This window comes from Streptomyces sp. NPDC085931, from assembly GCF_044540565.1.
Lineage (GTDB): Bacteria > Actinomycetota > Actinomycetes > Streptomycetales > Streptomycetaceae > Streptomyces.
Map to the genome: position 1 here is coordinate 139654 of NZ_JBITSK010000017.1, position 55939 is coordinate 195592.

The window sequence follows — 55939 nt, forward strand, 5'->3', positions numbered from 1 at the left end:
CCCGCCCGCCCCCCCCGGGGCGCCCCCGCCCCCGCCCCCCCCCCCCCCCCCCCCCGCCGGGGGGGCGCCGGCCGGCGCCCCCCCCCCCCCCCCCCCCCCCGCCCGGCGCCCTGCCCTACGGCTTGGGCAGGGCGCAGCCGCTCGCGTACAGGTCGAGCTTGTTGTCGATCCCGAAGCAGGCGGGGATCCGGTAGGTCTGCTGGGCGTAGTTGATGCCCTTGCGGACGGTCACGGTGCCGTTCGCGTCGACCTCGCACGGGTTGTTCACCGTGCAGCGCTCACCCGACTCGTTGCCGGTGTTGTTGACGGCGACGACCTGGTTGGTGGCCTGGTCGACGACGGGCGAGCCGGAGGTGCCGCCGATGGTGGTGCAGGCGGAGGTGTAGCGGACCGAGTCCTTCCAGCTCCAGTCGCCCTCCTTGAGGGTGGGCACGAACCCGTCGATGGAGCAGCTGTAGATCCGCTTCCAGTAGCCCGAGGGGATCGAGATGGCGGTGCCGGCGACCGGGTGACTGTCGCTCAGCGTCAGCGGGTTGATGTTGTACGCGCTCTTGATCTGCGCGTACGTGGTGGTGAGCTGGTACAGCGCGACGTCCGTGTCGGTCATCGTGCCGTAGGCGAGCTTGGCGGCGCGCAGGGTGGCCACGCGGGAGCCGGAGGCGTTCAGCAGGCTGAAGGTGCGGCTGGACGCCTTGTCGACGAGGACCTCGCCGGGCCCGGGGAAACCTGACTCCAGACAGTGGCCGTTGGTCATCACGAGCGCCGGGTCGTCGCTCGCGGAGTCGGGCATGCGCACGACCGAGCCGGAGCAGTTGCTGAGCGCGACGGTGCCGGCGAAGTTCACCGCCTTCACCGACGGGTTGAGCCCGGCCAGCGTCTGCTCCACGGACGCGACCACGCCCGACACGGCGGACGTGGCCGGGCCCGCGTCCGCGGCCTTGCCGACGCCCGTGGGGGCGGCGTCGGCGGCGGTCGCGGGAGCCGCGCCGGCCCCGGCTATCGCCAGGGCGAGGAACGCGGCGGCGAGAGGTTTTCTCATGGGGGGTCCCCTCTTGCGACGGAGGCGGCCGGAGAATCTCCGGCCGCCCGCACTGTTGTCATGTGCATTGTGATCGCGACAAGGGGTGTCGCACAAGAACCTGTTCCACGACCGGAGCCCCGGCTTCCCGCCCGACCGTATGCAACGTCCCCATGCGGCGGGCCAGTTGAGGTGATCCACACCCACCCGGATTCCTGACCGCGGTCCCGCACGGCGGCGGCCGTCCGTCCCGGCCCGGCGACCCCGGCACGACCCCTCCCCGGCCCGGCGGCGTCGCCCGGACCCGGGCCGGGCGAGGACCGCGTCCCCGCCGACGCCGCCCCGCGAACACTCCCCGCCAGCCGCCTATTTGGGCCCCTTCGTGCCGCCGGGACCGTGGCCGGGCTTCCCGTCCGAGCGCCCCGGGGGCGTCGTGGCGGCCGGGGCGGACGTCGTCGGGGCATCGGCCGTGGGGCTGCTTGCCGAGGGCTCCGGCGTGTCCGCACCGCCGGACGACGGGGTGGCGCTCACCGGCGCGGAGGGGGCGGCGGACTCGGCGCCGGCGGTGCGGCCACCGCTCGCCGCTCCGGCGTCGAGCGGTGCGCCGGGGCTCGACGCGCGCACACCGTCCGGGGGTGACGCCGTCGGCACCTCCCCCGCCGTCGAAGCCGTGCGACCGCCCTCGCCGCTCCGCGTTCCGCCGGACGGCCCGCCGGAGGGCCCGCCGGAGAAGGAGAACCCGGCGATCAGCGCGGCAGCGGAGACGGCACCGACGGCCCCGGCCGCCATCGCCACCCGGCGCGTGCGCCACGCGGGGGGCTTGCGCCGGGAGCGGTGACCCCCGCCGGACCGGGCCGGCGCGGGCACCGCCGGAAGCTCGCGGGCGTCACCGGCACCACCCGCGCGGTCCCGGCCAGCCGCGCGGTCTCGGCCGTCCACGGCGGCTGCGGTGGCCGAGATGTCCCCGGCGTCCGCACCGTCCCCGACGGCCGTACCGTCCGCGGCGGGCGTGCCCTCGTAGACGTCCTGCCATCCGTGGGCCGCGGCCGGGTCGGCGTACGCGTCGTACTCCGGGGGCGGGGCGCCCTGCGGCACGTAGACGTTCGGCACCCCCTGGGGCCCGCCGTCCGTCGCTCCGTCGGCGTACTCGAATGGCTTGAACATGGCGGCGCATTCTAGGGACCAGAGGTGCTGGTGGGACAGCCGACGGCGATATGCGCACAAACCGCCGCGTCTCACGTGGCGGAAAACACGACCCGTGACGCGTTACCGGGCCGTAAGCTCCCAGACATGCAGGTGATCCAGTCGACCAAGCTCGCCAACGTCTGTTACGAGATCCGGGGCCCGGTGCTCGAGGAGGCGATGCGGCTGGAAGCGGCCGGTCACCGGATCCTCAAGCTGAACACCGGCAACCCGGCGGCGTTCGGCTTCGAGTGCCCGCCCGAGATCCTGGAGGACATCCTCCGCAACGTCTCCTCGGCACACGGCTACGGGGACGCCAAGGGTCTGCTGGCCGCCCGCCGCGCGGTCGTCATGCACAACCAGACCCTCGGCATCGAGACGGACGTCGAGCACGTCTTCATCGGCAACGGCGTCTCCGAGCTGATCGTGATGGCGATGCAGGGCCTGCTCGACGACGGCGACGAGGTCCTGGTCCCGGCCCCCGACTACCCGCTGTGGACGGCCGCCGTCTCCCTCTCCGGCGGCACGGCCGTCCACTACCGCTGCGACGAGCAGTCCGACTGGATGCCGGACCTGGCCGACGTCGAACGCAAGGTCACCGACCGCACCAAGGCGATCGTGATCATCAACCCGAACAACCCCACGGGCGCCGTCTACGACGAGGCGATGATCAAGGGCCTGACCGACATCGCCCGCCGCCACAACCTGCTGGTCTGCTCCGACGAGATCTACGACAAGATCCTCTACGACGACGCCGTGCACACCCCGACCGCCAAGGTCGCGCCCGACCTGCTCACGCTCACCTTCAACGGCATGTCGAAGGCGTACCGGGTGGCCGGCTACCGCGTGGGCTGGATGTCGATCTCCGGACCGCGCGCGCACGCCGACTCCTACATCGAGGGCCTGACGATCCTGGCGAACATGCGCCTGTGCGCGAACATGCCGGGACAGCACGGGGTGATCGCCGCGCTCAGCGGCCGCCAGACGATCAACGACCTGGTCCTGCCGGGCGGGCGGCTGCGCGAGCAGCGGGACGTGGCCTACGAGCTGCTGACCCAGATCCCGGGCGTGACGTGCGTGAAGCCGAAGGGGGCGCTGTATCTCTTCCCGCGCCTCGACCCCAAGGTCTTCAAAATCAAGGACGACCGGCGGATGGTCCTGGACCTGCTCCGGCGCGAGAAGATCATGGTCGTCCAGGGCACCGGCTTCAACTGGCCGGAGCCGGACCACTTCCGGGTGGTGACCCTGCCGACGGTCGGCGACCTGCGCGACGCGGTGGGCCGGATCGGTCACTTCCTGGACGGCTACAGCCAGCACTGACCAGGACACCCCGCTCACGTTACGTATGCGTCCGGTCCGATTTTGTGAACAACTCAACTTTAGACGAAATCTAAGCTAGGATGGTTTCCTGTAAGCACTCAGGAGGCCTCCCCATGTACGAACCGATCCGCACCAAGTCGGTCCACAGCACGCCGGACGGCCCCAACCCGGACTTCCCCCACCGTTCCCGCGAGGAAGAGCTGGACATCCAGCTCGCGGGCCATCTCGCCGCCCTGCTCGCCGTCACGGACGAGCTGCGCGCGCTGGAGGGCTCAGCCGACCTGGACGCGGCGGCGGAGCGGCTGGCGGAGCAGGTGGGCCGGCTGAGGGGCGGATCCGCCCCGGCCCGGGTGACCGGCACACGGCGCGAGCGGAGCGCCGCCGCCCTGCACCGGCGGGCACACGCCCTGGCGGGCCGGGCGCTGGTCGTCGCCGCCTCCCGCGCCGACACGGCGGCCGCGATCCTGGCGGCCGAGCGGATGGACGCGCACACGGCGGCCCTGGAGCCCCGCGAACTCGCGTCCCGCTGAGCCCACTCCCGGGCTCCCCTGGACGGCCCCGGTCCGCGCGCACCCGCAGCGACGCGCGGACCGGGCGCCACTGACCCCTCCGTGAGGGCCACTGGGTACCCACACCCGGTGGCCCTCACGCCTGCGGCGAGGCACCCCGCCAGCCGCCTCCAGCCGTCGGCCCCGCCCTGGCGGAAGACCACGCGGCCGCGGCCGTCCGCCTCCTCGTCAACGGCCCGGAAACTCCGAGTGGACGAATTCGAGTTCGATCTGGTTCCACCACACCGCACTGGGCCTGGCCTCCACGACGACGAACGGCGTGGACACCGGATTCATCCGCGAACCGGCGGGCACCTTGAACTCCATGACGACTGGGGGGAAGTCCTGCTACTACCTCACCGACGCCACGGGCAACGTCCTCGGCCTCACCGACGACACGGGCAAGCGCACGCACACCTACGCCTACGGCCCCACGGGCCTGCCCCGCGGCACCACCACAGAGGCAGCCCCCCAGCCCGACCGCAACGCGGGCACGTATCTGGACCCCACGGGCCTGTACAAGACGGGCCACCGCTACTACGACCCCTCCCTCGGCCGCTTCACCCAACCGGACCCGTCGGGGCAGGAGACGAACCCCTACCTGTACGCCGGTGGCGACTTCATCCACTTCACCGATCCGGCCGGGCTTGGATTCTTGGACGCTGTCAGCAGGGTCGGCAAGAAGTCCATAGCGACCGCCGCCGGTGGAGGCGTAACCGAGCTCCGACCAGCTGACACCAGCAAGTGTGAGCGGCGACAGCAGGATCGGGCGGTGGCCTCAGCTCCGAGTCATTTCTGGCAACACTGGCCATCTCGCATGTCGCGGGATCTTCACGGGTTGACCGGCAGTTCATGGTTTTGCGGTGATCGCAAGGAGTCGTAAATGGAATATTCGCCAGAATTGGCAGCCGGCGGTAAGTACTCACCTATCGAAAACGGGCAGGATGCGCTCATATTCCTCATCACCTTCGCCGTCATCATCGTTGCGTTGTACGTCCTCATGAAGGTTCGACGCGGCAAGTAGGGAGCGCAGTCGCGCTCGGCACGGAGCTAGGCATAATCGGTACAGTAGCCAACACCGTGGGTACACGCCATTGACCAAGAATTCAATCCTCGCCATTCTCGTTTGGACCGGGATCATACTGGGAGTCACCGGAATCGTCCTGACCATCATCGATTGACTTTGAGTTCGCCAAGAGCTGTCCCGCAATGCTCGGTCGGGTACACGCGGGGCGGGGGGTCTGCTGCCAGCGGAGGCGAAGGACGAGGGCGAGCGGACCCGCCTATGCTTCCGCCATGCAGCAGCCTCGATCCATGGCGATGACCGACGGTGACCTGGTTGCGGCGTTCCCACATCAGCTTGCCGATGACGTTCGCGCGGTCCTGGCGGTCATGCCGGAGGCCCGGCTCGCACCTGCGTCGCCGTTCTCGGTGTACGTGGGCGATGAAGCCGTCGCCCTTCCGTATCGGATCTATCAGGATGAGCTGCCTGTCGACGTGGTGTGCTCGCTGACGGCGGCACAGCAGGCGATCCTGCACTGCCTGTACTCACGGCACTGCGACGGGCTGGTCCGCCAGCGTCACCTGGAACACATCACCACTTCCGACGAGCCGTGGCTGGTGCCGTTCGTGGTGCAGTTGGCCGGCGAGTACGTTGTGGAGATCTTGGAGTCCATCCGACACGGCCTTTCCGACCTGGCCTCCAAGCGGTCCACCCAGCGACTGGCGTACGGGGACTTCATCGCACGGAATCCGGGGTTCTTCGCGCGGACCGAGCACCGGGTGGTGAGTTACTGGGCTTGCTATCACCGGGGGAAGTTCCCCGATTTCGGCACATACCCGGGTGGCCATCTGCTGGAGCTGCTGCGGGCCGCCGCGATCGACCGCACGGGAAGGCCATGGCCCCGGCACACGCCCGCCGGACCAACGGCGCGGACCCGTCCGTGAGATGAACACCGTCGCCGTCACCCGGCGAGTGCGAGGCTGGGCAGTCGGGCGACGCCGAGCACCGCATGGTGGACGCAGTCGCCTTCAGCCGACAGTCGCGAGAGATCTTCCATGCCTTCATGCGGGCGAGGACGTGCTCGATACGGGCCCGGACCTGCTCGTGGCACCGTCGACGATGAGCACCGTATCCCTGCGGAACCGCTTCCTGGCTTGCACCGGGCCGTAGCCGGTCGGCTGGGGCTCGGGTCCGCTCGAAGCACCCCTCGCGGTCAGCGCGGCCCCGTCGGGCGGGCGCCTCGCAGGAACTGTGTCACCGCGGTGTCCACGAGTTGTTCGAGCCGTCCGGGCTCGATCATGCCGCTGTTGAGCATGGACGTGATCCCCAGGACGGTGGCGTAGATGATGAGTCCGATGTCCTCCGGATCGCCCTCCTCCAACTCGCCGCGCGCCTGGCCCTCTTCGATCAAGTCGCCGATCTGGCCGAACGCGGCTGCGGCGGCCTCGGCGACCGCGGTCGCCCCCGGGCGGTGCTTGCTGGAGTTCATCAGCCCGGTCAGCGCGGCGTTCTCGGTCGCGAACCGGACGTAGGCCGAGGCGAACGCGTGCAGGCGAGCAGACAGGTCGTCCTCGCCATCGATCGCGTCCACGGCGGCCCGCAGCTCCGCGCCCAGGCGGACGAAGCCCGACTCGGCGAGGGCGTCGAGCAGCGCGCGGCGGTCCGTGAAGTGCCGGCGGAACGCCGCGTGACTCACGCCGATGTCCCGCGCCAGGTCCCGCACCGAGAGCTGATCGACCCCGTGCGCCCTCAGGCTGCGCTCCGCCGCGTCGAGGAACTCCATGCGGAGATTCCCGTGGTGGTAGGGCCGCTGGTCGGTGGTGTCAGGCATGGGGATCAGCCTACTCAGCGCAATGTTTCCATTGACAACAATGTTTCCAGTGGATACTCTCTCGCGGCGTGCCCAGAAGCGCCCCCGCCCGTGAAAGGCCCACCCCTGTGCTCCGTCCTTGGAAAGACCCGCGGAAAGATGCGCGGAATGACCCGCCGAAGAACCCTCGAACGGTGGACGAACTCGTCGTCGTCTCCGGCTCCTCGACGGGCATCGGAGCCGCGACGGCGCAGGCCCTCGCCGGAATGGGCTACCACGTCCTCGCCGGGGTCCGCACCGAAAGCGAGGCGGACGCCGTCCGGGCCGACGGCATCGAACCGGTCACCTTGGACATCACGGTCCCGGAACACATCGAGGCCTTGGCCCGGCGGATCGCCGACGACCCGGAACGGCGCCTGCTGCGAGTCCTGGTCAACAATGCGGGGATCGAGATCAACGCCCCCGTCGAGGTGCTCCCTCTCGCCCTGTGGCGCGAGCAGTTCGAGGTGAACCTCTTCGGGCACATCTCCGTCATCCAGAAGCTCCTGCCTTTCCTGCGGCGGAGCCGGGGCAGGATCGTCAACATCAGTTCCGTGGGCGGGGTGGCCGCGCTGCCCGTCTTCGGGGCGTACGCGGGAACCAAGTTCGCCCTCGAAGCGGCCAGCGACTCCCTGCGCCGCGAGGTCTCGGCGCACGGTGTGCAGGTCGTCGTCGTCCAGCCCGGCGGCGTCCGGACCGAGATGGCCGCCCGCAGCGGTGACATCTCCCTCGAACTCGCCGCTGGGATGAGCGCCGAGCACCAGCGTCTCTACGGCGGCCTGATCAAGGCGACGGTGTCGTCCAACGCGGCCTTCCTGGAGCGCGCCGTACCGGCGGCGAAAGCGGGGGCCAAAATCGCCAGGGTGGCGACCACGCCCCGTCCGCGCGCCCGGTACACCCTCGGCACGGACGCCGCCTTCGTCATCCCCCTCGCCCGTCACCTGCCGTCCCGGCTGATGGACGGCATCCTCGCGATGAGCCACCGGTCCCGGAACCCGGAACCCGCGCCCGCACCCGAGTCCGCAGGGAGTCCTTCATGACCGCGCTCGCCGACCGCATCGAACTGATCGAGCTGATGGGCCGCTACGCCGACATCGCCGACCTCAAGGACTTCACCCGCCTCCCCTTCCTTGTCCACACGGACTCAGTGACGCTCGACTTCTCCTCGGTCATCGGCCTGCCGCCCATGACCGTGCCGCTCGACGAGTACGTCCAGGTGCTGGGACAAGCCTTCGCCCCCTTCTCCGCCATCCACCACGCCATCACCGGCCACGTCATCGAGATCGACGGCGACCGCGCGACCCTCCATGCGCACGTCCGCGCCGAACACTGGGTGCCGGCGGAGCGGGCAGGCGGCGGGCCGGACCGATGGCTGGTCATCGGCTTCTACGACAACGAGGCCATCCGGACACCGCAGGGCTGGCGCCTCAGCAGCGTCAAGCTCACCGCCACGCACCAGGAGAACGCCCACCTGCCAGGGCCTGCCTCCGTCATATGAGCCGGCCGGCCCGGCCCGCGCCAGCACGGCCAACTCCGAACGCAGCGAGCTGGGTTGGGCCTGGTGCCGCCACACCGCGCTCGGCCCGCGTCCACGACGACGTACGGCGTGGACACCGGATTCATCCGCGAACCGGCGGGCACCTGAAACTTCAAGACGACGGGGGGAAGTCCTATTACTACCTCACCGACGCCACGGGCAACGTCCTCGGCCGCTTCACTCAACCCGACCCGTCGGGCAACAACACCGGAAAAGTGAGGGAAGGTCATGACACGCGAAGACAAGAGTGAGAGCACGCTGATAGTGATCCTGCTTTCGATCACTGGGTTCTCATTCCTGGCATGGCTGGCAACGCTGACCATCTCGCACGTGAATGAGTCGGGAGACATGAACGGTATGGTGAATGGCACCGGTGCGTTGTTCGGTCTCACTCTTGCGGTGACTCTCACTGTCCTGGCTTCGGACCGGAAATCGCACAGACGTAAGTCCGGATTCTAGACTACGGTGAATGCAGTCAGCAGGAAGGCAGCCACGGTTCTCGCCATCGCGCTTCTGGCGGGTCTGGCCTTCACGGTTTCAGCTTGGACAAGCTGCAGCATTGCCCGCATGCTGATCATCGAGGGTGTATCCCTTTTGATCGTCAGCAGCCTGGTCTGGTTGGTGGGGCGACGCCGAACGTGAGGGAACACGGCGTGGCCTCGGCGGAGTCGCCCACGAATTCGGAAGGGGCGTTGAGATAGGAGGGAGGGACACGTCGATGGACGATGCCGTCAGGGCAGTTCGAATCTTCTCGGCGATCATGTTAATCGGCGGAATATGTGCGTGCATTACTGGAACACTCACTGGCGACACCGTGCCGATCGCGCTCGGAGTGATCGCAGCGGCATGCGGAATGATTCTGATGGTTCTCGCCTTCCTGGCCCATCGAAAGACCCGCTCCTGACAGGGTGCTCTGACATTCGTTTCGAGACGGCGGGGCGCGAGCACTACCGCAGGTACGAACGAGACGTGGACGGACTGCAGGCGACGCACCAAGCAGGGTTCGCGATTTGGAAAAGTAACACTCCTTACGCTGGGCGTTCTGGGGATCGTCGGCATCGGAATGCTCATGTATGCCATGCAGGACCGAACGCGATGGAGACGGAATGGTTAGGACCCTTGTCACTGCCTTGATCCTCGGAGGAGTTCTCGGTGTCATCACCGTACTGGTCAAGAGCCGTCGTAATCGTTAGAGGGGTGGCGGCACGCTGCTTGGGTGGGCACCCAGACTTCCTTGAGTCAGGGGAGGGCACAGTGAACGGTCAGGTTTGAATCACAGCAGTGAGACCGTCTGAACCACGTGGAGCGTGCCTCATGCGGAACTGGTTCCCTGGTCGCCCCCTGAGATGGCTCATGGTGGGTTACGCAGCAGTGATGACCACCCTGCTTCTCCTGGCCTTCGCCTTGGGCGAGGAAAGAACGGCCATGCTCTGCCTGGTGGGGGCGGCTCCTGGCATAGCGGCCTGCGTCTACGTTGCTCGTGGGCGCCGGAGGAGTCACTCCTGACCGCCGGATTCGTCGGCGAACCGGCGGGCACGTTGAACTCCGAGACGACTGGGGGAAAGGCCCGTTACTTCGCTGTGCCGGAAGGGGACGTTGCACCATGAGCGACAGAATCAGGATGAGCATCTTCCTGTCCGTGGTCGCGGTCGTCACCGTGCTCGCCCTGCTGCAAGGCCTCGCGACGGAGGGAACACAGAGGGTCCTCCTCCTCACCCTGGCAGCTCTGGGCGTGGCGTCGCTCCTCATGTGGACGATCGGGGTCCGCCGCAAGGCCAGGAGAAACAGCTGATGCCCATCAGCCAGGCCAAGAAGCTGACGTTGTTCGTGGTGATCGGCGCCGCCTTCGGACTGTTCTGCATCGTCCTGGGCACCAGCGAACAGAACCCTGTGCTCATGGGTACCGGAACACTTGCCCTTCTCGGCGGGCTGGCGTTGCCCCTTATGGCCACGGCCCGCCGGAGAACGAGGAGGTGAGCGCACTGTCCCGTGCTGCCTCATTCGCCGTTGCTGCCCTGTGCGCTGCCGCGTGCGTCCTGTGCCTATTGACGCCAGGATCGGACAGCGGCCCTTTCCCCCTCGTTGCGGTCCTCTCCGGTTCGATGGCCGTCATCTGCCTGGTGCAGGGCCTCCGCACACGCCGGTGACGGGCGACTTGAGGGACGTGACGAAGGACGTCCAGGCCGGGGCCGTGATGGTGAGGACCGGGCCGTGAGGGACCTTGGAGTCCCGGACGGGGACGACGGCGGTGTGGGCGTCGCACACCTCGACGCAGTCGCCGCCGTCACCGTTGCTGTACGTGCTTTTGCGCCAGCAAGCTGCGCCGGGGAAGGCCTCGGCTACCTCGACGCAGTTGCCGCCGTCGCCGTTGCTGTACGTGCTCTTGCGCCAGACCGCTGTGCTCAAGTCACGTGCGCTGTTTACCATTTCGGTCATCCTCAGCCGCTTGCTCGATCAGGGCCAGGGACGCCTCAGGGGGCAGTGCGGCGGCCCTGAGCCGATCGTATGCCTTGCGGTACTGCTTCACGAGAGCCGGATCGTCGATGGTGTCCCCGCTGTACTGCGACTCCAGGTAGACCAGCGGTGGGGCGTCCGTGAAGGCCATGACCTTCGCCATGCCCATCATGAGCGGATGCGCCCCGCAGTTCCACGGAAGGATCTGGGGAACGATCCGGCGGCGTCGCGCGAGTTCCGCGACGCGCTCCCACTGTTCGGCGCTCCGCTCCGGCGGCAGGATCGGCTGACGCAGCAGCGACTCGGGCAGGATGACCCAGTACTCCGGGGTCTTGTGGTCGTCCTCGAACAGCCGGGCCCGCGCCAGCCTGGCGGTCACCTTCTCCTCCACCTCCTCGTCCGGAGCCAGAGGGTGGGCGGAGCGGGTGACCGCCCGCGCATACGCCTCCGTCTGCAACAACCCCGGCACCAGCGTCGGGCACCACTCCTCGATGGTCTCGGCGTGCTGCTCCGCCTCCAGCACCCGCTCGAAGTAGCTCGCATGCCCCCGCCGCTTCGCCCGCCGCACGTCCTCGCACCGCCGCCGGAAGAAACCATCCGTGCCGAGCACCCGGTCCACGTGCTCGGCGAGTTCCGCCGGCATCCGGCGTGTGCCCCGCTCGATCTCGCTGAGGTGGCTCGGGCCGTAGAAGCTGCCCTCGACGAGTTGCTGGAGGGTCAGGCCCGCCTCCTCCCGCTTCCAGCGCAACTCACTGCCGTAGAAGGTCGGGACGCCCGTCGAACCGTCGATGTCCTTGCGCTGACCCATCGTTCACCGTCCTTGGTGTGCCGTTACCGCGCGCTACCCCACCCGGCACCGGGTCCGCGCGGATCAGGCGCGGGATGCCGGGAGGCTGTCACGGTACGGCGGTCGGCGGCACAGTGTGAGGAGTTCGTCACTCAGCGCACTGGAAGGTGTGAACCCTCATGCACAGCCCTGCCGAAGCGGAAGCCGATGCCTGCGTCGAGGACCTGCGTGTCGCGCTCGCCGCGCACGGCATCACCCTGCCGTCCCTCGGAGTCGACCTTCCGTCCTTCGCCTCCCGCTGCCCCACCCGGCCGCTGATCGCGCTCGGCCACTGCAATCTCCTCACCGCCAAGGCCCTGGCCGCCGCCCTGCGCAAGGGTGCGGTGTGATGCGGCCGGTGGTGACGCTCGAACTGCTCGCGACCCCCGCCGAGGTGTCCGCCGTGCGGCGGGCCCTGCGACCGCTCGGCATCGACGTGCAGCTCTGCGCGAGCGAGCTGGTCACGAACGTCATCCGGCATGTCGGGGAGGGTGCGCCCGTGACGGTACGGGTGTGGGAGGAGGAGGGCGGACGCGTCCGGGTCGGGGTGACCGATCCCGATCCCCGGGCCCTGCCCGTCCTGGTCGCGGCGGCCGGGGCCGAGGCGGAGTCCGGCCGCGGGCTGGCGCTGCTCGACGCGCTGGCCCTGCGGTGGGGTGTGGAACAGGGGGCCGGCCGCAAGACGGTGTGGTGCGAGCTGCTCGTCCCCGTTGCGGAAACGCCCGAGCGCCCCGGCCGACGCGGGGCGTCGGCCGGGGCGCTCGGTCCTTCATCGGCACGTTCGTGAGCCCGCGGAGCGGGCCGCGCCGAAGCGGGCGGGAGTGGGCCTGTCGCCGCCGGGTTCCGTCGGGGCGGACGGAGGGCGGTGACGGGCCCGGTGACCCCGCACGCCGTTGTGCGGGCCCCGCCAGTCGGTCCCGCGGCCGGCCGTGACGATGTTGCTGGTCAGGGCACTGTCGGTTCCAGCCGGCCGCGGAGTTCGGGGGGTGGGTTCAGCCCAGGCGCTCCACCAGGGCGCGGTACTCGTCCCACAGCTCCTTCGGCGTGTGGTCGCCGAAGGTGTTGAGGTGCTCGGGAACCAGGGCGGCCTCCTCGCGCCACACGTCCTTGTCGACCGTGAGCAGGAACTCCAGGTCGGACTCGGCCAGGTCCAGGCCGTTCGTGTCGAGGGCCTCCTTGGTCGGCAGGATGCCGATGGGGGTCTCGACGCCCTCGGCCTTGCCCTCCAGGCGCTCCACGATCCACTTCAGGACGCGGGAGTTCTCGCCGAAGCCGGGCCAGACGAACTTGCCCTCGTCGTCCTTGCGGAACCAGTTGACGTAGTAGATCTTCGGCAGCTTGGACTGGTCCTTGTCCTTGGCCACGTCGATCCAGTGGGCCATGTAGTCGCCCATGTTGTAGCCGCAGAAGGGCAGCATGGCGAAGGGGTCGCGGCGCAGCTCGCCGACCTTGCCCTCGGCGGCGGCGGTCTTCTCGGAGGCCACGTTGGCGCCGAGGAAGACGCCGTGGTTCCAGTCGAAGGACTCGGTCACCAGGGGGACGGCGGTGGCGCGGCGGCCGCCGAAGAGGATCGCCGAGATCGGCACGCCCTTGGGGTCCTCCCACTCGGGCGCGATGATCGGGCACTGCGAGGCCGGGACGGTGAAGCGGGCGTTGGGGTGGGCGGCCGGGGTGCCGGACTCGGGGGTCCAGTCGTTGCCCTTCCAGTCCGTGAGGTGGGCCGGAAGCTCCTCGGTCATGCCCTCCCACCACACGTCGTTGTCGTCGGTGAGGGCGACGTTGGTGAAGACGGCGTTGCCCCACAGCGTCTTCATCGCGTTGGCGTTGGTGTGCTCGCCCGTGCCGGGCGCGACGCCGAAGAAGCCGGCCTCGGGGTTGATGGCGTACAGGCGGCCGTCCTCGCCGAAGCGCATCCAGGCGATGTCGTCGCCGATGGTCTCGACCGTCCAGCCGGGGATGGTCGGCTCCAGCATGGCGAGGTTGGTCTTGCCGCAGGCGCTCGGGAAGGCCGCGGCGACGTACTTGGCCTCGCCGCGCGGCGGGGTCAGCTTCAGCACGAGCATGTGCTCGGCGAGCCAGCCCTCGTCCCGGGCCATGACGGAGGCGATGCGCAGGGCGTAGCACTTCTTGCCGAGCAGGGCGTTGCCGCCGTAGCCGGAGCCGTAGGACCAGATCTCGCGGTCCTCGGGGAAGTGGGAGATGTACTTGGTCTGGTTGCAGGGCCAGGGGACGTCCTCCTGGCCGGGCTCCAGCGGGGCGCCCAGGGTGTGCACGGCCTTGACGAAGAAGCCGTCGGAGCCGAGTTCGTCGAGGACGGCCTGGCCCATGCGCGTCATCGTGCGCATGGAGACGGCGACGTAGGCCGAGTCGGTGATCTCGACGCCGAGCGCGGACAGCGGCGAGCCGAGCGGGCCCATGCAGAAGGGCACGACGTACATGGTCCGGCCGCGCATGGAGCCGCGGAACAGGCCGCCCTGGCCGCCGGAGCCCTGGAAGATCTCCCGCATCTCGGCGGGGGCCTTCCAGTGGTTGGTCGGGCCCGCGTCCTCCTCCTTCTCGGAGCAGATGAAGGTCCGGTCCTCGACGCGCGCGACGTCGGTGGGGTCGGAGGCGGCGTAGTAGGAGTGGGGGCGCTTGATCGGGTCGAGTTTGCGGAAGGTGCCCTTCTGGACGAGCTCCTCGCACAGTCGCTCGTACTCGGCCTCGGACCCGTCACACCAGACCACGTTGTCCGGCTGCGTCAGTTCTGCGATCTCGTCGACCCACGAGATCAGCCCCTGATGACTGGTGGGGACGGTGGGAGCCGCGATGTCGCGCGCCACGATTGCTCCTAAATGAGGGATTTTTTTGATGTGGAGGCCCCGTGGGGGCTGCGACCCGGATGCTTCACGGTGTGGCTTGGGCGCTCATCCGGTGCCGACCGCACTCATTTGATCATCCGACGGAAGCGCCCATCTGTCCAGAGGAGCGCACAGGTGAGCAACGTGAGGATCGCCACGGTTTCTCGCGGGCGCTTTGCGTGCACGTTGCGTTCACCAGACCGTCCGTTTGCGTCACCATGGTTCGGCCGGAGTGAGAGGATGGCCACTCTTGGTCGCCCAAGCAGGGCGACTGATACGTCACTTACGGTTGCGTAGCTACCATCGGGTCATGACTGCGTTCGTCCCCGACGCGCCCTCGGACTCGCCGGCCGGCGGCAGTGGTCCGCAGGCGCTTGACCTGCCGCATCCCGTGAAGCCCAGGCTCCGCGGGTGGCTGCACCTCGGCATGTTCCCCGCCGCCCTCGTCGCGGGTCTGGTGCTGACCGCCTTCGCGGACACGACCAGAGGACGGATCGCCTGTGGCATCTTCGCGCTGACGGCCTGCCTGCTGTTCGGCGTGAGCGCGCTCTACCACCGGGGCAACTGGAGCCCCCGTATGGACGGCGTGCTGCGCCGCCTGGACCACGCCAACATCTTCCTGATCATCGCGGGCACCTACACGCCGCTGGCCATGCTGCTCCTGCCCGGTGCCAAGGGCGAGTGGCTGCTGTGGGGCATCTGGGCCGCCGCTGCGGCCGGCATCCTCTTCCGCGTCTTCTGGGTCGGCGCCCCGCGCTGGCTGTACACGCCGTGCTACATCGCGATGGGCTGGGCGGCCGTCTTCTACCTGCCGGACTTCATGCGCGCCGGCGGCGTGGCCGTCCTCGTCCTGATCGTCATCGGCGGTGTGCTCTACAGCGTGGGCGGTGTCATCTACGGGCTCAAGCGGCCGAACCCGTCACCGCGCTGGTTCGGCTTCCACGAGGTGTTCCACTCCTTCACCCTGGCGGCCTTCATCGCGCACTACGTGGGGATCTCACTGGTGGCCTACCAGCACGGGTAGCCGCTCCCCCGCCCCGTCCGGCCACGGCTTTCGAGCCGTGGCCTGCTTCGTCGGGCCGGCCCCCCGGCCATCGCCCGGGCCGAGGCCGATGGCCGACAATGACCTTCATGACGGCCGCGCGCACCACCTCCGCCGACCGCCCCCAGCCGGGGCTCCGGGAGCGGAAGAAGATCAAGACCCGCCAGGCGATCCGCGCCGCGACCTTCGCGCTGATCGAGGAGCAGGGCTACGACGCCACGACGGTCGAGCAGATCGCCGCGCGCGCCGAGGTGTCGCCGTCGACGGTCCTGCGGTACTTCCCCGCCAAGGAGGACATCGTCGTCACCGACGAGTGGGCCCCGGTCATGCCGGCCGAGCTGCGGGGCCGGCCGGAGGACGAGTCGTGGGCCGCCGTCCTGCGGCACGTCGTGCACACCGCCCTGGACCTGAGCCTCGCCGAGGAACCCGAGGTGCTGCGGCTGCGGACCCGGCTCGGGGTGGAGGTCCCGGCCGTCCGCGCCCGGATGATGGAGCGCACGGCCACGACCGGCCGTCTGCTGCGCGAGGCCCTCGCCGAGCGCTCCGGCCTCGACCCCGACGGCCTGGAGCTCCGGGTCTTCGCCATGTCCGTCATGGGCGGCCTGCTGGAGGCCTCCCACTACTGGGCCGAGACCGGCCACCGCGAGGACATCCGGGTCCTCGTCGACCGCGCCCTGGACGTCCTGGAGCACGGCCTGCCCGCGGGAAAACCCTGAGGCCGAGGCCGCTCACCGTGGCATCCTGACCGGGTGAACGGTCCCGAGATCCACGTCGAGTTCGCCCCCGAGCTGCATGTCTTCGTCCCCCGGGCCCGGCGGGACGGCACCGTGCGGGCCGCCACCGACGGCGTCTCCAGCCTCGGCCATGTCATCGAGTCGCTGGGCGTGCCGCTGACCGAGGTGGGCGCGCTGGTCGTGGACGGCCGCGAGGCGGCCGCCTCGCACGTCCCGGTGGCCGGTGAGACGGTGACGGTACGGACCGTCGCCCGGCCGCAGCGGGTGCCCGGGGCCCCGCTCCGCTTCCTCCTCGACGTCCACCTCGGCACGCTGGCCCGCCGGCTGCGCCTGCTGGGCGTGGACACGGCGTACGAGTCGACCGACATCGGCGACCCGGCCCTGGCCGCGCGGTCGGCGGCCGAGCGGCGGGTCATGCTCAGCCGCGACCGGGGGCTGCTGCGGCGCCGGGAGCTGTGGGCGGGCGCGTTCGTCTACAGCACCCGCCCCGAGGAGCAACTGCGGGACGTGCTGGACCGCTTCCGGCCCGAGCTGCGGCCCTGGACGCGCTGCACCGCCTGCAACGGGCCGCTGCGCGAGGCGACCAAGGACGAGGTCGCCGACCAGCTCAAGCACGGCACGCACGCCACGTACGACGTGTTCGCGCAGTGCACTGCGTGCGGCCGGGCGTACTGGCGGGGCGCGCACCACGAGCAGCTGGAGGCCATCGTGCGGGAGGCCGTCGCACTGTGCTCCGAGCGCCGTTGAGGGTGCGCGCGGTGGGGAACCGCGGGACCGCCATGGCCGGTCGCGCAGTTCCCCGCGCCCCTGCAGGGGCACCTTCCTAGCGCCTGGTCGCGTCTCCCTTGCCGCAGGCGACTCCGTCCCTGTTCCTGTCCAGGCCCAGGGGGTCGTCCTTGCCGTTGACCTTGAGGCGGCCGTAGTCGTTGGTCTTGAGCCACTCGCAGCGGGCCGCCGTCGTCTTCTTCACCTCCGCCGGGAAGCGCGTCGGCACGCAGACGTTGATCGAGCCGTAGTGCCGGTCGCAGCCGGAGATCGTCGGGCTGACCTTCTGCGCCGTGCGCTTCTTGCCGGGCCCGGCGACCTTGCCCGCGGGCGCGTCCGCGAAGTCGTGGACATGGGCCGAGGCGTCCGTCGCCTTCAGGGCCTTGGGGCCTTGGAGGTGCACCCACTTCGCCACGGACGGCACGCCGTTGGCGTCGACCGCGAAGAGCATGTACCAGCCGGGCGGGGCCAGATTGGGGTTGCTCGTCACGTTCAGGTCGACGTTGTCGCCGTCGACCGACAGCGGCAGGTCCACGAACCGCTGGTTCGGGTCGGAGGAGTGCGTCACGGCGGCCGGGCGGATCAGCTCGGCCTTGGCGATGGGCCGGTCGACGGTGATGCGCTGGGTGTCGCCGTAGGTCCACTCGGTGTCGATGACCGAGGTGATCTGCGGACGCGGGCCCTTGAACAGGTAGGGCGGGCTGTAGACCGACACGTCGTGGTTCCAGGAGCCGTTGCCCGGGTTGTCGCCGGTGGTCATCACACGGCCGTCGGGCAGCAGGAACGCCGAGGAGTGGTAGCCGCGCGCCTCGGGGTCGACGGCCACCGGGTCGAAGGTCTCCGACTCCGGGTCGAAGATCGACGTCTCGTAGACCGGGTTGGCGCGGTTGTGCAGGGCGCCGCCCGTCTCCAGCACCTTGCCGTCGGGCAGGAGCACGGCGGAGACGTACATCTTGCCCTGGTTCCCGGTCTGCGGGACGGGCCCGTTGCCGAGGTCGACCGTGCCCTGCGGGATCGGCGGCCCGGCCACGTACGACGGGTTTGGCTGCTTGAGGTCGATGATGTCGGTCAGGCGGTTCGCCTCCGGGTTGGAGTCGATGTTGCCGCCGCCGAGGGTGAGGACCTTCTGGTCCTGCGCCGGGGGCAGCAGCACGCTGGCCGACTGGTCGCGCTCGTCCTTGCTCTGCAGGCCCGGGACCTGGGTGATGGTGTTGGCGCCGTAGTCGTAGATCGCCGAGCCGGTGCCGGGGATGTTGTTGCCGAAGACGTGGCTGCCCGAGTAGAAGAGGCGGCCGTCCTGCATGAGGATCATCGACGGGTACAGGCCCCAGTACGACCAGGTCTGGTTGACCTTCCACAGCGGCTGCCACTGCTGCTCGGCCTCGGAGAACAGCTCGGCGGCGACCGAGCCGGTGGAGTCCTCGCGCAGACCGCCGAAGGAGATGACGTCACCGTTGCCGAGGATGGTGGCCGACGGGTACCAGTGGCCGTCGTTCATGTCGTTGGTCTTGGTGTAGGTCTCGGTCTCCGGGTCGAAGATGTACGAGTCCTTGTAGCCCTGGTAGCCGACCCGGCCGTCCGCCGTCGGGTAGCCCTTGTTGCCCGACATGACCAGCACGCGGCCGTCCTGGAGCTGGACGTGCCCGGCGCAGAACATGTCCTTCGGCGTGGGGACGATTTTGTAGGAGCCGTTCGCCGGGTCGTAGACGGCCGAGGTGAAGGTGCCCGCCTCGAACATCGACTCGTCGTTGCCGGAGCCGGCGATCAGCAGCACCTTGCCGTTGTGCAGGACCACGGAGTGCATGGAGCGCACCGGGTTCTGCGTGGGCAGCACGTCCCACCTGCCGTTCGCGCACTGCTCGGCCGTGCCCGTGCACTCGGGCGGCAGGACCGGGTCGGGCACCTGGTCCATCGTGTAGTCGTCGGTGGTGGCGGAGCCGGTGCCGTAGACCGAGACGCCCCAGGAGATGCGGTCGGTACCGGCCGGGACCTCGGGGGTGCGGACCGTCGCCTCGGTCCAACTGCCGGCCAAGTCAAGGGTCTTGAGGTCGGTCCAGTACTGCCAGCCGGCCGTGGTGTCGTGCCGGAACAGCGTGATCGCCGCGTCGGGCGTGGTCGTCTTGTACCAGAGGCCGAGGTCGTACTGCTTGCCCGGAGTCACGACCGGCGCGCAGGCGGCGGACTCGGTGATCAGCGCCTTGCGGTCGCCGTCGACACGCCGGGTCAGCTCGACCTTCATCGCCTGGGAGCCGGTGTGCGCGTCGGCGGTGGTGGTGAAGGTGAAGTCGTTGTCGCCCCAGCCGGACTTCTCCCAGCAGTAGGGCATGTCGTCGGCTCCGGCGGTCTCGAAGCCGGGGTTCTTGATGAGGTTGGCGGCGGAGGCGGGCTGGGGCGCGGTCAGCAGCAGGCCCGAGGTGAGGCCCGCCACGGACAGCAGTGCGGTCGTTCTGCGACGGAGGTTCACACGGCTCTCCTTGCGGTGCGGCCGCCGCGCACGGACTCCTCACGGGCCCGGCGCGGCAGGTAGACCAGCGCTTCGGTCGCCACGAAGCGCAGGACGAACGTCGTCACCAGCGCGAGCGCGGTGGCGGACAGCACGCCCAGGTGCAGCTGGTGCACGAACAGGGCGATCAGCGGGATGCGCAAGACCAGGTCGGCGTTGGCGAGCAGCGCGAACCGCCCGGCCCGGTCCCACCAGCGCCGGTGCCGGCGCCGCTCGCGGAACAGCAGGTGCTCGATGAGCACGAAGTTCCAGGCCACGCCGAGCTGGTTGGCGAGCACCTCGGCCGGTACGTAGTGCATGTGGAGCGCGGTCAGCGCCCACAGGCCCAGCAGGTTCGGCACGAAGCCGGTCAGCCCGATCAGGCCGAAGCCGACCATCCGCGCGACCGGCGAGGCGGCCCGCAGCCCGGCCAGGTGGCGCAGGAAGCGCATCCCCTCCTGCGCGGTCGACTTCGACTCCCCCGCGAACCGGTCCTGGAAGACGAACGGCACCTCGGTGACCGTGCGCGGGCGGCTGCGGACGGCCAGTTCGAGGAGGATCTTGTAGCCGAGCGGCTGGAGGACGTCGGCGGTGACCGCGCTGCGCCGGATCGCGAAGAAGCCGCTCATCGGGTCGCTGATGCCGTGCAGGCGGCGCGGGAAGAGCGCCTTGGTCAGCCAGGTCGCCCCGCGCGAGACGGCCACCCGGTAGCTGCCGGCGAGCCCGGCCCGGCTGCCGCCCTTGATGTACCGGGAGGCGACGACCAGCCCGGCGCCCGCGCGTTCGCCGGTGGCGACCAGGTCGGGCACGAGGGACGGCGGGTGCTGGCAGTCGCCGTCCATGACGACGATCCAGTCGGAGGTGGCCGCCTTCAGCCCCTCGACGACCGCTCCCCCGAGGCCGCCCGCCGGCTCCTCGCGGTGCAGCACGGTCACCGGGAACGGGCAGTCCTGCGCCGCCTTCTCGATGACCTGGGGCGTGTCGTCGGTGGAGTCGTCGACGAAGAGGACCTCGCAGGGCAGCCGGGCCGGCACGGCCTCGGTGATCTGGCGCAGCAACTGCCGTACGTTCGCCGACTCGTTGAACGTCGGGACGACGATGGTGACGGCGCCCGGTTCGGGGATCCCGGCGGTCTCGACCACCTCGCCGGGGACGGTGTACTCCTGGCTCATCGCGCGCCTCCGGCGGTGGTCTGGATCTGGCGGATCTCGATGCGGTCGGGCCCGGTGCCGAAGGTGGCGACCGGTTCCGAGTGCTCAATGGCGGCCTTGACGTTGGGCAGGTCGGCCGCGTCGCGCCGTACGGTCGGCGAGGCGACGACGTAGTCCAGGTCCTTCCAGCCGCGCGGCATCGTCTTCGTCACCGCCGGGTCCAGGTCGGCCTTGTAGAACCAGATGACGCCGAGCCCGGGCCGGTAGCCCTGGTGCACCAGGTCGAGCCAGAGGGCGTCGTCGACCAGCACACGGGTGCGCTCCGGGTGCTCGACCTCCGTGGCGAGCCACTTCGAGGCGGCCTTGTAGGGGGCGTTGGCGTCGGTGGTGACGGCGGTGCGGGCCCCGTCGTACCAGTGCGGGACGACGTAGGCGCCGGCGGCCAGGGCGAGGACCGTGGCGAGCGCGTACCGGCCCGCACCGACGTACCGTTTCTCCGCCTCGGAGCGCCGGCGGCTGAGCACCGCGTGGGCGACGGAGGCGGTTCCTCCGGCCAGGACCAGCGCGAGGAACGGCAGGGCCTGGATGACGTACATGGCGGGCAGGTAGCCGTTCGGGCGCAGGGCCAGCGCGGCGAGGATCGCGACAGCCAGGGCCGGTCCGGCCAGGGCCCGGGCGGTGACCGACCAGCGCCAGGTGACCAGGAGCAGCAGGGCGCCCGCGAGGCCGCCGAGCGGCAGGATCTTGTCGTAGTACAGCCACGACTGGAGCACGCCCCAGGAGCCGGAGCCCTGGTCCAGGATGAAGCCCGAACCGGGTCGGGTCATCTGGTACTTGACGCCGTCCCAGAGGGAGACGTGCCCGGCGCCCGGCAGCAGCTCGCCCTTGAGCAGGGCGAACAGCGGGTAGGAGAAGCCGATCAGGGTGCAGGCGGTGACGGCGCCGGTGAGGGCGAACTTGCGGGTGTCGCGGTGGCTGTGGCGCCACATGGTGAGGAAGAGGGCGGGCAGAACGACGAGCATCGTCTCCTTGGTGAGGACGGCCGTGGCGGCCGCGATCCCCGCGCCGAAGTGGTGCCACAGGTGGCGGCTCGGGGAGGCGGCCAGCGTGAAGGCCAGCAGCGTCCACATCACCGCGAGGTTGTCGAGGAAGATCTCCCGCTGGAGCACGACCGACAGCGGCGACAGGCCGAAGAAGACCATGCCGAGGGCCGCGGCCCAGCGGGGCAGGGCCAGCCGGCGGCCCAGCACGTAGACGAGGACCGCGCTGATGCCGCTGATCACCAGCATGGCGGCGCGCATGGTGCCCACCGTCATCGACTCGGGGCTGATCAGCGCGGGGATCCAGGTCAGGACGGCGATCTGGATCCAGCCCAGCGGCGGGTGGTCGTACCAGTAGGTGTAGTGGGCCAGGCCGTTGCCCTGCTGGACCGACCAGGCCTGGGCGAGGTAGGTGCCCTCGTCGTCGCTGAGGGCCGGGTAGTCGGCGATGTTCCAGCCCTGCACGACGAGGATCGCCAGGAGCAGGACCCCGCACAGGAGCAGGTCGGCACGCGAGGAGCGCAGGCGGCGCGGCGGCTGGGCGCGCCGGTGCGTACCGGTGCCGGACACGGGTCTGCGCTGCGCGGGGACCTTCGGAGCGGTCACCGCGGGAAGGGTGGAGGTCACGCGGGAACGTCCTCTCGGGTCACGTCCGGCCGGGAGACGGCACTCGCGTCGAGGTGCGCGCCGACGTGGGTCGTCAGCTCCCAGTCGTTGCGGCCGCGCTGCTCGCGCCAGACGGCACGCACGGCCGCCCCGGCGAGCAGCACCTGGTAGAAGGGGCCGCCCACGATCAGCTTCAGGTAGTGCGCGAACCGCACGCGCAGCCCGTACTGCTTGCCGAAGTCGTGCAGTCCGACGACCTCGAAGACGAAGGTGACCAGGGCGGTGACCGCCGGCAGGAAGGTGATGAAGGCGATGCCGACGGGCACGTCCAGGAAGAGCGCGATCGCCACGTTGAGCGGGATGATCAGGCCGGTGAAGGCCTGCATGAACGGCGTCATCAGGGTGTAGCGGGCGAGCAGCCGCTGCCCGAGGGTGGGCAGTTGCTTCCAGTCCTTCTTCCGGTAGACCTGGAGGAAGCCCTGGTTCCAGCGGGTGCGCTGCTTCAGCAGGGACGTCAGCGAGCCGGGGGTCTCCTCCCGGGTCACCATGTCGGAGTCGTAGGCGACGACGACCTTCTTGCCGACGCTGGACAGGCGCACGCCCAGGTCGCAGTCCTCGGCAAGGCAGTTCGGGTCCCAGCCGCCGGCTTCCCGCAGGACGCCGGTGCGGACGAAGACCGTGTTGCCGCCAAGCGGAATGAAACCTTTCTGCGCGTGCAGGTGGAGCCGCGAGCGGAACCAGAAGAAGTACTCCAGGCAGTTGCGCAGGCTGTACCAGCTGGAGTGGAAGTTGATCAGCTGCACCCCGCCCTGGACGACGTCGGCGCCGGTGGTGCGGAAGGCGTGGTCGACGTGCGCGAGGAGCTCGGGGTGGACCTGGTCCTCCGCGTCGAAGACGCCCACGACGTCGCCGCGGCAGTGCGGCAGGGCCGTGTTCATGGCCTTCGGCTTGTTCTTCTTCTCGTGCGTGTCGACGACGACGCGGACCCGCGGGTCACGCGCGGCGGCCTGCTCGGCCACGGCGGTGGTCTCCGGGTCGTCGTGCCCGACGATCACGATGATCTCGAAGTCGGTGTGGCTCGACTCCAGCAGGCGCTGGATCGTGTGGTCCAGCACCGCCTGTTCGTGCCGGGCGGGCAGCAGCAGCGAGAAGGAGACGTGCTCGTCCCCGTCCGGACTGCTGAACCGCGTCGAGGCGAGCACTTCCGGCGTGCGCCAGGCGTGCATCTGCCACCACAGCGTGAACGCCGCCATCCAGAACAGCGCCAGTGAGACGGCAGCGATGAAGACAGACGTCAGCAAACAGATCCCCCCAGATCCTCAAGCCCCCGTGTCGTGACGGTGTGCCGGAGCGGCCCCTCCCGTCACGTCACTGTGCAGAGATTAAGGGGGAACTGTGAAGCCTGGGGGCTGTTCAGATAAAGAGCGTGTTTCCGTTGATTCCCGACTTCAGTCGCTCAGCACCGCACGCAACCGTTCAACCTCCGTTGTCGGCGCGTCACATGTGAAGTTACGGCAGACGTAGGCCGCCGGTTCACCGCCGACCAGCGGACGGTCGCTGAGCAGCGGGAACTCGTCGCTGTCCGGGGCGCCGACGGCGACGACGGCGCCCGGCGCGGTGCCCAGCAGGGCCGTGCGGTGCAGGGTCCGGGTGCCCTCGTGGTCGAGCGAGGGCCCGACGATCGCGACCTCGCGCGGCCCGTCCAGCACAGCCTCGGCGACGGCCAGCCCCCAGCCGATGAAGCGGGGCACGCGCGGCCCGAGCGCCTTGACCACGCCCAGGGCCCGCTCCGCGGCCGTGCGGTGCGGCGCGGAGCCGGTGTGCGCGGCATAGCTCAGCAGGGCACCGGCCGCGGCGGTCCAGCCGGAGGGGGCGGCGTTGTCGGTCGGGTCCTGCGGGCGGCGGATCAGCCGCTCGGCGTCGGCCGCGGTGTCGAACATCGCGCCGGACCCGGGGTCGGTGAAGCGGGTCAGGACGTGGTCGAGCAGGAACCCGGCGAACTCCAGCCAGACGCCCTCGCCGGTGACGGACGCGAGCGCGAGGAAGCCCTCGGCCACATCCGCGTAGTCCTCCAGGACACCGGCGTTGGCGCCCGCCTGTCCGTCCTTGCTGGTGCGGGTCAGGCGGACCTGCTCGTCCAGGTGCAGCCGGACGAGGAGATCGGCGGCGGCCCGGGCCGCCTCCACGAGGTCGGGCCGGTCGAAGTAGGCGCCCGTCTCGGCCAGCGCGGCGATCGCGAGGCCGTTCCAGGCGGCGACGACCTTGTCGTCCCGGCCGGGCGCGGGCCGCTCCGCCCGGGCCGCCAGCAGGCGCTCGCGGATCGACGTGATCTTCTCGGCGTCGAACAGGCCGTCCTGGAGGGGCAGTTGCAGGACGGACTGCCCGTGCTCGAACGTGCCCTCCTCGGTGACGCCGAAGTACCGGGCGGCCAGTTCGGCGTCCTGCTCCCCCAGCACCTCCCGCAACTGCGCGGGCGTCCACACGTAGTAGGCGCCCTCGACGTGCTTGCCGGTGCTGTCGTCGCTGTCGGCGTCCAGCGCGGAGGCGAACCCGCCCTCGGCGGTGCGCAGTTCGCGGACCATGAAGTCGGCCGTCTCCAGGGCCACCCGGCGGGCGAGTTCCGAACCGCTGGCCCGCCAGAGGTGGGCGTAGACCCGGCACAGCAGGGCGTTGTCGTACAGCATCTTCTCGAAGTGCGGCACGACCCAGTCGCGGTCGACGGAGTAGCGGGCGAAGCCGCCGCCGAGCTGGTCGTAGATGCCGCCGCGGGCCATGCGCTCGCAGGTGTCGGCCGCCATCTGCAGGGCGCCCTCGGCGCCGGTGCGGGCGTGGTGGCGCAGCAGGAACTCCAGCACCATCGACGGCGGGAACTTCGGCGCCCCGCCGAAGCCGCCGCGCTGCGGGTCGTACTCGCGGGTGAGGGCGAGGAGGGCCTGCGCGATCTCCTGCTCGCCGGGAACCTGCGCGTCGCCGTAGGAGATCTCCCGGCCGGCCAGGTCGCGGACGATCTTCCCGGCGACCTCGGTGACCTCGTCGCGCCGCTCCTCCCAGGCCTGCCGCACGCCCTGGAGCACCTGGCGGAAGGAGGGCATGCCCTGCCGGGGGGCCGGCGGGAAGTACGTGCCGAAGTAGAACGGCTCGGCGTCCGGGGTGAGGAACACGGTCATGGGCCAGCCGCCGTGGCCGGTCGCCGCCTGCACCGCCTCCATGTACACGGCGTCGACGTCCGGCCGCTCCTCGCGGTCGACCTTGACGCTGACGTAGTGCGCGTTGAGGTACTCGGCGGTCTCCTGGTCCTCGAAGGACTCGTGTGCCATCACGTGGCACCAGTGACAGCTGCTGTAGCCGATGCTGAGCAGCACGGGCACGTTCCGCCTGCGGGCCTCCTCGAAGGCCCCGGCCGACCAGGGCCACCAGTCGACGGGGTTGTCGGCGTGCTGCAGGAGGTAGGGGGACGTCTCGTGCGCCAGTCGGTTCGGCATGGTTCCCATCCTGCCGCAGTACCCCTGTCCGCACGTGTCAGGCGTCGCACGGGCGCCGTTCCCGCCGCACGGCCGCCGGGCGCGTCCCACACCGGCGGGCCCGTCCCCTCACCTCATCGGGCCGGGCACGCCCCCTCGCCCCGGTGCGCCGTGCGCAGCACACTTGACCGAGGAAGCGACCGAGACAGCGGGCGGGGAACGGCCGGACACGGCCGGGACGGGCGGGTCCGCCGGAGGGGGACGAGACATGCGGGACGGTCATCGGGCGGAGGCCGAACGGCTGTTGGCGCGGGCCGTGGAGGAGGAGGTGCGCCGTTCGGGCGGGCGCAGCGACGGGACGGTGCTGCTGGCGCGGGCCCGCGGGGCGCTGGACGCGATGGCGCAGAGCGCGGCCGAGGAGTACGAGGCCTACACGCGCGCCCTGGACGAGGCGGCGGCCGGGCAGCTGACCTTCGGGCAGCGCTACGCCCGGGAGGGCGCCGGGACGCCGCTGCTGGTGGCCGGGGTCGCCGCGGCCGCGGCCGTCGTCGCCGACATGGCCCTCGGCACCGGCACCGGCACGGCCCTGGGCGCGGGTGCGACGGTGGGCGTGGCGGGCGCCGCCGCGACGGTCGTGAAGGTGATGGGCTCGCACCTGCCGGCCGCGCACCACCGCGCCGGGGCCGCGAGCCAGCCGGGCGGCCCCGAACAACTGCGGCTGCAGTGGCTGACGGCACTGGAGGTGCGGGGCATCCGCCCGTTCCTGGACCAGCAGCGCGTCCTGGCCGCCTCCACGGGGCCGAAGAAGACCGGGCCGCGGCTGCGGGGCGCCGACAAGAGCGCGGCGGCGCGCGGCCGCAGCGTGCTGGAGCAGTCCTTCGCACAGCTGCCGCAACCGGCCCGGCCGTTCGCGGGACGGCGCGCCGAGCTGGCGCGGATCCGGCAGTGGGTCCAGGCCGGCCGCGCGAGCACGGAGACCCGGCCCACCGTGGTCGTCCTGCACGGCGCCCCCGGCAGCGGCCGCACGGCCCTCGCGGTGCACGCCACGCACGATCTGCGGGACCACTTCCGCGGCGCCTGCGTCGTCGACCTGCGCGCCGACAGCCCCGGCGCGTCCCCGCTGTCCACCCGCGACGCCCTGCTGCACCTGCTCAACCGGCTCGGCGCGCCGCGCGAGCAACTGCTGTTCCGCGAGCGCTCCTCCCCCGACCAGCAGGTCAAGCGGCTGAGCGAGCTGTACCACCAGCACCTGACCGGCCTGCCGGTCACGGTCGTCCTGGACGACGCCTCGGACGCCGGGCAGATCCGCGCCCTGATACCGGAGCGCTCCGACAGCCTGGTCCTGGTGACCGCCCGGGGCCCGCTGGAGCTCGACGGCCTGCCCGCACGGGTGCATCACCTGGCGGTGGAACCGCTGGACGCGGCCGGGGCGGAGGAACTGCTGGGCGCCACGGCGCAGGACCGCTCCGGGCCGTACGACGCCGAGTCCGCCGACCGGGTCCGCGAGCTGTGCGGCGGGCTGCCGCTGGCGCTGCGCATCGCCGGCTCCTGCCTCGGCCCGCGTTCCCCCCGCGCCCTGGCCACGGACCTGAGCGCCTACGGCCCCGTCGAGCCGGTGGAGCGCGCCCTGTGGCTGCGCTACACCGACCAGCCGGAGACCGTACGGCGGCTGCTGCGCCGGCTGGCCCTGGCCGGCCGGGCCTCGCTCGGCGCCGCGGCGGCGGCCGCCCTGCTGGCCACCGACGAGGCGGAGGCCGAGCGCCATCTGCAGGCCCTGACCCGCGCCGGCCTCATCGACCACGTCCGCGGCGACCGCTACCGCCTGCACGACCTGGTCCGCGCCTTCGCCCAGGCCCGCCTCCTGGACGAGGAGGACCCGGCCGAGCGCACGGCGGCGCAGGAGCGGCTGATCGTGAACTACGCCGAGCTGGCCGACTCCGTGCTGCGCATGGTCGACGGCAACATGTCGACCCGCACCAACCGCTTCAGCCCGTACGGCTTCACCTCGCTCGACGAGGCGCTGCGCTGGCTGGACGACGAGTCGAGCTTCATCACCGCGGCCCTGCGGCACGCCGAGGGCGTGAACCAGGCGGCGGTGCTGAACCTGCTGGGCGCCCTGTGCGACTACTGCCTGCTGCGCGGCGACCTGTACCGCCTGGGCGAGATCAGCGAACTCGCCCAGGCCGTCGACGAGGGCCTGCTGGTCCGCTCGGTGCAGTGGCGCACCGGCATCGCGGCCCGGCAGCTGGGCGAGCTGGACAAGGCCCGCACGACCCTCGCCTCGGTCGTCGACCTCTACCGGGAGGCCCATCACGACGCCGGGGCCGCCCGCGCCCTGTGCTCCCTCGGCATCACCCTGCACCACCAGGGCAACCTGACGGAGGCCTCGGCGAAGCTCCGCGAGGCCCTGGCCCTGCAGTCCGTCCCCGAGCTGGCGACGGACCGGGCGTGGACGATGCACGCCCTCGCGGCGGTGGAGCGGGACCGGGCCCGGCTGGGCGAGGCGCTGGAGCTGCTGACCGAGTCCCTGGTGCTGCACCGCGCGGGCGAGTCCGTGCACGGCCAGGCCTGGGCGCACTTCCAGCTCGGGCAGCTCGCGCTGCGCATGGGCGACGTGCCGCGCGCCGAGTCCGAGCTGCGCGCGGCCCTCGACCTGTACGGCCGCACCAGCGACGCCCGCGGCGAGGCCTGGGCACTGACCCAGCTGGCCCGGGCCCTGCTGGTGGCCGGGGACGCCTCACCGGCCGTGGAGGAGCTGCGCGGCGCGGCCGCCCGGCACCGGGACAACGAGGACGCGCGCGGCGAGGCCTGGACCCTGTACTACCTGGGCCAGGCGCTGGAGGAGACGGGCGATCTGGACCAGGCGGTGCGCGAACTGGAACGGGCCCGCACGATGTTCTCCCGGATCCGGGACGTCTACGGTCTGGCCTGCGCCCGCCACCACTCGGCCCGCGTCACCCGTGACCAGCGCGCGGCCCGGACGGGCTCCCTGCGCAACTCCGGCTTCGCCCGTCAGCTCCTGGTCGACGCCCGCGCCGACTTCCAGCGCATCGGCGTCGCCCACGGCGAGGCGTGGACCTGCCTGGAACTGGCGGTCGTCGACGCGCCCGCACCCGGCAGGCCCTGGCCCTGTGCGACGAGGCGGCGGCCCTCTTCGCGTCCTACGGCGACCGCCGGGGCGAGGACTGGGCCCGCTTCCTGCGCTGCACCCTGCTGCCCTACGCGGCCCCGGGCGGCGTGGAGGTCGGCACGGCGGTGGCCCAGCAGGAACTGGCCGAGCTGTCCGGCGCCGCCCACCCCCTGCGCGACGAGAAACTCGACGACTGTGCCGGGGCGTGGGCGCTGCTGCTGGAGCGGGGCGTGAGCCTGGAGGCGGGCTGGCAGGCCTGGGGCCTGGGGATGACACCCGGCCGGCACGCGCGGGAGGTGATGGGGGTGGCGGTGGACACCGGAGCGGACACCGGAGCCTGACGGCCCGGGTCCGGGGACGCGAGGACACCCGTCGGCGGTGTGACGACCACCGACGGGTGGGCGCTCGCCCCTCGGGGGGCGAGCGGCGTCAGTCCTGCTTCTTCGCCTGACCGGACGGGGCGGAGGAGGCCGACGGGGCGGAGGAGGCCCCGGCGTCCCCGGTCCCCGGCTGCTCGGCCGTCCCCGGCTGCTCGGCCGTCTCCGGCTGCTCGGCCCTCGGGTCCGGGACCTGGGTGAAGTCGACCCTGTTCATGTGCTTGTTCATCGACTTCATCAGGGCCCACACCGCCGCCGCCATCACCGCGAAGACGATGAAGCCGAGGACGCCGGGGGTGACCTTGTCCTCGTCGACCTCCTTGGCGAAGGAGACGAGGTGCGTCATTGCCAGGCTTGCGCTTGCGCTCATGTCAGGCATTGTCGCGGATGCCCGCAAAGAGGTCGTCCTCGGGGAGGGAGGTATCGACGAGGGACTTCGCCAGCTCGTACTCCTCCGTCGGCCAGACCTCCTTCTGGATCTCCATCGGGACCTTGAACCAGCCGCCGTCGGGGTCGATCTGCGTGGCGTGCGCGATCAGCGCCTTGTCGCGGATCTCGAAGAAGTCGGCGCACGGGATGTGCGTGGTGAGCGTGCGCTGCTTCATCCCGAACTCCTCCCAGCGCTTGAGCCAGTCCCCGTAGGGGGACTCCAGGCCGCGGTCGAGCATCGCCTGGTGCAGGGCCTCGGTGCGCGGGCGGTTGAAGCCCTGGTTGTAGTAGAGCTTCTGCGGCTGGTAGGCGGGGCCGTACTCGGCCTCCGGGTACTTCTCGGTGTCCGCCGCGCCCTCGAACGCCACCATCGTGATCTTGTGGGTCATGATGTGGTCGGGGTGCGGGTAGCCGCCGTTCTCGTCGTAGGTGGTGATCACCTGCGGGCGGAAGCTGCGGATCTTGCGCACCAGCTCGCCGGCCGCGTGATCCACGTCCTCCAGGGCGAAGCAGCCCTCCGGCAGCGGCGGCAGCGGGTCGCCCTCGGGCAGTCCCGAGTCGACGAAGCCGAGCCACTCCTGCTTGATGCCGAGGATCTCCCGGGCCTCGTCCATCTCCTTCTTGCGTACCTCGTGGATGTGCTCCTCGATGTACGCGTCGCCCTGCAGCTTGGGGTTGAGGATGGAGCCGCGTTCCCCGCCCGTGCAGGTCACGACCAGCACGTCCACCCCCTCGGACACGTACTTCGCCATGGTCGCCGCGCCCTTGCTCGACTCGTCGTCGGGGTGTGCGTGAACGGCCATCAGTCGCAACTGGTCAGTCAAGACTCAATCCTCAGTAAGTCGGCGCCCTGTGTGCGTCGGCGCAATCAGCGGCTTCTATAGTGACCGAATCGGGGGGCGAATAATTCCGGGACCGGGTCCCGGGGCCCCTTTCGGGACATTCGTCCCGGCCCTGTCTGGAGGACGATCATGACGACGGTGAGCACGCGACCGCCCGAGGGCCGCTACGGCCGCTCCTCGGACGAGCGCGCCGACCGCACCCTCAAGGTCGTCGGCGCCGTCCTCGCGGTGGCGCTGCTGGGACTGCTCGGCTGGTTCGGCTACCACTACGTCGCGCAGAGCAAGATCAGCGCCGAGGTGATCAGCTTCGAGCCGGGCAAGGAGTCCGTGCGGGTGCACCTGGAGGTCCGCAAGGACGCCGGCATCGACGGCTACTGCACCGTGCGCTCGCAGGCCGAGGACGGGGCCGAGGTGGGCCGGGCCGACTTCCGCTTCGACGGGGACGACACGCGCATCGACCAGGTCGTCACCCTCCGTACGACCTCCCCGGGGACGACGGCCGAGCTGCTGGGCTGCCACACCGGCTGAGCGCCCCGCGCGTCACCTGCAATGCGTACCGCCTGAGCTGCGTTGACGTGAATCTGGTGGCTTATGTCCTCCCCCTGGGGCGCCTGAATTGTTAGGCTCGTGGTTTCGCCCATCCGTGAAGGAACATGCTTCTGGGTAGGGCGATGCTTTGTATTCCCAGTACCTACGAGGAGCACCTGTGACCCAGACCAGCGAGAACGTCACCTGGCTGACCCAGGAGGCGTACAACAAGCTCAAGGCTGAGCTTGAGTACCTTACTGGTCCCGCGCGGGCGGAGATCTCCGCGAAGATCGCCGCCGCGCGCGAGGAGGGCGACCTGCGTGAGAACGGCGGGTACCACGCGGCCAAGGAGGAGCAGGGCAAGCAGGAACTGCGTGTGCGCCAGCTCACCCAGCTCCTCGAGAACGCCAAGGTCGGTGAGGCGCCCGCGGCCGACGGCGCCGTGGCCCCCGGCATGGTCGTCACGATCGCGTTCGACGGCGACGAGGACGACACGCTGACGTTCCTGCTCGCCTCGCGCGAGTACGCCAGCTCCGACATCGAGACGTACTCGCCGCAGTCCCCGCTGGGCACCGGCGTGATCGGCCACAAGGTCGGCGAGGACGCGCAGTACGAGCTGCCGAACGGCAAGAAGGCCTCGGTGAAGATCCTCAAGGCCGAGCCGTACGAGGGCTGAGCCGCCACCGTCCGCATCCGGACCCGCCCCCGGCGCCGCAGCGGCGCCGGGGGCTTCGTCGTGCCGTCGCGCAGCACACCCGGTCCCTGGGCCGCGGCCGTCAGCCGGTGGCCCGGCGGTACTTGCGGACCGCGAGCGTCCGGAAGACCGCGATGATCAGGACGGACCAGATCAGCGAGGCCCATACGGGGTGCTGCATCGGCCAGGCGTCGGGGGTCTCGAAGCCCGGCGGGAGGTTGCCGAACAGCTCGCGGCACGCCTGCACGACCGCGCTGAACGGGTTCCACTCGGCGATGTGCCGCAGGAAGGACGGCATCAGGTTCGCGTCCACGAACGCGTTCGAGATGAAGGTCAGCGGAAAGAGCCAGATCAGACCGCCGGAGGTCGCCGCTTCGGGCGTGCGCACGGACAGGCCGATGAGCGCGCCGATCCAGGAGAACGCGTACCCGAAGAGCAGCAGCAGGCCGAAGCCGGCGAGCACCTTGCCGAAGTTCTCGTGCGTACGCCAGCCGACGATCACCGCCACGACGGCCAGGACGACGAGGGTGAGCGCCGTCTGCACCAGGTCGGCGATGGTCCGGCCGGTCAGCACCGCGCCACGCGCCATCGGCAGGGAGCGGAACCGGTCGATGAGGCCCTTGTGCATGTCGTCGGCGATGCCCGCACCCGCGCCCGCGGTGGCGAACGTGACGGTCTGGGCGAAGATGCCGGCCATCAGGAACTCGCGATAGGCCTGCGTCGAGCTGGACGACCCGACCTGGATCGAGCCGCCGAACACATAGGTGAACAACACCACGAACATGATCGGCTGGAACAGCCCGAAGATGATCATCTCGGGGATCCGGCCCATGCGGATCAAGTTCCTGCGGGCGATGACCGCGGAATCGCTGATGGCGCTCACTGGGCGGCCTCCTCGTCGCTCTCGTCGTCCTCGGCCTCGGCGACGTGTCCCGTCAGGGACAGGAAGACGTCGTCGAGGGTCGGCCGCCGCAGGCCGATGTCGTCGATCTCGATGCCGCGGGTGTCCAGCTCGCGGATGACCTCGGCCAGGAGCTTGGCGCCGCCGGTCACGGGCACGGTGAGCTTGCGCATGTGGTCCTCGACGGTGACCTCGCCCTTGCCGAAGCCGGTGAGGACCTCGGCGGCGGTCCGGATGCGCTCGCGCTCGTGGACGACGACCTCGACGCGCTCGCCGCCGGTGCGGGCCTTGAGCTGGTCGGAGGTGCCCTGGGCGATGACCCTGCCGTGGTCGACCACCGCGATGTCGTGCGCCAGGTGGTCGGCCTCCTCCAGGTACTGCGTGGTCAGCAGCAGCGTCGTGCCACCGGAGACGAGCCGTTTGATGACCTCCCACAGCTGCTGGCGGTTGCGCGGGTCGAGGCCGGTCGTCGGCTCGTCCATGAACATCACGGGCGGCGAGACGACGAGGGCCGCGGCGAGGTCGAGGCGCCGGCGCATGCCGCCCGAGTAGGTCTTGGTGGGGCGGTCGGCGGCCTCCGTGAGGTGGAACTGCTCCAGCAGCTCGGCCGCGCGCTCCTTCGCCGCCCTGGCCTTCATCTGGTACAGCCGGCCGACCATCTGGAGGTTCTCCCGGCCGGTCAGGTATTCGTCGACCGCCGCGAACTGGCCGGACAGGCCGATGGAACGGCGGACCGCGTCGGGCTGCTTCAGCACGTCGATGCCCGCGACGACGGCCCGTCCGCTGTCGGGCCGCAGCAGGGTCGTCAGGCAGCGGACGGTGGTCGTCTTGCCCGCGCCGTTCGGCCCGAGCAGGCCGAGGACCGTGCCCTCGGGCACGTCGAGGTCGACGCCGTCCAAAGCCCTGACGTCACCGAAGGTCTTGACCAGACCTTCGGCGTAAATGGCGCCTGGCATAGATGTCTCCACGTCTTCGGGGATGGCCGGACAGATGCCCGGTGAGCCTTCTCACGGCCACACCATAACGCGATGTATCGCGTCTCTCAACGGGTTTTCGCGCCGTCGGCACGAGACCCGGAGGCGATCTTGACCGAGCCGCCCTGGAGCCGGATCCTCCGGTCGGTCGAGGTCAGTCGATGACCGTGTAGCCCGCCTCGCGCAGCGCCCGGCCCACCTCGACGCAGTGCGCCGGGCCCTTCGTCTCCAGGTGCAGCTCGACCTCCGCCTCCGTGAGCCCGAGCCGCGGGTCGGTTCGCACATGGCTCACATCGAGGACATTAGCGTCGACCCCCGACAACACGCCCAGAAGTGTGGCCAGGGCGCCGGGCCGGTCCGTCAGCCGCAGCCGGACGGCCAGGTAGCGGCCCTGCGCGGCCATGCCGTGCCGCAGCACGCGCTGCATCAGCACCGGGTCGACGTTGCCGCCGGACAGCACCGCGACGACCGGGCCCTCGAAGGCGCCGGGCTCGCTCAGCAGCGCGGCGACCGGGCTCGCCCCGGCCGGCTCCACGACCAGCTTGGCGCGCTCCAGGCACAGCAGCAGCGCGGCGGACAGCTCGTCCTCGCTGACCGTGCGCACTTCGTCGACCAGTTCGCCGATGATCCCGAACGGCACGTCGCCCGGCCGTCCGACCTTGATGCCGTCGGCCATCGTGGCCGGGTTCTCGAGCGAGACCGGCCGCCCCGCCGCCAGCGAGGGCGGATAGGCCGCGGCGCCGGTCGCCTGGACGCCGACGATCCGCACGTCCGGCCGCAGGGCCTTCACCGCCACCGCGATCCCGGCGGCGAGACCGCCGCCGCCGATGCCGACCAGGATCGTGCGCGCCTCGGGGCACTGCTCCAGGATCTCCAGGCCCACCGTGCCCTGGCCGGCGATGACGTCGGGGTGGTCGAAGGGGTGGATGAACACCGCGCCCGTCTCGTGCGCGTACTCCTGGGCGGCGGCCAGCGTCTCGTCGACCACCTGGCCGTGCAGCCGCACCTCGGCGCCGTACTCGCGGGTGGCGCTGACCTTGGGCAGCGGGGCGCCCTGCGGCATGAACACCGTGGAGCGCACGCCGAGCAGGGACGAGGCGAGGGCGACGCCCTGCGCGTGGTTGCCGGCGCTCGCGGCGACGACACCCGCGGCGCGCTCCTCGGGCAGCAGGCCGGCGATCCGCACGTACGCGCCGCGCAGCTTGAACGAGCCCGTCCGCTGGAGGTTCTCGCACTTGAGGTGGACCGGCGAGCCCACCGTGCGGGACAGGTGCCTGCTGGTCTCCATCGCGGTCACCCGCGCCACACCCGCGAGCATCTTCCGGGCGCCGCGCACGTCGTCGAGGGTGACGGGCCGAAAGGAGTCAGCCGTGCTGTAGCTCATGACTCCAGCATCGCAGTTCACAGGCGGCGGCGGCCGTTGTGACCAACCTCCGAGACCCGCTTTGCGCAGCGCCGGTACGACCCGCCTTCCGGCCGCGTACCCTGTCCCCCAATCTGCCAGCCCTTCACGAAGTGAGCCCCCGGCCATGCCCACAACACCTGAAATGTCGATGGACATGACGACCGTCGGTGACACCGGTCTCCTCGACACGCTGCAGCACGAGGTGGCGTTGTTCGCCCGTCGTGCGGAACAGACCCGGCTCGGCGGAGTGGGGCAGGTGCGCAACTCGATGGACCGCGCCGCGTACCTGCTGCTCAACCGGCTCGACAAGGAAGGGCCGATGGGCGTCAAGGCGCTCGCGGCGAGCATGGGGATCGACTCGTCGACGGTCACCCGGCAGGTGGCCCCGCTCGTCGACACCGGCCTGGTCAAGCGCACCTCCCACCCCGAGGACGGGCGTGCGGTGGTGCTCCAGCTGTCCCCGCGCGGGCAGTCCCGGCTGGAGGAAGTGCGCTCCTCCCGGCGGCAGTTGATGGCCGAGCTGACCCAGGACTGGAAGCCGGAGGAGCGCGAGGCGTTCTGCTCCCTGCTGACGCGCTTCAACACCGCGCTGTCCTCGCGGATGTCGGCGCAGGGAGTGCCGGGCCCGGAGGCGCAGTCCGACTCCTGATCCCCCGGCACATCCGGCCCTGAGGGTCTCCCGCGCTCCTCGCGCGGGGCCGGGCACGCCACACACGGAGGCGGACGCCGACACCGCCGCCCGACCGGCACGCACCTCCCCCTCACCGGCCCTGCGACACCCGGCCCGTGGCCCGGCACACCTCCGTGCCGGGCCACGGGCGTGTACGGGGTCAGGCGTGCGAGCGGGGTCACGCGTGCGGGCGGAGTCACGCGTGCGGGCGGAGTCACGCCTGCATGCCGGGCCACTCGTGCATGCCGGGCCACTCGTGCGGGTGGGCCGGGGGCAGGCCGGGACGTGCGCCGCGCACGGTGCGCCGGACGCGGCGCGTGCCGGACGCGGCGCGTGCCGGACGCGAACCGGACGCGGGCCGGGGACCGGCACGGTCCAGGGGCGGGCACGCGTGCGTGGCGAGCGTGCGCGTGGGGTGGCCGCGCGCCGAGTGTCGGACACGGGCCCGGGCCGGCACGCCCGCGTGCGTGTCAGGCGCGCGGCTGTCACGGGCAGGTGCCCGGCAGAGGATGGGGATCGGCGGGGCCACGCACCGAGGCGGGGGCGCATGGCCGCTGGCCCGGTGTCGGACCCGAGCCCCGGGCCGGCGCGCGTGCGTGGCTGGCACCCGCATGCCCGTCACGCACATGGTGCCGGCGCGGGCGGGTGTCCGGCGCGGGGCGGGCCGGACCGGTCCGCGCGGAGGGGTGGGGCCGGGGGCGGCCGGGGACCGGGGCGGCGCCAAGGCGGGGGTGCGCGGCTCTTGACCGCGGGGGTGCCTCTGGCCTGATATGAGACCGGGTCCCCGCCGCGCGCGGCCGGGGGCGGTTCCTCAGGGTCGGTCGCCGTCGGGCGGGAGGCGAGGTGCGGGAGCGGCACGCGTACCGGGCAGCCCGTCGCGCCCGGGAGTTCGAGGCGTTCGTCGCGGGCGCGGCCGGGCGGCTGCTGCACGCCGCCACCCTGCTCACCGCGGAGGCCCCTGACGACAACCCGCGCGCGCGGCGCCTGCTGATCCTGTCGCTGGCCCACACCTTCGCGCGCTGGGACGGGCTGCGCGGCGAGGATCCCTACGACCGCACCCGCCAGGACCTGGCCACCCGCTTCGCACGCGGGGCCTGGCACCACCACGGCGGACTGGTCCGGTCCCGCCCGCACCCCGCGAGCCCCCTGGCCGTGCTCACCCCGCAGGAGCGGCTGATCGTCGTGCTCAGGCTCTACGAAGGGGTCGCCGAGGAGCAGGCGGCGGCCCTGCTGGGCCTGTCCCCGGAGCGCGTACGGGCCATCTGCCACCGGGCGACGACCACCCTGCTGCGCCGCCCGCGGGGTGCGGCCCCGGCCGTGCAGGCCGTGAAGGCGGTGCCGTCATGAGGCGGCCCGCCCGGGGCGCCACCCCGCCCGGCGACCGGAGGCGGACATGAGCGGGAACGACCGCGAGGCCGCCGTACGGCGGCTCCTGGAGCGGGCACAGCGGCCCCTGCCGCCCGAGATCCACCCGGAGGCGGTGCGCCGGGGCACCCGCATGCTGCGCCGCCGGGCGCTCGCCCGCCGCGTCCTGTGGCTGCTGCTGCTCGCGGCGGCCGTGGCGTTCACGGTGTGGGCGCTGACGGTCCAGCCGTGGGTGGAGCCGCCGTCCGACACGACCCCACCCCTCACCGGCTGGTGACCCGGCCGGCGCCCTGCCTAGCCGAGCGCCTGCTGCAGGTCCTCCAGCAGGTCGTCGACGTTCTCGATGCCGACGGACAGCCGCACCAGGTCGGCGGGGACCTCCAGCAGCGAGCCGGCCACGGACGCGTGCGTCATCCGGCCCGGGTGCTCGATCAGCGACTCGACGCCGCCGAGGGACTCGCCCAGCGTGAACACCTTGGCGCGGTTGCAGACCTCGACGGCCGCCTCCTCGCCGCCTTCGACCCGGAAGGAGATCATCCCGCCGAAGGACTTCATCTGCTTGGCGGCGACCTCGTGGCCGGGGTGCTCCGGCAGACCCGGGTAGAGCACGCTGGTCACGCGCGCGTGGCGGGTGAGCATCTCGGCGACCTTGGCGGCGTTCTCGCTGTGCCGGTCCATCCGTACCGCGAGCGTCTTGGTGCCGCGCAGCACCAGCCAGGAGTCGAAGGGGCCGGCCACGGCGCCCATCGCGTTCTGGTGGAAGGCCAGTTCCTCGCCGAGCTCGGGGTCGCTGACGACGAGGGCACCGCCGACGACGTCCGAGTGGCCGCCCATGTACTTGGTCAGGGAGTGCACCACGACGTCCGCGCCGAGGGCCAGCGGCTGCTGCAGGTACGGCGTGGCGAAGGTGTTGTCGACGACGAGCCGCGCGCCCGCGTCCCGGGCGACCTGGGCGACGGCGGCGATGTCGGTGATGCCCAGGAGCGGGTTGGAGGGGGTCTCCACCCACACGGCCTTGGTCTTCGGGGTCAGGGCGGCCCGCACGGCGGCCGGGTCGCTCGTGTCGGCCACCGACCACTCCACGCCCCAGCGGGCGACGACCTTGGCGAAGAGGCGGAACGTGCCGCCGTAGGCGTCGTTGGGGATGACCACGTGGTCGCCGGGGCTGAGCAGCGTGCGCAGCAGGCAGTCCTCGGCCGCCAGCCCGGACGCGAACGCGAGGCCGCGGCGGCCGCCCTCCAGGGCGGCGAGGTTCTCCTCCAGCGCGGTCCTGGTGGGATTGGCGCTGCGGCTGTACTCGTAGCCGCCGCGCAGGCCGCCGACGCCGTCCTGCTTGTAGGTGGACACCTGGTAGATCGGCGGGACGACCGCGCCCGTCAGGGGGTCGGCGGTGTTGCCCGCGTGGATCGCGAGCGTCTCGAAGTGCTGACTGATGTGCCTGTCGCTCATGGGCACCGAGGGTAGTGCGCCGACGCGCGACGTGCCGGGGCAGCGGGCCGCCCGCGCCCCTGCCCGGGTTTTCCACAGGGCGGCGGGTGGGGGCCGGACGGGTTTTCCACAGGTTCGCGGACCAGGTTGGCCAATTGTCGGCGCGGTCTGGTTCGCTTGTGGCATGGAGATTCTCTGGGTCCTGATCGCGCTGGTCATGCTGGGCTTCGTGCTGCTCCCGTTCCTGCGGCGCGGGCGCGGTGCGATCGGGCTGGTCTCGCCCGACCACCCGGACGCCGCGGACCCGGCGAACTACGGCTTCGTCCGCGAGGAGGAGCTCGACATCCGCATGCCCGGCCCCGACCAGGACCTGATGGACGTCCTGGACGTGGTGCAGCGCACCCAGGACTACCGAGCGGCCCAGCAGCTCCTGGCGGGCACGGAGACGGAGGGCGAGCGCCGCTGGCAGCGTGTGCAGGCCTTCGCGGGCGCGGCCTCGCTGGAGCTGGCGCAGCGGCCCGGCGGGGTGGGCGAGGCGCCGGGCGGGCAGTGGCTGCGGGTGTGGCGGGCCGAGGCCCCCAAGGACGCGGGCGGTGCGGCGGTGCACGCCGAGTTCCTGGTGCAGCAGGCGTGGCGGACGGCGTCGCCCGGCACGGACGAGTTCCGGATCATCATGGAGGAGGCCAAGGCGGCGTGCGGCGACGCGGCGCTGCTGGCCCCGGGTGATCCGATTTCGTACATCGTGGAGCTGTCGGTGGCCCGCGGCCTGGGCTACTCCCAGAAGGACTTCGAGCAGCTCTGGCTGAAGATCCTGGACCGCGCCCCGAACCACATGGGGGCGCATCTGGCCGCGCTGCACTACTGGTGCGAGAAGTGGCACGGCTCGCGTGAGCTGGCCTACTCGTTCGCGGAGGCCGCCGCGGCCCGGGCCCCGCAGGGTTCCCTGCTGGCTGCGATGCCCCTGTTCGCGGTGTTCGAGCACCTGCCCGAGGTGACGCTGGTCAGCGGCTTCTGGCAGACCGAGGTGGTCACCAAGGCGGTGCACGGCGCGCTGCACGCGGTGCACTCGGCGCGCCCGGACGACCCGATGCTGGCGCATGTGCGGCACCTGCTGGTGTTCTTCCTGGTCCGCGGCGAGCGCTGGTCGGAGGCGATGAGCCAGCTGGTCCACATCGACGGGCACGTGGGCGCCCTGCCCTGGACGCTGTCCGCCGACCCGGCCGCGGAGTTCGCGGTGTACCGGGCGCTGGCGGTGGCGGGCTACGAGGCGAACGGCGGCAGCCCGGCGACCCTGCCCCACTGAGCCCCGCCCCGGGCCGCCGCGCCGGAATGCCGGGAGATCGGGGCGGGTTGAACGGGACGCCGTCCCCGCGTGGGCGGCGCGCCCGCACCGGAGACCGCCGGAGAGCGCCGAAGACCCCTGGAGACGGCATGTTCCCGTACGGCCGCACGCCCCGGCTGCCGACCCGCGAGCAGGCTCTGACCGGCCGCTCGGAGCCGTTGTTCACGGTCCCCGAGCGCCACACCGTCCTCGGCAACCCGCTGTTCGGCCCCTACCCCGAGGGCCTGGAGACCGCCGACTTCGGCATGGGCTGCTTCTGGGGCGCCGAGCGGGTGTTCTGGCAGCTCCCCGCCGGTGTCTGGACGACCCTCGTCGGCTACCAGGGCGGCCACACCGAGCACCCCACGTACGAGGAGGTCTGCTCGGGGCTGACCGGCCACACGGAGGTCGTGCGGGTGGTGTACGACCCGGCGGTGATCTCGTACGAGCGTCTGCTGAAGACGTTCTGGGAGTCGCACGACCCCACGCAGGGATTCCGCCAGGGCAACGACGTGGGCACGCAGTACCGCTCCGCCGTCTACACGCACGGCGCCGGGCAGGAGGCCACCGCCAAGGCGTCCCGCGCCGCCTACCAGCGGGTCCTGACGTCCTCCGGCCACGGGTCCGTCACCACGGAGATCCTCCCGGCCCAGGACCGCCCCTTCTACCCGGCCGAGGCGTACCACCAGCAGTACCTCGACAAGAACCCGGCCGGCTACTGCGGCATCGGCGGCACGGGCGTCTCCTGCCCGATCGGCGTGGCCCGGGCAGCGGGGTGAGCGCGCCCCGCCGACCCTGGTGTGTCCCCCGGGGGGCGCTCACCCCATAGGGTGCCTTCGTGACTGCGCCCCTGAGTTCCTCCAGATCCCGTGCCGCGCTGCGGATATCCGCGCGGGTGTCCGGTGAGTTGCTGCTGGTGTCGGCCGGACTGGCCGTGGCTCTGTGGTTGCTGGGCCGCACGTGGTCGGTGGTGTGGCCGCTGGTGGTCGGGCTGCTGCTGACCACGCTGACCTGGCCCGCCGCCCGGTACCTGCGGCGGCGCGGATGGCCGCCCGCGCTCGCCGCCTCGGTGGTGACCGTCCTGTTCCTGCTCGTCGCCGCCGGGGTGGTGGCGCTGATCGCCGTGCCGGTGGCGTCCCAGTCCGGTGAGCTGTCCGACGGCGTCGTCGAGGGCATCCAGCGCCTGCGCGAGTGGGCCGCCGGGCCGCCGCTGAACATCGGGGACGCCCAGATCGACAAGGCCTTCGACTCCGCGGTCGCCCGTGCGCAGGAGGGCGTCGGCAGCATGGTCGGCGCCGTGGTCACCGGGGTGAGCACCGTGGTCAACGGGGTCGTCACGGCCGTGCTCGCGCTGTTCCTGATGTTCTTCTTCCTGAAGGACGGCCCGCGGTTCCTGCCGTGGCTCGCCCGTCAGCTGCCCGGCCGGCTCGCCGCCGACGTCCCGGTCGTGTGCGCGCGGAGCTGGGACACGCTGGGCTCGTTCGTGCGCTCCCAGGCGGCCGTCGGCCTGCTCGACGCCGTCCTGATCGGCCTGGGCCTGTGGATCCTGGGCGTCCCGCTGGTGCTGCCGCTGGCGGTGCTGACGTTCGTCTCCGCGTTCGTGCCGATCATCGGCGCCCTGTTCGCCGGTTTCGTCGCCGTCCTCATCGCGCTGGTCTCCAACGGTCTGACGGACGCGCTGATCGTGCTGGCCATCATCGTCGTGGTGCAGCAACTGGAGGGCAACGTCTTCCAGCCCATGATCCAGAGCCGCGGTCTCGGTCTGCACGCGGCCGTCGTCCTGCTGGCGGTGACGCTGGGCGGCAACCTCGCCGGCATCGTCGGCAGCCTGCTCGCCGTGCCCGTCGCCGCGCTGATCGCGGTGGTGTGGAACTACGTCCGCGAGCAGCTCGCCGATCCGTTACCGGGTCCGGGTGAGGACGATCCGGACCTCGCGGGACCCGTCCCGTCGTAGGCCGCGTCCGCGGGCGGCCGGGCACGCCGCGCCGGGCGGAAGGAACCCGCGCGTTACGGTCGGCCCATGAACGGTGATCGCCCCGGGTGGCAGCGGTGCCTGCTGGGCGGCGCGGTGTTCGCCGTGTGCATGGCCGGCACCACGCTGCCCACCCCGCTCTACCCCCTCTACCAGGAGAAGCTCGGCTTCTCCGAGCTCACCGTCACCGTGGTCTACGCGGTGTACGCCTTCGGTGTGATCGGCGTGCTGCTGCTGGCGGGCAACGCCTCGGACGCCGTGGGCCGCCGGCCGGTGCTGCTGGTGGGCCTGGGCTGCGCCGCGGTGAGCGCGGTCTGCTTCCTGTGCGCGACGGGCCTGGGCTGGCTCTACGCGGGACGGCTGCTGTCGGGCCTGTCGGCCGGCCTGTTCACCGGGGCCGCCACCGCGTACGTGATGGAGCTGGCCCCCGCCGGCGGCGGCTCCCGGGCCACCTTCGTGGCGACGGCCGCCAACATGGGCGGACTGGGCTGCGGTCCGCTGCTCGCCGGGCTGCTCGCGCGGTACGCCCCGTGGCCGCTGTACCTGCCGTTCGCCGCCCATCTCGTCCTGGTGGCCGCCTCTGCGGCCGCCCTGCTGCGGCTTCCGGAAACCGTGCGGGAGCGGCGGCCGGCGCGGACGGTGCGGCCGCGGCCGCCCGCCCTGCCCGCTCGGGTGCGCCCGGTGTTCGGGCCCGCGGCGACCGCCTCGTTCGTGGGGTTCGCGCTGTTCGGGGTGTTCACGGCCGTCAGCCCCGCGTTCCTGGCCGAGTCGCTGGGCCTGCGCGACCACGCCGTGAGCGGACTGGTCGTCGCGCTGGCCTTCTTCTCCTCGACGGCCGGGCAGTTGCTGGCCGGGCGGGTGGGCGTGGCGCGGTCGTTGCCGCTGGGCTGCGCCGGGCTGCTGGCCGGGCTCCTGCTGCTGGCCGGCGCCCTGTACTGGGGCCTGCTCGCACTGGTGGTGCTGAGCGCGCTCACCGGCGGGATCGGACAGGGGCTGGCGTTCCGCGGCGCGCTGTCGGCGGTGGCCGGGGCGTCGCCGGAGGACCGGCGCGCGGCGGTGATCTCGACGCTGTTCGTGGTGGCGTACACGGGGATCTCGGTGCCGGTGATCGGGGTGGGGCTGCTGACGGGCCCGATCGGCCTGGAGGGGGCCGGGCTGGTGTTCATCGCGTGCATGGCCGCGCTGGTGTCGACCGCCGCCGTGTACCTGCTGCGGCGACCGGTCCGGGTGACGGCGCAAGCGCGGTGATCCCGCGGTAATCCCCAGCGGAACGGATTCCTCCCGGCCTACGCTCCCCGCATGGTTCTCAGACGAGCGTTACAGGTGATCATGGTCATGACCCTGGCCCTCGCGGGGGCGGTGCAGGGTGCCGCGCATGCCGAGGACGGCGGCCGGGGCGGGCGGCAGCTGCTGTACTACAACCACGCCTACGGCGTGCTCGACCGGGAGACCGCCGACGCGATCGAGCACTCGGCGTACCTCCGGGACTTCGCGAACTTCCAGGTCCGCACCACGACCGGCTCCGGCGGGCAGACCTGGACCGGCCGCTACCTCATGGGCCGCGAGACCTACCTCGAACTGTTCGGCGCCGGCGACCTGCCCGGCAAGGACGGCACCCCCGGCGCCGGCGGCCTGGCCGTCTCGACGGAGCGGGCGGGCGACTTCGCGACCGTCACGGCCCGGCTGCGCGAGCTGAGCGACGGCGAGCCGGTGGAGTTCCCGCAGACGCGCGACTTCGGCGACGGCGTCCCCGTGCCGTGGTTCGACGCGGTCTTCACCACCGACCGCTACGACCTGTTCGGCGCGTGGGGCATGGAGTACCGGCCCGAGTACTTCGCCGACCCGCGCAGCGGCACCGAACCCGCCGCGTACCCCGGTGACGTGGGCCGGGAGCGCTATCTGTCGGACGGCTACCGCGACCACCTGATGCGGGACGTGACCGGCATCCGGCTCGCGGTGACCGCCGGGGACCTGGCCAACACCGTGCCGCTGCTGAGGGCCGGCGGGTTCGCCGTCCGGTCCGTGCCGGGCGGGGGCGCCGTCGCGAAGGGCGGCGGGACCACCCTCCGGTTCGACGCCGTGCCGCTGGACCGGGTGGGGCTGAAGCGGGTGGAGATGTCGCTGAACAGGCCGGTGCCCGACCGGCACGTGGAGCGGCTCGGCCACTCGGAGCTGGTCGTCGGCCCCGGCCCCCGTGCCGTGTGGACCTTCGGCGGGACCTCCGGCGAGTAGGGTCCGGCCCCGGCCCGGCCGGGTGGGTCACCGGCCGCTGCCGTACGGCCTGGTGATGATCTCCAGGAGGTGACCGTCGGGATCGTCGAAGTACGCGCCGCGGCCGCCGTCGTTGTGGTTGATCTCGCCGGGACGGCTGTGGAAGGGATCCGCCCAGTACGTCAGGCCGGCCTCCTGGATCCGGGCGAGGATCTGGTCGAACTCCTCCTCCGAGACCAGGAAGGCGTAGTGCTGCGGGGTGATGGCGCCGGGGCTGTCCATGTAGTCGAGCGTGACGCCGTTGGAGATCTCGACCGGCAGGAACGGGCCGTAGGGCGCGCTCACCTCCAGCCCGAGGAGGTCGGCGAGGAACCGGGCCGAGGCGCGCTTGTCGCGCGCGGCGACGATGGTGTGGTTCAGCTGCACGGTCATGGCGGGCCTCCCCTGGCGTACCGGTGAACTCCCCAGTGCACTCACCTGTGTACCCCGCGTGCCCGCCCCCGCGCATCACGAGAACGCGCCGAGGGCCCCGGCGCGGGTGCGCCGGGGCCCTCGGGCACGGGAAACCGTCCGGTCTCAGATCGTGGCCGTGTCGATCACGAACCGGTACCGCACGTCACTGTCGAGGACCCGCTGGTACGCCTCGTTGATCTGGTCGCCGCGGATCAGCTCGATCTCCGCGCCCAGGCCGTGCTCGGCGCAGAAGTCCAGCATCTCCTGGGTCTCCGCGATGCCGCCGATCATGGAACCGGCGAGGGACTTGCCGCCGCCGATCACCGAGAACAGGTTGAGGGAGATGGGCTCCTCGGGGGCGCCGACGTTGGCCAGCGTGCCCTCGGTCTTCAGCAGCGACAGGTAGGCGCCGAAGTCCAGCGGGGCCGAGACCGTGGAGACGATCAGGTCGAAGGTGCCGGCCAGCTCCTCGAAGGTCTTCGGGTCGCTGGTGGCGTAGTAGTGGTCCGCGCCCAGCTTCAGGCCGTCCTCCCGCTTGCGCAGGGACTGCGACAGCACGGTCACCTCGGCGCCGAGCGCGTGCGCGATCTTCACACCCATGTGGCCGAGGCCGCCGAGGCCCACGATCGCGACCTTCTTGCCGGGGCCGGCGCCGAACCGCTTCAGCGGCGAGTACAGGGTGATGCCGGCGCACAGCAGCGGCGCGGCGACGTCCAGGGACAGGCCGTCGGGGATGCGGACGACGAAGTTCTCGTCGACGACGACCTTCTGCGAGTAGCCGCCGTACGTGGGCTCGCCGTCCTTGCCGATGCCGTTGTAGGTCGGGATGTTGCCCTCGACGCAGTACTGCTCGCGGCCGGCCTTGCAGTTCTCGCACTCGCGGCAGGAGTCGACCATGCAGCCGACGCCCACGCGGTCGCCGACGGCGAACTTGGTCACGCCCGGGCCGACCTCGGAGACGACACCGGCGATCTCGTGGCCGGGGACCATCGGGAAGATGGCCTCGCCCCAGCCCTCGTTGGCCTGGTGGATGTCGGAGTGGCAGATGCCGGCGAACTTGATGTCGATCAGGACGTCGTACTCGCCGACCTGGCGGCGTTCGATGGTGGTGCGCTCCAGCGGTGCCTTGGGGGCGGGAGCGGCGTACGCAGCAACAGTGGTCATGCCGAGAGTTCTCCTAGCGTCGTATGCCCGGCTGCCTTCCGGATCGTCCGGCCGGGCACGCACTCCACCGTGCCGGAGTCCCGGGCCGTCACCCAGACCACGCTTTTGCGTACGTACGGCGTGCGTACCACTGGCGGGGTCAGGCTCGTGTGCGTACGACCGGCCATACTGGACGGCATGGTGGACGAACAGCCCGAACCCGCACAGACGGTCCGAGGCGGCCTGGACCCGCGCGCCGAGCTCAGCGAGTTCCTGCGCACCCGGCGCGCCCGGCTGAAGCCGCAGGACGTGGGGCTGCCCGACTTCGGGCGGCGGCGGGTGCCCGGGCTGCGCCGGGAGGAGCTGGCGCAGCTGGCCGGGGTGTCGGTGGCGTACTACACGCGGCTGGAGCAGGGCAACGGCCACAACGTCTCGGCGGAGGTGCTGGACGCGATCGCGCGCGCCCTGCGGCTGACCGACGCCGAGCACGCGCACCTGACGCACCTGGCGAAGCCGAAGCAGCACAAGAAGAGGCCGGTGGCGCGCAGCCAGCAGGTGCGGCCGGCGCTGCGGCACCTGCTGGACTCGATCGACAGCGTCCCCGCGTACGTCGTCGGCCGCCGCTCGCACGTCCTGGCGTGGAACCGGATGGCAGCGGCCCTCTTCGGCGACTGGGCGGAGCTGCCGGCCCAGGAGCGGAACTGGGCGCGGATGGTGTTCCTGCGCCCCGAGTACCGCGAGCTGTTCGTCGAGTGGGACCAGAAGGCGGCCGACATCGTCGGCTACCTGCGCATGGACGCGGGCTGCCACCCGGACGACCCGCAGCTGTCCACCCTGGTGGGCGAGCTGTCGGTGAAGAGCGAGGAGTTCCGCCGCCTGTGGGCGGCGCACGACGTCAAGGAGAAGAGCTTCGGCGTCAAGCGCATGCGCCACCCCCTGGTCGGGGATCTGACGCTGTCGTTCGAGACGTTCCGCCTGGTCGACGACGCCGAGCAGTCCCTGGTCACGTACCACGCGGAGCCCGGCACGCCCTCGGCGGAGGCCCTGCGCCTGCTGGCGAGCTGGGGGGCGGACGCGACCCGGGCGGGGGCCGAGAGCCCGGCCCCGTAGACACGCGAGCGGCCCGCCGGAAGCCGGGGCTTCCGACGGGCCGCTGTCCCACGGGCCCTTCGGTCTACTTGCCGTAGTAGGCGTTGTAGATCGAGATCGTCGACTTGTTGCCCTTCTTGTCGGCGATCTTGGCGTGGAAGGAGACGGCCTTCCCCTTCGCCGGGTTCTTGAAGGAGACCTTGCCCTTCTTGACGGCGAGCTTCTTCCAGGTCTTGCCGTAGTCGTACGACACGTACACCGACAGCGACTTCAGGTTGCCGCCCTTGGCCGCGCCCTCGACGGTGACGGGAACGGTGACCTGCTTGCCGGCCGGGGCCTTGCTGTCCAGGCCGGTGGCCGCGTGGAAGCGGGCCGTGGAGGCGGGCAGCTGCTTGAGGTCGGTGACCTTCTTCGAGCGGAAGGTCCAGCTGGCGTCGACGCGGGTGGAGGCCGCCGCCACCTTGACGCTGCGCTTGACGGACGTGGTCAGCTTGTACTCGGCGTCACCGGACGGGACCTTGAACGTCTTCTCGCCGAACAGCGGGTCGTCGTGGGAGCCGACCTTCTTGCCGTTGCGGTAGAGGGTCGTGGCCGCCGACGAGAACTGCGAGTAGCCCACGTTGCCCTTGCCGTCGGCGAACAGCGGCAGGGAACCGAAGATCTCGTTGCCCTCGCGGAAGATGCCGAAGTCGGCGTCGATGCGCGGCCCGAAGACGGCCGTGTTGACGGTCTTGGAGTAGCTCTTGCCGGCCGCGTACTTCTGCTGGCCCATCGCGTAGGCGGCCTCGTCGATCGGGAAGCCGTCCGGGTCCACCCCGCCGTACTGGGCGAACTCGAGCTGCCACTCCACGCCGCCCAGGGCGGACAGGTGCAGCGTGCGCGTGCCGGGCAGGGACTGCTGGATGCCGATCGAGGAGGCGCCGGAGCTCCACGGCATCCAGCCCACCGCGTTGACCGCGCCCTTCTTGCCGGGCGTCGAGGCGCCGAGGCCGACCTTCACCGTGGCCAGCTCACCGGCCTTGTAGTGCTTGGTGAAGCCGGTGGCGAGCTGCTTGACCGGGCCGCCGGCGACGGTGTCGTACTCCTCCGTGGCGCCCTTGCTCCAGTGGCCGTCCCACTGCTGGGTCACCGAACCGTCGGTGATCTGCGGGCCGACGTGGGCGCTGCGGATGTCGGCGAAGGAGTCCAGCCACCAGCCGAAGCCGTAGCTGGAATCACCGGCCGACACCGTGTAGTCCGCCGAGGCGAACTCCGACTTCGTGCCCGAGGCCGGGACGGTGATGTCCACCTTCTTGGCCTTGCGGGCGTCCAGCGTGACCGTCGTGTTCTTGGTGACGTTCAGCTTGGGCTGGGCGAGCCAGTCGACACCGGCGAACTTCTCCGGGTCGTCGCCCACGTAGACGTTGCCGTTGAGGATGTAGGTGCCCTTGGGCAGCCGCGCGGTGACCGTGCCGTCCGCGTCGTACGGCATGGCCCCCTTGCCCTTGCCCAGGCCCGCGATGCCGGTCAGGTCGGTGCTGTAGTTCTTCGCCGGCTTGCCGTCGCGGTCGATGACCTTCAGCGTGACGTCGTACGACTCCACCTCGCGCTGCACCGCCGCCGCCGTGCGGACCGTCTGGCCGCCGCCCGTCGCCGTCACGTACGAGGAGTACGCGCCGTCGAGCGTGCCGCCCAGCTTGGTGTTGACGGTGAAGGGGACGGAGGCCTTGCCGCCCGCCGGGACCGTCACCGTGGTGGCGCCGAGCTTGAAGAAGCCGGCCGGGGCGGCCTGGCCCTTGGGGTTGGTGGCGGTCGACGCCAGCTTCAGCGTGACGTCCTTGGTACCGAGGTTGCGGTACGTCAGCTGCTTGGTGACCGGCTTGTCGTCGGTGTGCGGCCACTGCTGGATGCCGAAGCTCACCGACACCGGCTCGGCGACGACGGTCTGCTTGATGGCCTTGTCGACCTGGACGCGGCCCGAACCCTGCTGGAACGGCGTGTACGCGCCGCCCTTGGTGGAGCCGGTGAGGGCGCCCTTGAGCTCGGGGTACTTCCACTCGGGGTGCTGCTGCTTCAGGATCGCCGCCGCGCCCGCCACGTGCGGGGTCGCCATCGACGTACCGGAGATGGTCATGTAGCCGGCCGGCTTCTCGCCGACGTCCTGGGCTATCAGGTTGCCCGGGGCGGAGGCCGCGGTGATGTCCACGCCGGGCGCGGTCACGTCGGGCTTGAGGGCGCCGTCCATGCCGGGGCCGCGGCTGGAGAAGTCCGCCAGCACGTCCTTGTCGTCGACCGCGCCGACGGTCAGGGCCGCGGCGGCGCTGCCCGGGGAGCCGACGGTCTGCTCGCCGAAGTCGCCCTCGTTGCCGGCGGCGATGGCGAACAGGACGCCCTTCTCCTCGGAGAGCTTGTTCACCACCGCTTCCATCGGGTCGATCTCCGGCGTGTCCAGGCCGCCCAGGCTCATGTTGATGACGTCGGCGCCCTGCGCGGCGGCCCACTCCATGCCGGCGACGATCTCGGAGTCGCTGCCGAATCCGGCGTCGTCGAGGACCTTGCCGTTGAGGATCTTCGCGCCGGGCGCGACACCCTTGTACTTGCCGCCGGACTTCGCGCCGGTGCCGGCCGCGATGGCGGCGACGTGCGTGCCGTGGCCCACCTTGTCGGTGGTGTCGGGCGCGGTGGAGAAGTTCTTGGCGTCGACGACCTGGCCCTTGAGGTCGGCGTGCGTGCCGTCGACACCGGTGTCCAGGACGGCGATCTTGACGCCCTTGCCGTCGTAGCCGGCCGACCACGCCTTGGGGGCGCCGATCTGGGCGACGGACTTGTCGAGGCTGGCCTTGCGGACGCCGTCGAGCCAGACGTGCGCGATGCCGGAGGCGGTCTTGTCGCCGTTGGTGACGGCGTCCCAGAGCTCGGGCGTGTCCGCCTGCGGCGTCTGGACCGCGTCGGCGTTGAGGGTCTTCAGGGTGCGGCTCAGGGTGCCCGCGTCACGCACGTCGGCCTTGGTGGCCGCGGCGCTGCCCTGGTAGCCGACGATGACCTTCAGGCCCTTCTTCTGGGCCTTGCGGGTCGTGGACTTGTTGAGCTCGGTGACGTCGAAGAGACGCTGGTCGAGCTTGCCGGTGGCGACCAGACGGGCCGCGTCGGCGGGGATCACGAGGGTGTGGCCGTCGACCTTGCGGATCTGGACGGGTATGTCCTCACGGCCCTTGGCCCGCTCCAGGCCGGTCACGCGCCCCTTGGCGTCCAGGGAGACCCGGTCGCCGGTGATCAGTGTGATGTGGTGCCTGGCGGTGAGCGAGGCCGGCTTGGCGGAGGCGGCCGTCCGCTCGCCGTCGGCCGACGCCGGGCTGGTCATGCCCGCCGCGAGGGCCACGGCTGCCGCTGTGGCGACCGTGGCCGCGCACGCCCTTTTCACTTGTCTGCGCAAGTTTCCCCCTTGCAGAAGTACCGGGCGAATTCCCCGTTCACCCGGCCGGGGGTGGTCTCGTACGCATGCGCGTCACCCCCCGGAACACGCAGTATGCCGAGGGGTGATCAGGCGCTCAATAGATGAGAGGAGAGTAAGAATTCCGTCGGCTGACTGTTACACGGCTGCCGGAACTCCGTTACAGGGCCGCAGCGTTACGCACGCGTGTTCTCCTTGACGGTGATACGGCCCTTGCGGATCGTCGCCAGGCGCGGGGCCTTCTTCGCGAGAGCGGAGTCGTGGGTCACCATGATGAAGGTGAGCCCGAGCTCCTCCCACATGCGGTGGAGCACGTCCATGATCTCGTCGCGCGTCGACTCGTCGAGGTTTCCGGTGGGTTCGTCGGCGAGCAGTACTTTCGGCTGTTTCACCAGGGCCCGGGCGATGGCCACGCGCTGCTGCTGACCGCCGGACATCTCGCCGGGCAGATGTGCGCGGCGTTCCGAGAGACCGACCGATTTCAGTGCCTCGGCGGCCTGTTCGCGGCGTTGTCTCGGCTTCACGCCGAGCGGGACGAGGGCGGTTTCGACGTTTTCCTGCGCGGTGAGCGTCGGGATCAGGTTGAAGGACTGGAAGACGAAACCGATGCTCTCGCTGCGCACCCGGGTGAGTCGGGCTTCCGGCAGCGCGGCGAGGTCGGTGCCGTCGAGGACGATCCGGCCGGACGTGGGGCGGTCCAGACCGCCGAGCATCTGCAGCAGGGTGGATTTGCCGCCGCCGGTGGGCCCTTGGATGACCAGCCGGTCGCCGTCGGGGATGGTGAGGTCGATGCCGTCGAGGGCGAGGACGGTCTCCCGGGAACGGGAGTAGTGCTTGGTGACGGCGCTCAGTTCGTACATGAGGACTCCTGGTGTCGGCTTCGGGTGCGGGCGTGCGGGGGCGTCACTCGACGCGGCGCAGAGCGTCGGCGGGCCGCAGCCGGGACGCCCGCCAGCCCCCGAAGGCGCCGGCGATCAGGCCGCCCGTGACCGCCAGGGCCACCGCGAGGGCGATGGTCGTGAGGCTGACGGGTGCGGTGAGGGCGATGTCGAGGGTCTTCTGCGCCCCCAGCCCGCCCGGCGCCGCCCGCATGCCCCCGAAGCCGCCCCCGGCGCCGCCGCCCCCGCCCAGCTGCGCCTGGAGCGTGGGGCTCACGGCCGTCACCGCGTACGCGCCCGCCAGGCCCAGCGCGATGCCGAGCGCCCCGCCGGCCAGGCCGTTGACGACCGCCTCGCCGACCACCTGCCGGGTCACCCGGCCCGACTTCCAGCCCAGCGCCTTGAGCGTGCCGAACTCGCGGACCCGGCGGGAGACCGCCGAGGACGTCAGCAGGCCCGCCACCAGGAACGCGGCCACCAGCACGACGATCGACAGCCACCTGCCCACGCTCGTGGCCAGGGAGGAGGCCGTGGACAGGGAGCCGGAGACGGTGTCGGCGAGGTCGGCGGAGGTGGTGACGGTGGTGCCGGGGACGTTCTTGCCGATCGCCGCCTTGACGCCGTCGATCCGCTGCGAGTCGGTGGCCTTGACGTAGACCGTGGTGACCTTGTCCTCGGCGTCGGCCAGCGTCTGCGCCCGCTTCAGCGGGATGTAGAGGTCGGCGGCGGCGTCCCCGCTGTCGGCCGTGGCGATGCCGACGACCCGGAACTTCGTGTTCCTGATGGTGACCGTGGAGCCGGTCTCGAGCTTCTTGGCCTTGGCGTACGACGCGTCGGCCACGGCGACCGCGGCGTCGGTCTCGCTCGTCTCGAAGGTGCGCCCGCCGGTGATCCGGGAGGAGGTGAGCGGGCCGAGGGCGGGTTCGGTGACGTCGGTGCCGTAGACGGAGTAGCTGTTGACGTCGAAGTCGGCGCCGCCGCCCTCGATCCGGTCCTGCGGCGAGGGCTGCGCCCCACCCGGGCCGCCGCCCTGGCCACCGCTCTGACTGCTGCCCTGGCCACCGCCCTGGCCGCCGCTGCCGTCCTGCTGGACGCGGCCGCGGGTGAACTCCCCGCTGACCTTGACGACCTGCAGGCTCAGCCCGCCCACCGCGTCCGCGACCCCGTCCTGCGCGGCCACCCGGCCCACGGTCGAACTCGCCAGCGTCTGGAAGCCCTGCACCATGACGCGGTCGCTGCTCTGCTCGCCGCCGGATCCCTCGTCCTGGGCGTCGAAGCGGAAGCGGGGCCGTTCGGTGCCGGTGCCCGACGGTGCCGCGGCCTTGGTGACGGTCATGTCCGTGCCCAGCCCGTACAGCGACTCGAGGACCTTGTCCTGCGCCTTGCCCATGCCGGCGGAGACGGAGGTGACGACGATGACCAGCGCGATGCCCAGCGCGAGTCCGGAGGCGACGACGAGGGCCGCCTTCCTGCGGCGGCGCAACTCGCGCCTCAGATAGGTGAAGAACATGGCGGCAAGCTAGGGACGGTCCGTGATGAGTGCTTGAGCCGCGCATAAGAGCCGGATGAGAAGCGGCCCGGAAAAGCCGGAAGCCGCCGCCCGTCCCCGGGAAGGGGAGCGGGCGGCGGCTTCCGCGCGCGTGCCGCCGAAGGACCGTCAGACGGCCGAGCCGGCCTTCCAGTCGGCCCAGTTCATGTTCCAGCCGTTGAGGCCGTTGTCCGGCGCGATGGTCTTGTCGCCGGTGTTCTCGACGACGACCACGTCACCGAGGATCGAGTGGTCGAAGAACCACGCGCCCGGCGTGTTCGGGTCGTCCGCGCCCTTGGCGTCCTGGAGACCGACGCAGCCGTGGCTCGTGTTCGCGTTGCCGAAGATGGACTTCGCGCCCCAGTAGTTGCCGTGGATGAACGTGCCGGAGCTGGACAGGCGGATGGCGTGCGGCACGTCCTTGATGTCGTACTCGCCCTTGCCGTCGTCGTCCGTGAAGCCCACGGTCGCGCCGTTCATGCGCGTCTCCTTGAACTTCTCGGACATCACCATGACGCCCTCGTAGGTCTTGTTCTCCGGCGAGCCCGCGGAGATCGGGATCGTCCGGACGACCTTGCCGTCCTGCGTGACCTTCATCTGCTTGGTCTTCGCGTCGACGTAGGAGATCTGGTTGCGGCCGATCTTGAAGGTGACCGTCTTCTGCTGGACGCCGTAGACGCCCTCGGCGCCCTCGACACCGTCGAGCGCGAGCTTCAGCGTGACGGTGGAGCCTTCCTTCCAGTAGTCCTCGGGCCGGCAGTCCATGCGGTTGGCGTTGAACCAGTGGCAGGCGACCTCCTGGCCGCTGGTCGTGCTGACCGTGATGCCCTTCTGGACCGCGGCCTTGTTGGTGATCGCCTTGTCGAAGTTGATCGAGACCGGCATGCCGACGCCGACGGTGGTGCCGTCGTCCGGCGTGAAGTTGCCGATGAAGCTGTTGGCCGGGGAGACCGTGGTGAACGACGCGTTCTCGTGGGCGACGCGCCCGTCGGCGTCCTTCGCCTCGGCCGCCAGCCGGTAGGTGGTGGACCGCTCCAGCTGCGTGCTGGGCTTCCAGCTCTTCCGGTCGGCGGATATCTGGCCGCTGACCTCGGTGCCGTCGGTCGTCGTCATCTTCACGTTCGTGAGCGTGCCCTTGCTCACGGTGACGGTGGCCGAGTTGTTGATCGAGGCGTTGTTCGAGCCGTCCTTGGGCGTGATCTTGATCTGGGCCTCGGAGGTCTTCTTGGCCGCGGCCTCGTCGACCTTCGACTGGGAGCTGTCACCGCCGTCGCTGCCGGAGGCGCTGTCGTCGCCGCCGGAACAGGCCGAGAGCATCAGCACTCCGCCGAGCAGTGCGGACGCGACCGTCAGGCCCTTGCGCCGCTTACTGACCGTCATCACACGCTTCTCCATCGTTGCCGATTTCCCCAAAACCCCGGGCCCCCGTCACCCACCAAGTGCCCCCGTCGGGACTCGTGAGTCCCCGTCGAGAACTTTCAACGCTACGACCGGTTCATCCGGTTCCCCAGGTGGCGCAGGTGTGGGGATCACCACGTCCGTGACGGACGGTGCCGGGCGTTGCGGGTGCGGTCGCGCCGCTGGAGACGCGAGGACCCCGGGCGGCGTCGCCGCCCGGGGTCACGAGGTTCCGGGGCGGTCAGCCGTCGCTGTCGTCGTCGCCATCATCCTCGTCGAGGTCCCAGTCCGGCGAATCGGGGTCGTAGTCGATCCGCTCGCTGCTCCAGGAGGCCTGCTGGAGTTCGATCCCCGGCACCTCACTGACCAGGTCGAACGGGTCGACGAGATAGGCCAGGGCCTCCGCGGTGTCTTCCGTCACAGCGTCCTCGGCGTGGGCCCGCTCCGCCGCCGGCATCCCGGTGTCGCCGGCGATCCGGCCGAGCGCGGCCTTGGTGACCGCGGCGGGGTCCTCGACTTCGAGAACGAGCTCGACCCGAAGGCGGACAAATCGTGATGTCTCTGGAGTACTCATGGCGGGAGCGTACGGCCAAGGCCTCCCGTGACTTTCCCGTGACCCGCGCCTTTCACTAACATCGCCCCACACGGCCAATTCGCCGACGTCACAAGGGGATCGATATTCCGTGTCATCCGCTCGCCGTCCGTTGCTGACCACCACCGCAGCGGCGACCCTGCTGGGCGCCCTGTGGTTCGTCCCGTCCGCCAACGCGACGTCGGACTCCCCGGTGAGAGACGCGGTCTCGACGAGCCCGTCGCCGCAGGTCACGGAGCAGGCCCGGATCGCGGCCACGTCCGCGGACGCCTCGGTCCCGGGCACCCGCCTCGCGGACACCGGCAGTTTCGACAGCACGCCGTACGTGATCGGCGGGACCTTCTGCCTCACGCTGGGCGCCGGGTTCGTCGTGTACTCGGTGCGCCGGGAACGCCTGGGCTTCTGACCGGACTTGGGCTCCGGCCGGGCACGGCGAAGGGGCCCGCCGGACGGCAGGGCCCCTCCTGTCGCGCGGGCCGTCCTACCGCAGCGGCCCGGTGACCGTCTCCACCGCGGCGAGCAGCCGCCCGTCGCGCACGAACGCGTCCGCCGCGGCCAGGTCGGGCGCCAGGTACCGGTCCGGACCGGGACCGCGCACCCCGGCCTCCCGTACGGCGTCGATGACCGCCTGCGTCGCGGGCGCCGGGGTGAGCCCCTCGCGCAGCTCGATCGCACGGGTGGCGGCGTACAGCTCGACGGCGAGGACCCGGGTGAGGTTGTCCACGGACGTGCGCAGCTTGCGCGCCGCCGACCAGCCCATCGAGACGTGGTCCTCCTGCATGGCGGAGGACGGGATCGAGTCGGCGGACGCCGGTACGGCGAGCCGCTTCAACTCGCTCACCAGCGCGGCCTGCGTGTACTGAGCGATCATCAGGCCCGAGTCCACACCGGCGTCGTCGGCGAGGAACGGCGGCAGGCCGTGGCTGCGGTTCTTGTCGAGCAGCCGGTCGGTGCGCCGCTCGGCGATGGAGCCGAGGTCGGCGGCGGCGATGGCGAGGAAGTCCAGCACGTAGGCGACCGGCGCCCCGTGGAAGTTGCCGTTGGACTCCACGCGCCCTCCCCCAGTGCCGAAAGCCTGGGAGGTGCCCCCAGGCAGCACAACGGGGTTGTCCACGGCGGCGGCCAGCTCGCGGTCGGCGACCAGCCGGGCATGGGCCAGGGTGTCCCGGCCGGCCCCGGCGACCTGCGGGGCGCAGCGCACCGAGTAGGCGTCCTGGACCCGCGGGGCGTCGTCCTGGTGATGGCCGGTCAGGCCCGAGCCCTTCAGCACGGCCAGCATGTTGGCGGCGCTGGCGGCCTGGCCCGGGTGCGGCCGGATGGCGT

At 71.2% G+C, this 55939-nt stretch carries 52 protein-coding genes and 2 pseudogenes (1 of these 54 cut by a window edge); 28 read left to right on the forward strand and 26 right to left on the reverse strand.

Translation table 11 applies throughout. The features are described 5' to 3' along the window. Nucleotides 1–115: 115 nt before the first annotated feature. Both ACIGAN_RS30290 and ACIGAN_RS30295 read right to left on the reverse strand, forming a co-directional pair. Nucleotides 116–1039, reverse strand: a complete 924-nt coding sequence (locus tag ACIGAN_RS30290; RefSeq protein ID WP_399862334.1) for a serine protease — start codon at nt 1037–1039, stop codon at nt 116–118. A gap of 345 nt (nt 1040–1384) precedes the next feature. After that, nucleotides 1385–2182, reverse strand: a complete 798-nt coding sequence (locus ACIGAN_RS30295) for a hypothetical protein (RefSeq protein WP_399862336.1) — start codon at nt 2180–2182, stop codon at nt 1385–1387. 126 nt (nt 2183–2308) lie between these two features. Here ACIGAN_RS30295 and ACIGAN_RS30300 point away from each other — a divergent pair, with 126 nt between their 5' ends. The 5 genes from ACIGAN_RS30300 (at nt 2309) to ACIGAN_RS30320 (ending at nt 6015) form a co-directional block, all read left to right on the forward strand. Then, nucleotides 2309–3520 (forward strand): pyridoxal phosphate-dependent aminotransferase, encoded by a 1212-nt coding sequence (locus ACIGAN_RS30300; protein ID WP_399862338.1) that lies wholly within the window; start codon nt 2309–2311, stop codon nt 3518–3520. A 113-nt stretch (nt 3521–3633) separates the two neighbouring features. After that, nucleotides 3634–4050, forward strand: coding sequence for an SCO4983 family protein (locus ACIGAN_RS30305; RefSeq protein WP_365087183.1), 417 nt, complete (start codon nt 3634–3636; stop codon nt 4048–4050). Between the two features lie 298 nt (nt 4051–4348). Further along, complete coding sequence (locus ACIGAN_RS30310) at nt 4349–4951, forward strand: RHS repeat-associated core domain-containing protein (protein ID WP_399862340.1); 603 nt, start codon at nt 4349–4351, stop codon at nt 4949–4951. Beyond that, the gene (locus ACIGAN_RS30315) at nt 4952–5092 is read left to right on the forward strand and encodes a hypothetical protein (protein WP_399862342.1); all 141 of its coding nucleotides are present in this window, start codon (nt 4952–4954) and stop codon (nt 5090–5092) included. Between the two features lie 290 nt (nt 5093–5382). After that, complete coding sequence (locus ACIGAN_RS30320; protein WP_399862344.1) at nt 5383–6015, forward strand: hypothetical protein; 633 nt, start codon at nt 5383–5385, stop codon at nt 6013–6015. A gap of 17 nt (nt 6016–6032) precedes the next feature. On the opposite strand, the pseudogene ACIGAN_RS30325 reads toward ACIGAN_RS30320, so the two are convergent. After that, nucleotides 6033–6184: pseudogene (locus tag ACIGAN_RS30325) on the reverse strand (IS5/IS1182 family transposase); the annotation flags it as partial. 100 nt (nt 6185–6284) lie between these two features. Then, nucleotides 6285–6902 (reverse strand): TetR/AcrR family transcriptional regulator, encoded by a 618-nt coding sequence (locus tag ACIGAN_RS30330; RefSeq protein ID WP_399862346.1) that lies wholly within the window; start codon nt 6900–6902, stop codon nt 6285–6287. 173 nt (nt 6903–7075) lie between these two features. Between ACIGAN_RS30330 and ACIGAN_RS30335 the strand changes: the two genes are divergently transcribed. From ACIGAN_RS30335 to ACIGAN_RS30355, 5 genes are all read left to right on the forward strand, one after another. Beyond that, nucleotides 7076–7960, forward strand: coding sequence for an SDR family NAD(P)-dependent oxidoreductase (locus ACIGAN_RS30335; RefSeq protein WP_399862348.1), 885 nt, complete (start codon nt 7076–7078; stop codon nt 7958–7960). Then, nucleotides 7957–8418 carry a nuclear transport factor 2 family protein gene (locus ACIGAN_RS30340; RefSeq protein ID WP_399862350.1) on the forward strand — a complete coding sequence of 154 codons (462 nt, stop codon included), beginning with the start codon at nt 7957–7959 and terminating at the stop codon, nt 8416–8418. The genes ACIGAN_RS30335 and ACIGAN_RS30340 overlap by 4 nt, the downstream gene beginning before the upstream one ends. 757 nt (nt 8419–9175) lie before the next feature. Continuing rightward, nucleotides 9176–9361, forward strand: a complete 186-nt coding sequence (locus tag ACIGAN_RS30345) for a hypothetical protein (protein WP_399862352.1) — start codon at nt 9176–9178, stop codon at nt 9359–9361. Between the two features lie 699 nt (nt 9362–10060). Continuing rightward, nucleotides 10061–10249, forward strand: coding sequence for a hypothetical protein (locus ACIGAN_RS30350; RefSeq protein WP_351357069.1), 189 nt, complete (start codon nt 10061–10063; stop codon nt 10247–10249). Next, nucleotides 10249–10434, forward strand: coding sequence for a hypothetical protein (locus tag ACIGAN_RS30355; protein WP_399862354.1), 186 nt, complete (start codon nt 10249–10251; stop codon nt 10432–10434). Before ACIGAN_RS30350 ends, ACIGAN_RS30355 begins: the two co-directional genes overlap by 1 nt. A 132-nt stretch (nt 10435–10566) precedes the next feature. On the opposite strand, the gene ACIGAN_RS30360 is transcribed toward ACIGAN_RS30355, so the two are convergent. Further along, nucleotides 10567–10884, reverse strand: a complete 318-nt coding sequence (locus ACIGAN_RS30360; protein ID WP_399862356.1) for a DUF397 domain-containing protein — start codon at nt 10882–10884, stop codon at nt 10567–10569. Further along, nucleotides 10865–11719, reverse strand: coding sequence for a helix-turn-helix transcriptional regulator (locus ACIGAN_RS30365; RefSeq protein ID WP_399862358.1), 855 nt, complete (start codon nt 11717–11719; stop codon nt 10865–10867). The genes ACIGAN_RS30360 and ACIGAN_RS30365 overlap by 20 nt, the downstream gene beginning before the upstream one ends. A 158-nt stretch (nt 11720–11877) precedes the next feature. Here ACIGAN_RS30365 and ACIGAN_RS30370 point away from each other — a divergent pair, with 158 nt between their 5' ends. Together ACIGAN_RS30370 and ACIGAN_RS30375 are read left to right on the forward strand one after the other, a co-directional pair. Further along, the gene (locus tag ACIGAN_RS30370) at nt 11878–12087 is read left to right on the forward strand and encodes a hypothetical protein (protein WP_365740141.1); all 210 of its coding nucleotides are present in this window, start codon (nt 11878–11880) and stop codon (nt 12085–12087) included. Continuing rightward, complete coding sequence (locus ACIGAN_RS30375) at nt 12087–12524, forward strand: ATP-binding protein (protein WP_399862360.1); 438 nt, start codon at nt 12087–12089, stop codon at nt 12522–12524. The genes ACIGAN_RS30370 and ACIGAN_RS30375 overlap by 1 nt, the downstream gene beginning before the upstream one ends. Nucleotides 12525–12729: 205 nt before the next feature. Here ACIGAN_RS30375 and ACIGAN_RS30380 read toward each other — a convergent pair whose 3' ends face one another. Next, entirely contained in the window at nt 12730–14559 is a 1830-nt protein-coding gene (locus tag ACIGAN_RS30380; RefSeq protein ID WP_399862362.1) for a phosphoenolpyruvate carboxykinase (GTP), read from the reverse strand. Nucleotides 14560–14887: 328 nt separating this feature from the next. Between ACIGAN_RS30380 and ACIGAN_RS30385 the strand changes: the two genes are divergently transcribed. The 3 genes from ACIGAN_RS30385 to ACIGAN_RS30395 all read left to right on the forward strand — a co-directional run bounded on the left by ACIGAN_RS30385 (nt 14888) and on the right by ACIGAN_RS30395 (nt 17100). Continuing rightward, entirely contained in the window at nt 14888–15601 is a 714-nt protein-coding gene (locus ACIGAN_RS30385) for a PAQR family membrane homeostasis protein TrhA (protein ID WP_365087200.1), read from the forward strand. A 107-nt stretch (nt 15602–15708) separates the two neighbouring features. Next, nucleotides 15709–16335, forward strand: coding sequence for a TetR/AcrR family transcriptional regulator (locus ACIGAN_RS30390; RefSeq protein WP_399862364.1), 627 nt, complete (start codon nt 15709–15711; stop codon nt 16333–16335). 33 nt (nt 16336–16368) lie between these two features. Continuing rightward, entirely contained in the window at nt 16369–17100 is a 732-nt protein-coding gene (locus ACIGAN_RS30395) for a Mut7-C RNAse domain-containing protein (protein WP_365087204.1), read from the forward strand. 76 nt (nt 17101–17176) lie between these two features. On the opposite strand, the gene ACIGAN_RS30400 is transcribed toward ACIGAN_RS30395, so the two are convergent. The 5 genes from ACIGAN_RS30400 to ACIGAN_RS30420 form a co-directional block, all read right to left on the reverse strand. Continuing rightward, a complete protein-coding gene (locus tag ACIGAN_RS30400) occupies nt 17177–19582 on the reverse strand; it encodes a galactose oxidase-like domain-containing protein (RefSeq protein WP_399862367.1) in 2406 nt (801 codons plus the stop codon). Next, the gene (locus tag ACIGAN_RS30405; protein WP_399862369.1) at nt 19579–20772 is read right to left on the reverse strand and encodes a glycosyltransferase; all 1194 of its coding nucleotides are present in this window, start codon (nt 20770–20772) and stop codon (nt 19579–19581) included. Before ACIGAN_RS30405 ends, ACIGAN_RS30400 begins: the two co-directional genes overlap by 4 nt. Next, nucleotides 20769–22418: an ArnT family glycosyltransferase gene (locus ACIGAN_RS30410; protein WP_399862371.1), complete on the reverse strand. Its 1650-nt coding sequence runs from the start codon at nt 22416–22418 to the stop codon at nt 20769–20771. The genes ACIGAN_RS30405 and ACIGAN_RS30410 overlap by 4 nt, the downstream gene beginning before the upstream one ends. Further along, nucleotides 22415–23698 (reverse strand): glycosyltransferase, encoded by a 1284-nt coding sequence (locus ACIGAN_RS30415; protein WP_365735333.1) that lies wholly within the window; start codon nt 23696–23698, stop codon nt 22415–22417. Before ACIGAN_RS30415 ends, ACIGAN_RS30410 begins: the two co-directional genes overlap by 4 nt. Nucleotides 23699–23845: 147 nt before the next feature. Then, the gene (locus tag ACIGAN_RS30420) at nt 23846–25879 is read right to left on the reverse strand and encodes a thioredoxin domain-containing protein (RefSeq protein WP_399862373.1); all 2034 of its coding nucleotides are present in this window, start codon (nt 25877–25879) and stop codon (nt 23846–23848) included. Nucleotides 25880–26126: 247 nt separating this feature from the next. On the opposite strand from ACIGAN_RS30420, the pseudogene ACIGAN_RS30425 reads away from it, so the two are divergent. Then, nucleotides 26127–29329: pseudogene (locus ACIGAN_RS30425) on the forward strand (tetratricopeptide repeat protein). 88 nt (nt 29330–29417) lie between these two features. Here ACIGAN_RS30425 and ACIGAN_RS30430 read toward each other — a convergent pair. Both ACIGAN_RS30430 and mca read right to left on the reverse strand, forming a co-directional pair. Further along, a complete protein-coding gene (locus ACIGAN_RS30430) occupies nt 29418–29744 on the reverse strand; it encodes a hypothetical protein (RefSeq protein ID WP_399862375.1) in 327 nt (108 codons plus the stop codon). Further along, nucleotides 29737–30618, reverse strand: coding sequence for a mycothiol conjugate amidase Mca (mca, locus tag ACIGAN_RS30435; protein ID WP_365087218.1), 882 nt, complete (start codon nt 30616–30618; stop codon nt 29737–29739). The genes ACIGAN_RS30430 and mca overlap by 8 nt, the downstream gene beginning before the upstream one ends. 147 nt (nt 30619–30765) lie before the next feature. On the opposite strand from mca, the gene ACIGAN_RS30440 reads away from it, so the two are divergent. Further along, nucleotides 30766–31164: a DUF4307 domain-containing protein gene (locus ACIGAN_RS30440; protein WP_399862377.1), complete on the forward strand. Its 399-nt coding sequence runs from the start codon at nt 30766–30768 to the stop codon at nt 31162–31164. 178 nt (nt 31165–31342) lie between these two features. Next, on the forward strand, nt 31343–31840 hold the full coding sequence (gene greA, locus ACIGAN_RS30445; protein WP_309095650.1) for a transcription elongation factor GreA: 498 nt from the start codon (nt 31343–31345) through the stop codon (nt 31838–31840). A 100-nt stretch (nt 31841–31940) separates the two neighbouring features. Here greA and ACIGAN_RS30450 read toward each other — a convergent pair whose 3' ends face one another. The 3 genes from ACIGAN_RS30450 to ilvA form a co-directional block, all read right to left on the reverse strand. Beyond that, nucleotides 31941–32741, reverse strand: a complete 801-nt coding sequence (locus ACIGAN_RS30450; protein ID WP_365735341.1) for an ABC transporter permease — start codon at nt 32739–32741, stop codon at nt 31941–31943. Then, nucleotides 32738–33715: an ATP-binding cassette domain-containing protein gene (locus ACIGAN_RS30455; protein ID WP_365735343.1), complete on the reverse strand. Its 978-nt coding sequence runs from the start codon at nt 33713–33715 to the stop codon at nt 32738–32740. Before ACIGAN_RS30455 ends, ACIGAN_RS30450 begins: the two co-directional genes overlap by 4 nt. Before the next feature lie 172 nt (nt 33716–33887). Then, entirely contained in the window at nt 33888–35117 is a 1230-nt protein-coding gene (gene ilvA, locus ACIGAN_RS30460; RefSeq protein ID WP_399862380.1) for a threonine ammonia-lyase, read from the reverse strand. Nucleotides 35118–35280: 163 nt separating this feature from the next. Here ilvA and ACIGAN_RS30465 point away from each other — a divergent pair, with 163 nt between their 5' ends. The 3 genes from ACIGAN_RS30465 to ACIGAN_RS30475 all read left to right on the forward strand — a co-directional run bounded on the left by ACIGAN_RS30465 (nt 35281) and on the right by ACIGAN_RS30475 (nt 37450). Then, nucleotides 35281–35787, forward strand: a complete 507-nt coding sequence (locus ACIGAN_RS30465) for a MarR family winged helix-turn-helix transcriptional regulator (RefSeq protein WP_311679924.1) — start codon at nt 35281–35283, stop codon at nt 35785–35787. Nucleotides 35788–36651: 864 nt separating this feature from the next. Continuing rightward, nucleotides 36652–37155, forward strand: a complete 504-nt coding sequence (locus ACIGAN_RS30470; protein ID WP_399862382.1) for a sigma factor-like helix-turn-helix DNA-binding protein — start codon at nt 36652–36654, stop codon at nt 37153–37155. A 46-nt stretch (nt 37156–37201) separates the two neighbouring features. After that, nucleotides 37202–37450, forward strand: coding sequence for a hypothetical protein (locus ACIGAN_RS30475; protein ID WP_365735351.1), 249 nt, complete (start codon nt 37202–37204; stop codon nt 37448–37450). 17 nt (nt 37451–37467) lie between these two features. Here the strand turns inward: ACIGAN_RS30475 and ACIGAN_RS30480 are convergent, their stop codons facing one another. Then, on the reverse strand, nt 37468–38622 hold the full coding sequence (locus tag ACIGAN_RS30480; RefSeq protein WP_399862384.1) for a cystathionine gamma-synthase: 1155 nt from the start codon (nt 38620–38622) through the stop codon (nt 37468–37470). 163 nt (nt 38623–38785) lie between these two features. Between ACIGAN_RS30480 and ACIGAN_RS30485 the strand changes: the two genes are divergently transcribed. The 5 genes from ACIGAN_RS30485 (at nt 38786) to ACIGAN_RS30505 (ending at nt 44126) form a co-directional block, all read left to right on the forward strand. Continuing rightward, nucleotides 38786–39904 (forward strand): hypothetical protein, encoded by a 1119-nt coding sequence (locus tag ACIGAN_RS30485; protein WP_399862386.1) that lies wholly within the window; start codon nt 38786–38788, stop codon nt 39902–39904. A 128-nt stretch (nt 39905–40032) separates the two neighbouring features. Further along, nucleotides 40033–40701, forward strand: coding sequence for a peptide-methionine (S)-S-oxide reductase MsrA (gene msrA / locus ACIGAN_RS30490; protein ID WP_365735355.1), 669 nt, complete (start codon nt 40033–40035; stop codon nt 40699–40701). A 59-nt stretch (nt 40702–40760) separates the two neighbouring features. Next, nucleotides 40761–41876 (forward strand): AI-2E family transporter, encoded by a 1116-nt coding sequence (locus ACIGAN_RS30495; RefSeq protein WP_399862389.1) that lies wholly within the window; start codon nt 40761–40763, stop codon nt 41874–41876. Nucleotides 41877–41942: 66 nt separating this feature from the next. Continuing rightward, complete coding sequence (locus tag ACIGAN_RS30500; RefSeq protein WP_399862391.1) at nt 41943–43142, forward strand: MFS transporter; 1200 nt, start codon at nt 41943–41945, stop codon at nt 43140–43142. Nucleotides 43143–43193: 51 nt separating this feature from the next. Beyond that, nucleotides 43194–44126 carry a DUF5829 family protein gene (locus ACIGAN_RS30505; RefSeq protein WP_399862393.1) on the forward strand — a complete coding sequence of 311 codons (933 nt, stop codon included), beginning with the start codon at nt 43194–43196 and terminating at the stop codon, nt 44124–44126. Nucleotides 44127–44153: 27 nt separating this feature from the next. Here the strand turns inward: ACIGAN_RS30505 and ACIGAN_RS30510 are convergent, their stop codons facing one another. Together ACIGAN_RS30510 and ACIGAN_RS30515 are read right to left on the reverse strand one after the other, a co-directional pair. Next, nucleotides 44154–44537, reverse strand: coding sequence for a VOC family protein (locus tag ACIGAN_RS30510; RefSeq protein ID WP_365087243.1), 384 nt, complete (start codon nt 44535–44537; stop codon nt 44154–44156). Nucleotides 44538–44681: 144 nt separating this feature from the next. Continuing rightward, nucleotides 44682–45722, reverse strand: a complete 1041-nt coding sequence (locus tag ACIGAN_RS30515; RefSeq protein ID WP_365087245.1) for an NAD(P)-dependent alcohol dehydrogenase — start codon at nt 45720–45722, stop codon at nt 44682–44684. A gap of 180 nt (nt 45723–45902) precedes the next feature. On the opposite strand from ACIGAN_RS30515, the gene ACIGAN_RS30520 reads away from it, so the two are divergent. Beyond that, entirely contained in the window at nt 45903–46811 is a 909-nt protein-coding gene (locus ACIGAN_RS30520; RefSeq protein WP_399862409.1) for a helix-turn-helix transcriptional regulator, read from the forward strand. 64 nt (nt 46812–46875) lie between these two features. Here the strand turns inward: ACIGAN_RS30520 and ACIGAN_RS30525 are convergent, their stop codons facing one another. From ACIGAN_RS30525 to ACIGAN_RS30545, 5 genes are all read right to left on the reverse strand, one after another. Continuing rightward, nucleotides 46876–50130 (reverse strand): S8 family peptidase, encoded by a 3255-nt coding sequence (locus ACIGAN_RS30525; RefSeq protein ID WP_399862411.1) that lies wholly within the window; start codon nt 50128–50130, stop codon nt 46876–46878. Between the two features lie 266 nt (nt 50131–50396). Continuing rightward, the gene (locus ACIGAN_RS30530; RefSeq protein ID WP_365087255.1) at nt 50397–51080 is read right to left on the reverse strand and encodes an ABC transporter ATP-binding protein; all 684 of its coding nucleotides are present in this window, start codon (nt 51078–51080) and stop codon (nt 50397–50399) included. A gap of 43 nt (nt 51081–51123) precedes the next feature. Further along, complete coding sequence (locus ACIGAN_RS30535; protein ID WP_399862396.1) at nt 51124–52608, reverse strand: ABC transporter permease; 1485 nt, start codon at nt 52606–52608, stop codon at nt 51124–51126. 147 nt (nt 52609–52755) lie between these two features. Then, a complete protein-coding gene (locus tag ACIGAN_RS30540; RefSeq protein ID WP_365087259.1) occupies nt 52756–54006 on the reverse strand; it encodes a L,D-transpeptidase in 1251 nt (416 codons plus the stop codon). A gap of 259 nt (nt 54007–54265) precedes the next feature. Next, a complete protein-coding gene (locus tag ACIGAN_RS30545; RefSeq protein ID WP_365087261.1) occupies nt 54266–54598 on the reverse strand; it encodes a hypothetical protein in 333 nt (110 codons plus the stop codon). A 109-nt stretch (nt 54599–54707) separates the two neighbouring features. Between ACIGAN_RS30545 and ACIGAN_RS30550 the strand changes: the two genes are divergently transcribed. Further along, nucleotides 54708–55022, forward strand: coding sequence for a hypothetical protein (locus ACIGAN_RS30550; RefSeq protein WP_365087263.1), 315 nt, complete (start codon nt 54708–54710; stop codon nt 55020–55022). A gap of 75 nt (nt 55023–55097) precedes the next feature. Here the strand turns inward: ACIGAN_RS30550 and hutH are convergent, their stop codons facing one another. After that, nucleotides 55098–55939 carry the 3' portion of a histidine ammonia-lyase gene (hutH, locus tag ACIGAN_RS30555; RefSeq protein WP_399862413.1) on the reverse strand. The gene runs 727 nt beyond the window's last position, so 842 of the gene's 1569 nt are visible here — the last part of the coding sequence; its start codon lies beyond the right edge, outside the window — the gene reads right to left on this strand; it ends in the stop codon at nt 55098–55100.

What these genes read in the sequence shown, in the direction of transcription:
- ACIGAN_RS30420 (WP_399862373.1), bottom strand. Translation starts at nt 25,879, where the DNA reads ATGCCGAACCGACTGGCGCACGAGACGTCCCCCTACCTCCTGCAGCAC.
- ACIGAN_RS30370 (WP_365740141.1), top strand. Translation starts at nt 11,878, where the DNA reads ATGCACAGCCCTGCCGAAGCGGAAGCCGATGCCTGCGTCGAGGACCTG.
- ACIGAN_RS30390 (WP_399862364.1), top strand. Translation starts at nt 15,709, where the DNA reads ATGACGGCCGCGCGCACCACCTCCGCCGACCGCCCCCAGCCGGGGCTC.
- ACIGAN_RS30535 (WP_399862396.1), bottom strand. Translation starts at nt 52,608, where the DNA reads ATGTTCTTCACCTATCTGAGGCGCGAGTTGCGCCGCCGCAGGAAGGCG.
- ACIGAN_RS30475 (WP_365735351.1), top strand. Translation starts at nt 37,202, where the DNA reads ATGAGCGGGAACGACCGCGAGGCCGCCGTACGGCGGCTCCTGGAGCGG.
- ACIGAN_RS30480 (WP_399862384.1), bottom strand. Translation starts at nt 38,622, where the DNA reads ATGAGCGACAGGCACATCAGTCAGCACTTCGAGACGCTCGCGATCCAC.
- ACIGAN_RS30515 (WP_365087245.1), bottom strand. Translation starts at nt 45,722, where the DNA reads ATGACCACTGTTGCTGCGTACGCCGCTCCCGCCCCCAAGGCACCGCTG.
- ACIGAN_RS30530 (WP_365087255.1), bottom strand. Translation starts at nt 51,080, where the DNA reads ATGTACGAACTGAGCGCCGTCACCAAGCACTACTCCCGTTCCCGGGAG.
- ACIGAN_RS30485 (WP_399862386.1), top strand. Translation starts at nt 38,786, where the DNA reads ATGGAGATTCTCTGGGTCCTGATCGCGCTGGTCATGCTGGGCTTCGTG.
- ACIGAN_RS30340 (WP_399862350.1), top strand. Translation starts at nt 7,957, where the DNA reads ATGACCGCGCTCGCCGACCGCATCGAACTGATCGAGCTGATGGGCCGC.
- ACIGAN_RS30440 (WP_399862377.1), top strand. Translation starts at nt 30,766, where the DNA reads ATGACGACGGTGAGCACGCGACCGCCCGAGGGCCGCTACGGCCGCTCC.
- ACIGAN_RS30300 (WP_399862338.1), top strand. Translation starts at nt 2,309, where the DNA reads ATGCAGGTGATCCAGTCGACCAAGCTCGCCAACGTCTGTTACGAGATC.
- ACIGAN_RS30540 (WP_365087259.1), bottom strand. Translation starts at nt 54,006, where the DNA reads ATGACGGTCAGTAAGCGGCGCAAGGGCCTGACGGTCGCGTCCGCACTG.
- ACIGAN_RS30320 (WP_399862344.1), top strand. Translation starts at nt 5,383, where the DNA reads ATGGCGATGACCGACGGTGACCTGGTTGCGGCGTTCCCACATCAGCTT.
- ACIGAN_RS30295 (WP_399862336.1), bottom strand. Translation starts at nt 2,182, where the DNA reads ATGTTCAAGCCATTCGAGTACGCCGACGGAGCGACGGACGGCGGGCCC.
- ACIGAN_RS30330 (WP_399862346.1), bottom strand. Translation starts at nt 6,902, where the DNA reads ATGCCTGACACCACCGACCAGCGGCCCTACCACCACGGGAATCTCCGC.
- ACIGAN_RS30355 (WP_399862354.1), top strand. Translation starts at nt 10,249, where the DNA reads ATGCCCATCAGCCAGGCCAAGAAGCTGACGTTGTTCGTGGTGATCGGC.
- msrA (WP_365735355.1), top strand. Translation starts at nt 40,033, where the DNA reads ATGTTCCCGTACGGCCGCACGCCCCGGCTGCCGACCCGCGAGCAGGCT.
- ACIGAN_RS30430 (WP_399862375.1), bottom strand. Translation starts at nt 29,744, where the DNA reads ATGCCTGACATGAGCGCAAGCGCAAGCCTGGCAATGACGCACCTCGTC.
- ACIGAN_RS30545 (WP_365087261.1), bottom strand. Translation starts at nt 54,598, where the DNA reads ATGAGTACTCCAGAGACATCACGATTTGTCCGCCTTCGGGTCGAGCTC.
- ACIGAN_RS30385 (WP_365087200.1), top strand. Translation starts at nt 14,888, where the DNA reads ATGACTGCGTTCGTCCCCGACGCGCCCTCGGACTCGCCGGCCGGCGGC.
- ACIGAN_RS30365 (WP_399862358.1), bottom strand. Translation starts at nt 11,719, where the DNA reads ATGGGTCAGCGCAAGGACATCGACGGTTCGACGGGCGTCCCGACCTTC.
- ilvA (WP_399862380.1), bottom strand. Translation starts at nt 35,117, where the DNA reads ATGAGCTACAGCACGGCTGACTCCTTTCGGCCCGTCACCCTCGACGAC.
- ACIGAN_RS30465 (WP_311679924.1), top strand. Translation starts at nt 35,281, where the DNA reads ATGTCGATGGACATGACGACCGTCGGTGACACCGGTCTCCTCGACACG.
- ACIGAN_RS30375 (WP_399862360.1), top strand. Translation starts at nt 12,087, where the DNA reads ATGCGGCCGGTGGTGACGCTCGAACTGCTCGCGACCCCCGCCGAGGTG.
- ACIGAN_RS30405 (WP_399862369.1), bottom strand. Translation starts at nt 20,772, where the DNA reads ATGAGCCAGGAGTACACCGTCCCCGGCGAGGTGGTCGAGACCGCCGGG.
- ACIGAN_RS30305 (WP_365087183.1), top strand. Translation starts at nt 3,634, where the DNA reads ATGTACGAACCGATCCGCACCAAGTCGGTCCACAGCACGCCGGACGGC.
- ACIGAN_RS30525 (WP_399862411.1), bottom strand. Translation starts at nt 50,130, where the DNA reads ATGACCAGCCCGGCGTCGGCCGACGGCGAGCGGACGGCCGCCTCCGCC.
- ACIGAN_RS30455 (WP_365735343.1), bottom strand. Translation starts at nt 33,715, where the DNA reads ATGCCAGGCGCCATTTACGCCGAAGGTCTGGTCAAGACCTTCGGTGAC.
- ACIGAN_RS30505 (WP_399862393.1), top strand. Translation starts at nt 43,194, where the DNA reads ATGGTTCTCAGACGAGCGTTACAGGTGATCATGGTCATGACCCTGGCC.
- ACIGAN_RS30290 (WP_399862334.1), bottom strand. Translation starts at nt 1,039, where the DNA reads ATGAGAAAACCTCTCGCCGCCGCGTTCCTCGCCCTGGCGATAGCCGGG.
- ACIGAN_RS30350 (WP_351357069.1), top strand. Translation starts at nt 10,061, where the DNA reads ATGAGCGACAGAATCAGGATGAGCATCTTCCTGTCCGTGGTCGCGGTC.
- ACIGAN_RS30315 (WP_399862342.1), top strand. Translation starts at nt 4,952, where the DNA reads ATGGAATATTCGCCAGAATTGGCAGCCGGCGGTAAGTACTCACCTATC.
- ACIGAN_RS30360 (WP_399862356.1), bottom strand. Translation starts at nt 10,884, where the DNA reads ATGGTAAACAGCGCACGTGACTTGAGCACAGCGGTCTGGCGCAAGAGC.
- ACIGAN_RS30500 (WP_399862391.1), top strand. Translation starts at nt 41,943, where the DNA reads ATGAACGGTGATCGCCCCGGGTGGCAGCGGTGCCTGCTGGGCGGCGCG.
- ACIGAN_RS30510 (WP_365087243.1), bottom strand. Translation starts at nt 44,537, where the DNA reads ATGACCGTGCAGCTGAACCACACCATCGTCGCCGCGCGCGACAAGCGC.
- ACIGAN_RS30345 (WP_399862352.1), top strand. Translation starts at nt 9,176, where the DNA reads ATGGACGATGCCGTCAGGGCAGTTCGAATCTTCTCGGCGATCATGTTA.